Raw genomic sequence first — 47,884 nt, 5'->3', positions numbered from 1 at the left:
TTGACGCCATCGGGCAGATTTTTGACCAGCAAGCGACCGGCCGAATCCCGCTCGTGCCCGGTGATCAGCTGCGAGCCGTCATCACCGAACTCGGTTTTCTCCAGCAGATGGCCGTTGAGGTCGTAAACGTATGCCGTACGCCGACCATCGAAGCCAGTTTCCTGTCGGATCAAGCCGCCGGGCGTGTAGTCCAGCCGATATTGTTCGCCGGACTCGTTCTCTATTTCCGTGAGCAACAGCTGCGCGTTGTCGTAGCGATACTTCAGCTCGGTGCCGTCGGCGTTGATCCGGCGGCTGACCAGGTGCAGATCGTCGAGGTATTCGTAGCGAGTGACGCGGCCCAGTTCGTCCCGTTCGGCGGTGATCTTGCCGTAGGCGTTGTAGCTGAAGGCACGGCTGGCGCCGGTAGGAAGCATCGTCTGGATCAGTCGGCCAACAGCATCCCATTGGTATTTCGTAACAGCGCCGTGTTCATCCTGACGGGTAAGTTGCCGCCCCAGCGCATCGTAGGAAAAGCGCCGTACGCCACCGTCCGGCAGCGTCTCTTCGACCAATTGCCCCAAGCCATTCCAGACGAACACATGCCGACTGGTGTCCGGGTGACGGATCGACAGCAACTGACCTTTTTCGTCGTAGTGGTAATGGGTGATCTGGCCGTCAGGATCGGTCGCTTCAGTGACGTCGCCCTGAGCGTTGCGCAGATACTTCCACACCGCTTCACCGCGATAACGGGCGTGCAGGAATCCGTTGCGGTACTCGTAGGACGTTGGTTGGTCTTCCGGTGGAAACAGCGCCACCAGCCGTCCGACTTCGTCGTAGCGGTATTCGGTCACCGCGCCCATCGGACCCTGCTCGGCAATCAACCGGCCCTGGTCGTCGTAGGCCTTGAGCTGTTCACCGCCGTCCAGGTCGACCCGACGCACCAGGCGCGCTCGGTCGTCGTGGACGTAAACCTCTTCGCTGCCATCGACGTTTTTAACCAACACCGCGCCGTCGTCATCCCAGACATAACGCGTATCCATCTGTGTAAACGAGGCCCAGTGACGTACACAGCGCGCCGCCTTGCCGGACCGTTCCCACTCCCAGAAGAAACTCGCCCCACCGGCCAGTTGCCGCTGCAGAATCACGTGGTGGTCGTCGTAGTCGTAGCGCTCGCTTTCGCCGGCGGCGTTGGTGGCTTCGATGAGTCGCTGACGGGCGTCGTAGCGATAGGTGGCCAGTGTTTGCTCGGTACGCCAGGCGGTTTCAGGGGCGTCGGCGGAGCTGAATGACTGATACTCGACCGCGACGATGTGCCGGCGCTCATAACGCAACAGCAGTGAGCGGCCAGCACCGTTATCGATCCGCTGAATGCGCGCCTGACCGTCGCGGGTGATGCGCAGTCGGTTGTTGTAGGCGTCGCTGATCCCGGTCAGGCAACCGCTTTGAAAGTGGTAAAACCGCACGGCTTCGCCAGCCAGCGCGAGCACCCATTCTTCAGGCTGATCCCCCAGATAAATCGCCGCGCGCGACAGGCTGTTGTGAATGACCGGACGCTCGGCGCTTGGCAGCGGAAACGTCGTGCGACGATTTTCATGGTCGATCCAGACGACGTGTTCAGCGTCCAGTTCCAGCCGATGCGACAGCGAATGACTCCAGCCCCAGCCCAGCCCGCAATCAATTTCCACGGCGCTGGTGCGGTAGAGGCGGGTAAATGCAAATGGCAGCAAACCATCGAGCGAACCGTCATTAAGGGTCAGCAACTCTTCGCCGGTGACCATCGACACCGGGCAGCCGTTGGTGCAGGTCAGCGGTCCGCAATCGGCGCTGTCGCCGTTGGGGTTTTTCGCCTGATCCGGGGCGTCATCCCGGTGTTCCTGGCGGACCAGTCGGGTCATGGCGGTGGACTTGTCACGAGCAATCGCGACCGGGTTTTTCACCTGCAACACCGGCGGGGCGCCCGTGCTGATCTGCAACGGCACCGCGGGCGCTGGGTTCACCGATGCTTTTCGGGCGTGGACCGCGAGGGGTTTGAGGATGCCGGCGTGGGCCGTCAGATCGGATCGGGTGCCGAGCTCGGCCAGCCGCAGGCTCGCGGCGGCCAGCCAGTTTCGCGCACGCTCCGATTTGACCTTGTCCAGCACCCTGGCGCTGATGCCGAGCGTCAGTCCTGTGCCACCGCTGAAGCGCGCCAGCAGCAATCCAATCAGTATTCCGGTACGAATTTCTGCCACGACTTCGGCGACGAACTGCGGCGGTAACATCCGCAACCAACTGGTGATGGCGGCGAGATGAATGAACATCAAAGGCTCGTCACTCAACACCAGCAGCAGGTTGGCAATCGATTCAGCCGAAGCGTTCAGCAGTGTTTCAAGTTCGGTCTCGGTCAGGTACTCAAGGAGCTTTTGGCTGTTGGCTTGCAGGTCCGTGATCAGCGCGTAGATCTGCTTCACGTCATCCCACAAGCCGTTCAGCGAATTCTCGAAACCGCGCCAATCGGCCTGTTGCAGCTGACCGTAGCGTTTGATGAATCCGGCATCGGCGAATTCAGCCCACGGGGATTCAAATTCGCTGGTCCACTCGTTACGCAACCAGCCTTCCAGATCGTCGATGACGCCTTGATAGGAGGCATAGAGCGCTTTGACATGTGCTACGGAAACGTTCGGAAAGAACGTGATTCGATAACGCAGGCTGCGGTCGCACTCGGGGATCTCGAGGACGCCGCTCGGGCCGATCTCGTGATGGACCGGCTCGCCAAACGTGCCGTCGGAGGTCAATGGTTCGAGCATCACCGGCGTATTGCCGATCGGCACAAAACGCGCCGCGTCGAACATGTGCACCAAGGTCAGGGGACCTGCCGCCGGGCACGCGGCGACGGTGGAGCTGACGGGAGCAGTGGCGGTTTTTGGCGCAACCAGGCGGACTTCGTTACCGACCTTGAACACCTGCTCGATATCCAGTGCCTTGCCGGTCCAGAAGCTTTCGGCCCAGGCATCGTAGTCATTGAGGCAGAGCCGAAAATCAGCGAGCAGCGCTTCGACGTCCGGCTTCCTGGGGTCCATCGCGGCGACCACCAGAAGGCCGATGGCGTTATTCAAGGCCAGTACCTTGTCCGGTACGAACATTCGCAGTCCCTCGCGCAGATCAAAATTGAGCGCGAGACTTTGCTTGGGATCAGCGGCTAAAGAAGTCGGGAAAGGAGGCGTTTTATGTAGGGGAAATCGCTAAATGACGACGAGCGCTTTTTGTCTCTGTCGGGCATTGCCCGTTGCCCAATGCCAGCGGCGCTCGTTATGCTGCTGAATCCTTTAATCGATCACGGACCCGGCCGTACCTGCGCCGCCTCTGGGATGTCATTTGAAAACGGATCCGATGCGATGAATGCAACGCTCAATGAATTCGGCCCGATCAAGGCCGTGATTTTCGACATGGATGGCTTGTTGCTGGACACCGAGGGCATTTATACCCAAGTGACCGCGCAGATTGCCGCGCGGTACGGCCGGGTCTTCGACTGGAGCGTCAAACAGAACATCATCGGGCGTGGCGCGGGTGATTTGGCGCGTTATGTGGTCGAAGCCCTGGACCTGCCGATTACTGCCGAAGAGTTTCTGGTGATCCGCGAGCCGTTGATGCGTGAGCTTTTTCCGACCGCGTTGGCGATGCCCGGTGCCGAGGAACTGGTCCGGCACTTGAAGGCCCACAACATTCCCATCGCGGTTGGTACCAGTTCTTCGCGCCAGTCGTTCGGCCAGAAAACCACATTGCACCGCGACTGGTTCGCGCTGTTCGATTTCGTCGTGACGGCTGACGACCCGGAAGTGGGCGCGGCCAAACCAGCGCCTGACATCTTCCTGACGGCGGCACGGCGCCTGGGCGTTGAGCCTGCAGATTGCCTGGTGTTTGAAGATTCGCCCTTCGGTGTCACGGCGGCGAAAGCGGCGGGGATGACCGCGATTGCGATTCCGGATGCAGCGATGGCCGACGAAAAGTACGCACACGCCGATGGCATTCTTCGTACGCTTAAAGCGTTCATACCGAGCGCATGCGGTTTGCCGGCGCTTGAGTGGGCATAAAGCAGCAGACACAAAAACGCCGGCAGATTTGCCGGCGTTTTTTTTGCGCGGTTTAAAGCATCAGGCGCCAAAACCACCGTCAATGGTCAGGCTGGCGCCGGTGATGTAGCCGGCTTCCGGGCCCACCAGGTAGGCGACGAAACTGGCGATTTCTTCAGCTTTGCCATAGCGACCCACTGCCATCAACGGGATCAGGCTCTCGGCGAAGTCACCGCTGGCCGGGTTCATGTCGGTGTCGACCGGGCCCGGTTGGACGTTGTTGATGGTAATCCCGCGCGGGCCGAGGTCGCGCGCCAGGCCTTTGGTCAGACCGACCAGTGCCGACTTGCTCATGGCGTACGGGCCGCCACCGGCGAAGGGCATGCGGTCGGCGTTGGTGCTGCCGATGTTGATGATGCGACCGCCTTCAGTCATGTGTTTTGCGGCGGCCTGGGTGGCGACGAACACGCTGCGCACGTTGATGGCCAGGGTCTGGTCGAAATCTTCGAGTTTGAAGTCTTCCAGCGGTGCAACGGCCAGTACGCCAGCGTTGTTGACCAGGATATCGAGGCGACCGAAGGCTTTGACGGTGGCGCTGACGGCATTGCGAATGGCCTCGGCGTCGGCGCTGTCGGCCTTGATGGCCAAGGCTTTACCGCCATTGGCAATGAGGCTGTTTTGCAATTCTTCGGCTTTGGCGGTGGAGCTGACGTAAGTGAAGGCAACGGTCGCGCCTTCAGCGGCCAGGCGTTTGACGATGGCGGCGCCGATGCCGCGGGACCCGCCTTGAATCAAAGCCACTTTGCCGCTGAGGTTATGAGTAGTCATATCGATCTCCAGAGTCCCGAGGCGAGATTGTCTCGGTTGATGGAGCCTAGTATCGATTCAGGATTACCTGCTGAGTAGACGGTTATTGCGATAGTCTGTGTAAACCAAAAGTTTATAGTGATGCTTATGGAAACCTTCAGCAGTATCGAATGCTTCGTGCGCAGCGCCGAAGTCGGCAGCTTTGCCGAAGCTGCGCGCCGCTTGAGCCTTACACCGGCGGCGGTGGGCAAAAGTGTTGCAAAGCTTGAGGCTCGCCTCGGCGTGCGCCTGTTCCAGCGCAGCACGCGCAGCTTGACGCTGACCGAGGCCGGACAGCTGTTTCTTGGCGAAGTCAGTTCCAGCCTGCTCACGATTCAGAATGCCGTGGCCAATCTGGCGAGCGCTGAAGGGCGGCCGGCGGGAACGCTGAAGGTCAGCATGGGCACGGTGTTCGGGCGTTTGTATGTGGTGCCGTTGCTGGGCGAATTTCTACGACGGTTTCCCGCAATTAGCCCGGACTGGCATTTCGATAACCGTCAGGTAGATCTGATTGCGCAAGGGTTCGATGCGGCGATTGGCGGTGGTTTTGAACTGCCGCAAGGCGTGGTCGCACGCAAGCTGACACCGGCGCATCGGGTGTTGGTGGCGTCGACTGATTATCTGGAGGGGCGGCAGGCGATCCTTGAGCCTGAAGATCTCACGGATCACGATGGCATTCTGATTCGCTCGCCGCAGACCGGGCGAGTACGTTCCTGGCAGTTGACCAGTCGTACCCGGCAAAACAGCCCGCTGACGCTCAAGGCGCGGATGACCATGAGCGATTCGGAGGCTGCTTGTGCGACGGCGGCCCAGGGGTTGGGCATTGCATTGGTGAGCATGCCATTTGCGTCCGTTTATCTGGAGGCCGGGACGTTGCAGCGGGTGTTGCCGGACTGGTATGTCGACGATGGCAACATTTCTATCTATTACGCGGAACACAAACTGCTGCCCGGCAAGACCCGGGCGTTTGTGGATTTCATCATCGAGCAGTTTGCGCAACAGGGGTTGGTGCAGCGGTTTAGTGCGCTATGAGTCAGGCTTGAGACCGATGGCGGCGACTCGGTTCAGTGTGAACTCATCGCCCGAACCGCCCCGGCCAGCCAATGATATTTTTCGGCCGCGGTGTCGCGTAGGTCCGCACTTTCGATGTCGACAATCCAAGGCGCACCAACGACTCGGCAATCGTCACCGCCGCTGTCACGCCATCCACCACGGGAACCCCGGTGCGCTGGCGGATCTGCTCGTCCAGTCCGGCCATCCCGCCACAACCCAGGCAAATCACCTCGGCCTTGTCCTCAAGCACGGCCAGTTCCGCCTGACGCACAATTGCCTCCAGCGCCCGCTGCGGGTCGGACTCCAGCTCCAGCACCGCCAAACCGCTGGCCCGTACCGACGCGCACCGGTCCCACAACCCGGACAGTTTCAGCCGATCCTCGATCAGCGGCACGGTACGGTCCAGGGTGGTGACCACCGAATAGGCATGGCCCAGGAACATCGCGGTGCTGGCGGCGGCGTCGGTGATGTCCACCACCGGTACGTTGAGCAGTTCCTGCAAACCTTCGCGACCGTGTTCGCCGTACCCGGCCTGAATCACCGCGTCGAATGGCTGGTCGTAGGCCATCACTCGGTCCATCACCGCAATGGCGGCCAGGTAGCTTTCAAAATTGCCTTCGATGGAGTCGGCACCGAAGTAGGGCGTCAGGCCGATGATTTCCGTCCCCGGTGCCGCCACCGCTTGAGCCGAGCGGGCGATGGCCTGGGTGATGGATTCGGTGGTGTTGACGTTGACCACGAGAATTCGCATGGAAAATCCTTATAGCGCAAAGGTTCTGCAGCCCGGCATCGCCGGGCCGTCATGGGATTAATGACTGACGTTATCGACTGCGATGCTTTCACCGCTGACGTCGGCGTAATGCGGCTGCCGTTTGGCAATGATCAGGTAGAGCATCCCTGCAATCGCGGCGCCAATCAGCCACGAAAATGGCGACACGTCGTGGAAACCAGGCATCAAAGCCAGGACGATGGCGATCAATGCTGCAGGAATAAACGCCGCCACCGCGCGTAAATTGACCCCGCGGCTGTAGTAATAGGCGCCATTGGGATCTTCGCTGTACAACTGCGGCACGTTGACCTGGCCTTTTCGTACAAGCCAGTAATCGACCATGATCACGCCGTACAACGGCCCGAGCAGGGCGCCGAGGCCGGACAGGAAATACACGATCACCAACGGGCTGTTGTAGAGGTTCCACGGCAGGATCAGCACGGCGATGGTCGCGCTGATCAGCCCGGCGCGGCGGAAGGTCAGGTATTTCGGGGCCAGGTTGCTCAGCACAAAAGCCGGGGCGACGAAGTTGGCCATGATATTCACCGCCACGGTGACGATCAGGAACGCCAGGCAACCGAGCACGAGGAAGAAGGTGTTGGGGATCGAGGCGATGATTTCGGTCGGGCTTTCGATGATCCTGCCGTTGATCTGAAATTGCGCACCGCAGAGCAGGACGGTGATGGCCGCGAACACCAGAATATTGACCGGCAGGCCCCAGAAATTTCCGACCTTGATGGTTTTGCGGCACGGCGAAGAACGGGCGAAGTCGCAGAAGTTGAGGATCAGCGTGCCGTAGATCGCCAGCCACAACGCGCCACCGGCAAAGATGTTGCGCCACATCTCGCCACCGGTCAGCGGTTCGCGGATCGACCAGGCGATGGTGGCGTTGGCCTGGGTGTACATCCACCCGGCGAGGGCGGCGACGGTCAGCAGAATCACCGGTCCGGCGAACGCTTCGTAACGCCGGACCATTTCCATGCCATAGGCAAGGATGCCCAGTTGCACCAGCCAGATGGCCACGAAACACACCCAGCCAAGGGTCGATAGACCAAGTATTGAGTCGTGGTCGTACTCGGCGAAGCCGGGGTGCACCGCCGTCAGCAGCACCCGAAAGACCACCGACGCCAGGTACGTCTGAATGCCGAACCAGGCGATGGCGATAACGGCGCGGATCAATGCAGGAATTTGCGCGCCATGAATGCCGAAACTGATCCGGCTGATCACCGGAAACGGCACGCCGGTCTTTTGGCCCATGTAGCCCGAGAGGTTCATGAAGCAATACACCAACGCCGCGCCAATCCCTAGCGACAGCAGAATTTGCCAGCCACCCAGGCCCAGCGCATACAGGCCGATGGCGAAGGAGTAGTTGGCGATGTTGTGCACATCATTGGTCCACAGGGCAAAGATGCTGTAGCGGCCCCAGCGTCGACCTTCGGCTTTGGTCGGCGCCAGGTCTTTGTTGTGCAGGCGTGGGCTGAGCACCACGGGGACATGCAGCGTGTGATCGTCGGCGATTGAAGTGGGTTGGAAGGAGGGCAGATCCAGCGCGATGTTGTTATTGGAGAGGCTAGTACGCATTCCGGCAGGCTCCGAGCTTGGCGTCGCGATGACTGTGCATGAGCGTGGGCTCGACAAATCTTCGTCGCAGGCGGCAAGCATCATTGGTTACGGGGCATCTGCAGCCTGTACGGGATAGGGCGCTTCAGGCTTGCGGATCTAAAGTGTGTGTATGTTTTTATACTATTGTATACAAAACATGTATGCACTTAAGCCAGATCCATGCCAGCTCTGAATCTATCAATCGCGGCGCTCATTTCGAATTGTTATCGATGGTGGATAAGTGATTGAAAAAAAGACGATATAAATTGACCGATTGAACAGCTATTTATTTTTCTGCGAAGTGGGTAGGAAAACGCTACTGGGGAAGTCAGGAAAGGGTGCTGTAACTTTTTGGGGCGCAGAAACAAAAAGTGCACACACAAATGGCACCTATGGTGACATTCGTGTGTACACATTTTCGAAAGGATCACACTGATCCTGTGGGAGCGGGCTTGCCCGCGATAGCGGTGTATCAGTCGACAAGAATGTTGAATGTCAGTCCGCAATCGCGAGCAAGCTCGCTCCCACAGGGGATCTCAACAAGGCTCGGGATCAGGCCTTGGATTTGCTGATGATGTTCCCTGCATGCAACCCGCATTCTTTCTGCGTCGCTTCTTCCCACCACCAGCGGCCTTCACGTTCGTGCTGGTTCGGCAGGACCGGGCGGGTGCAGGGCTCGCAGCCGATGCTGATGAAACCGCGTTCATGCAGGCTGTTGTACGGCAGTTCAAGCATGCGGATGTAACCCCAGATCTCTTCGCTGGTCATTTGCGCCAGCGGGTTGAATTTGTACAGGGTACGTTCCGGGGTGGAGAAAGCGGTGTCGATTTCCAGCACGGCGACCGCGCTGCGGGTGCCCGGGCTCTGGTCGCGGCGTTGGCCGGTGGCCCAGGCGGTCACGCCTGACAGCTTGCGGCGCAGCGGTTCGATTTTGCGGATGCCGCAGCATTCGCCATGGCCGTCCTTGTAGAAGCTGAACAGGCCCTTTTCCTTCACGAACGGTTCCAGTTTCGTGTAGTCCGGGGACACCAGTTCGATGTCGATCTTGTAGTGCTCGCGCACCTGATCGATGAAGCGGTAGGTCTCGGGGTGCAAGCGGCCAGTGTCGAGGCTGAACACTTTGACGTTTTTGTTCAGCTTCCAGGCCATGTCCACCAGCACCACGTCCTCGGCGCCGCTGAAAGATATCCACAGGTCATCGCCAAACTCGGCAAACGCGAGTTTCAGGATGTCCTGGGCGGATTTGTTGGCATAGGTCGTGGCGAGTTCCACAACATCGAACGATGGGCTCATCAGGGCGGCTTCCTACAGGTCGGTGGCGCTGGGCGCTCTATATGGACCCGATGGTAACAAAATCCTGCAGCTACTGGCGCGCCCTCTGCGTTGCACAGGTTTGTCTGAGTCGCTAGAGTTCGGCAGTCCTTTTGCTCGCTCGACTCAATAATCAATACAAATGGGAGTGTCTTGTGGAAATTGCCTGTCTGGATCTTGAAGGTGTGCTGGTCCCGGAAATCTGGATCGCCTTTGCCGAAAAAACCGGAATCGAATCCCTCAGGGCCACCACCCGGGACATTCCCGACTATGACGTGTTGATGAAGCAGCGTCTGCGGATTCTCGATGAGCACGGCTTGAAACTCACCGACATTCAGGAAGTGATCGCCACGCTCAAGCCGCTGGACGGCGCCATCGAGTTCGTCAACTGGCTGCGTGAGCGGTTTCAGGTGGTGATTCTGTCGGACACGTTCTACGAGTTCTCCCAGCCGCTGATGCGTCAACTGGGGTTCCCGACGTTACTGTGCCATCGCCTGATTACCGATGATTCGGGACGGGTGACAAGCTATCAACTGCGTCAGAAAGATCCCAAGCGCCAGTCAGTCCTGTCGTTCAAGAGCCTCTACTACCGCGTGATTGCAGCGGGGGATTCGTACAACGACACCACGATGCTCGGTGAGGCGGATGCGGGGATTCTGTTTCATGCACCGGACAACGTGATTCGCGAGTTCCCGCAGTTCCCGGCGGTGCACACCTTTGCGGATTTGAAGCAGGAGTTCATCAAGGCTTCCAACCGCGCCCTGACCTTGTAGTCGTCTTAGAAGACGCCGCTGATCGTTCCCACGCTCTGGTGGGAACGATCAGATCAAAGGTTTTGCAGGGTATCGAGCAACACCTTCACCTTGGTAATCGATTCCTGATACTCGGCCTGCCACTGCGAATCCGCGACAATCCCGCCGCCGCCCCAGCAGCACACCTGACCATCCTTGACCAACAAACTGCGAATCGCGATGGAGCTGTCCATTTCGCCACGCACGTCCAGATACAACAACGAACCGCAGTACAACCCGCGCCGGGTCGGTTCCAGCTCATCAATAATCTGCATGGCGCGAATCTTCGGCGCGCCGGTAATCGAGCCGCCCGGGAAACTGCCGGCAATCAGGTCCAGCGCGTCGCGGCCCTCCGCCAGTTCACCGGTCACGCTGCTCACCAGGTGATGCACATTCGGATAGCTTTCCAGGCTGAACAACTCCGGCACCCGCACCGAGCCGATGCGGCAGGTGCGCCCCAGATCGTTGCGCAGCAGGTCGACGATCATCAGGTTTTCCGCGCGATCCTTGGGACTGGCCAACAGTTCGGCGGCGTTCTCCGCGTCTTCGGCGGCGGTCAGTCCGCGAGGGCGGGTGCCTTTGATCGGGCGGGTTTCGACGTGGCGTTCGCTGACTTTAACGAAACGCTCCGGCGACAGACTCAACACCGCTCCACCATCGGGCAGGCTCTGGAAACCGGAAAACGGTGTCGGGCACGCCGCCCGCAGCGCGACATAGGCGGTCCATGGATCACCATGGCACTGAGCCCGAAAACGCTGCGCGAAGTTGACCTGATAGCAGTCGCCCGCCTGGATGTAGTGCTGAATACGCTCCAGCGCGCGGCGATACTCGTCCGCACTCAGGTCGGGCTGCATCGGGGCTTTCAACTTGAAGGGCTCGACCACTGCAACCGCAGGCTGGCTGAACAACGCGATCAGGCGCTGACGTTCGCTGTCGATCAGCGAGGGGTGGAACACCAACTGACTGGTGCTCAACTGGTGATCGCTGATCAGCGCCCAGTCGTACAGGCCGAACCGCGCGTCAGGCAAATGCAGGTCGTCCTGCGCCTGACTCGGCAAATGCTCCAGATGCCGGCCGAAATCGTAGCTCAAGTAACCGATCAGGCCGCCCGCGAAGGGCAGGTCAAACGGGACGTCCGCTTCACCCAGTTGTGTCAGCTTTTCGCGAAGTCGTTGCAGGAACGCGCTGCCTTGCTCTGAGGGCAGCACTGCCAGTTGCTCCAGCGGCCAGGCGCTGAGCAGGTCATAACGCCCGCGATCAGCAGTGGGCCGGCCGCTGTCGAGCAGCACGGCGCCGGGAGCATGACGAATCGCCGCGAAGTACTCGGCGGGGTTGGCGCGATAAGGCAGCGGATGTACGGAGCAAGTCAACATGGGCGGGGCAGATCAGCCATCGAGGCGGGGTGGCGATTGTAGTCCTCTGCAGGAATTGCTCCTAGAGGGGATTGATCGTTCCCACGCTCTGCGTGGGAATGGAACCCGTGACGCTCCGCGTCACAGGCGGACGCAGAGCGTCCGTGGCGGCGTTACCACGCAGAGCGTGGGAACGATCAGTGTGAGGGGATCAACCCTCAACCGCCGGAATATGCCCAAACATCTCCTGCACAAACTCGACTCGTTCGCGCACTGTCTCGGTCATCCCGCGGGCCTTCAGTTCTTCGAGCCGCGCTTCCACCGCATGGGTGCGCAATGTCAGGCCGCAATCATTGGCAATCTGAATGTTCAAGCCAGGCCGGGCATTGAGCTCCAGGATCAGCGGGCCTTTTTCTTGATCGAGCACCATGTCGACGCCGATGTAACCCAGTCCGCACAGCTCATAGCAGCCGGCGGCGAGTTTCATGAAACCGTCCCAGTAGGGCAATTGCACGCCGTCCACTGCGTTGGTGGTGTCCGGGTGTTTGGTGATGATGTTGTTCAGCCAGGTGCCGCGTAATGTCTGTCCGGTCGCGAGGTCGACGCCAACGCCGATTGCACCCTGGTGCAGGTTGGCCTTGCCGCCGGACTGGCGCGTTGGCAGGCGCAGCATCGCCATCACCGGGTAGCCCATCAACACGATGATGCGGATGTCCGGCACGCCTTCGTAGCTGATGCTTTTGAAGATCTGGTCCGGGATCACCCGGTATTCGATCAGCGCACGGTCGCGGTGACCGCCCAGGGAATACAAACCAGTGAGGATGCTGGAGACATGGTGTTCGAGCTCCTCATGGCTGAGGATTTTGCCGGACACTGTGCGATAACGGCCCTCGAAGCGGTCGGCAATCACAATGATGCCGTCACCGCCAGCGCCCTGGGCCGGCTTGATCACGAAGTCGTTGCGCCCGCCGATGATCTCGTCGAGGTTATCGATCTCCTTTTCGGTGGAGATGATGCCGTACAGCTCTGGCACATGAATGCCGGCGGCGATTGCGCGTTCCTTGGTGATGATCTTGTCATCGACGATCGGGTACAGGCTGCGCTTGTTGTACTTGAGCACGTAGTCCGCGTTGCGCCGATTGATGCCCATGATGCCCTGGGCTTCCAGGGCCTTCCAGGTCTTCCAGAAGCCGAACATCAGGCGTCAACCTTCTTCAGGAAAGCCTTGAAGCGCACCAGTTCGGTCAGGCGGTAACCGCGATAGCGACCCATTGCCAGCATGAAGCCCACCAGGATCAGCAGCACGGCCGGGAAGGTGAACACGAAGTAGATCAGCTCCGGCACGCTCATGATCAAGTGAGCCAGGGACGCGGCGAACAGCGTGCCGATGGCCACTTTCATGGCGTGCCCGGAGCCGCGCTCTTCCCAGGTGATCGACAGGCGTTCGATGGTCATGGTCAGAATCACCATCGGGAACAGCGCCACCGACAGCCCGCGTTCCAGCCCGAGTTTGTGGCTGAACAGGCTGATCGCCGCGATCAGCACCACCACGAACGTCAGCACCACCGAGAGCCGGGGCAGCATTTGCAACTTCAGGTGTTCAAGGTAGGAGCGCAGCGACAGGCCCAGTGCCGTGATGATCGTAAACAGCACGATGCCGAAGCCGAGTTGGGTTTCGCGGAAGGCGAGGGCGATCAGCACCGGGGTGAACGTCCCAAGGGTCTGCAGGCCGATCAGGTTGCGCAGGATCAGGATCACCAGTACGCCGATCGGGATCATCACCATGATCATGAAGGTCTGCTGGGTTTGCAGCGGCAGCCCGTACAACGAGTATTCGAGGAAGTTGGCGTCGGTGTTTTCATCGGTCAGCTTGGCCAGGCGAATCGCGTTCATTTCGCTGTTGTTCAGGCTGAACGTCACGTTGGCTTTTTTGCCGCCATCGACGGTGATCAGGTTTTCGTCGCCGGTCCACCACAGCAGGCGGTCGGTCGGCAGACCTTGTTCGCCGGTTTCCGGGTTGAAGTACAGCCAGTCGGTGCCGTTGAAGCTGCGCAGCCAGAGTTCAGGCACTTGCGGCTGATCGGCCACCAGGCGGATGGTGTGGACCTTTTCCACCGGCACGTGGGCGATGGACAGTACCAACTCGACGATTTTGGCTTTGTTGGGGGTGGACGTATCACCGCCCAGCAGCAGCTTGACGTTGTCGTCGCTGAGATTGTTGACACGCTTGATCGCTTCGCCAACGAAGGTTTCGACGTCAGCCGAGTGTTGGCGGATCGGTGCGAGCAGGGCTTCGGCGGCGACTTTTTCCGCGCCTTCGACGGCAATGCTGTCGCGGAAGGTCGGGCCTTTGACCTTGGATTTTTCGCCGGTGTAGCGCTTGGTCAACACCAGCCGGTAATACAGGGTCTGGTTGCCTTTGGCCCGACGCGCCGACCAGGTGACCTTGCGGTTGCCATCGACACGGTTTACGGCAACGCCATAGTTATTGGAAATGAAGCTCTCATTCAGGCTGACGTAATCACGGCTCAGCGGTGGCACGAACATCTGGATCTTGACCGGGTCTTTGGCACTGGCGACGAACTCGACCTTGGCGTCGATGTTCCACAAGTCGTCCGTGGCGTCTTCGGTCACGGGAATGCCGAGCACGAAGATCTGATAGGCCGTAACTGAAATGCCCAGGACCACCAGGATGGCGATCAGCAATTTCAGATGGAGGGTAAGAGAGCGCATTGGAATTACTCTGCCGTATGAGCGTCGGTGGCGCAGGCGGGTTTGCCAGCAGCGTATTTAAGACTGGGGTCGACCAGCGCATCGAAGCGCTTGAGTGCTTCGGAGCCGATCAGGAGCGGGTATTGGAAGGCGCTTCTGTCGGTCAAGTTCACTTCGATGCTGCGCAAAGCCGAACCCATGCAGATATCCAGCTCGATCACCGGACGGGCCGTGTACTTCTTGCCTTCTTCCGGGTCGTAGTCACCGGCCCGCCGCTTGATTTTGCTGACCCGGGCCAATGGCCGTTCGATCGGGTGCGAATGGGCGGCGTCGATGGCCAGGTAGAAACGCACCCAGGACTCGCCGTTACGCTTGAAACGTTTGATGTCGCGGGCACTCAGAGAAGCGGTTTTCGCCCCGGTGTCGAGTTTGGCGGCGACTTCCAGGTCGATGCCATCGAGAGATGCGTACTCATTGAGACCGTACACGGTCTTTTCCCCCGCCGCGGCGAAACCGGGCAGGCAAAGAAGATAAAGGAATGTCGGGAAGGGCTTGAGTCTCATAAATCCTGGTGCGCAGCGGTCCGTGTATCGATCAAGGCCCTGGCATCGCTGCGCAAGCTCCCTCGTATGCCTATCAGCTATTTATGACAAGCAGTGCAGATGTCACAGACAAATGCGGCCGGCATTCTAGCACGGCCGTTTTATGGCGCCAGCGCTGGCGGACGGCTATAAACAGTGGTGCTGCTTCGTTATGGTGCAGTCGGTTATTAGACGATTGTCGACAATATCTATTTATCCTTTGACTGTGGCGCCTGTTTTAGCTAGTTTTTGCGTCACTAGCTTTCAAGGTGTCGACAATATGCTGGATCAACTCGATCCCCCGGTCATTGCCCAAGACGATTCGGAGACGCTTTCCGAAAACGTCTTCCGCCGCATTCAGGCGGCCATCGTCAAAGGCGAGATCGCCCCGGGCAGCAAGATCTCCGAGCCGGAACTGGCGCGCACTTACGGCATCAGCCGTGGGCCGCTGCGCGAGGCGATCCACCGTCTCGAAGGCCAGCGCCTGCTGGTGCGGGTGCCGCACGTCGGGGCGCGGGTGGTTTCACTGAGCCATGCCGAGCTGCTGGAGCTCTACGAAATTCGCGAATCCCTCGAAGGCATGGCCTGTCGACTGGCGGCCGAGCGCATGACCCTCGAAGAAATCGACGAGCTGCGCCGGGTCCTCGAAACCCATGAGCGCGATGAGGCGTTTCAGGCGGGCCGTGGCTACTACCAGCAAGAAGGCGACTTCGACTTCCATTACCGGATCATCCAAGGCAGCGGCAACCGCACCCTGACACAAATGCTCTGCGGCGAGCTTTATCAACTGGTGCGCATGTACCGCATCCAGTTTTCTACCACGCCCAATCGCCCGCATCAGGCCTTTGCCGAACACCATCGAATTCTCGACGCCATCGCCGACCGTGACGGTGAGCTGGCCGAGTTGTTGATGCGCCGTCACATCGGCGCCTCCAAACGCAATATCGCCCGTCATTACCAGGACGGCGCACACCAGACAGCCACAGAACGAGGTGAGTCATGAGTTCCAACAAGAGCACTCCAGGCCAGCGTTTCCGCGATGCGGTCGCCAGCGAACATCCTCTGCAAGTGGTCGGCGCGATCAACGCCAACCACGCATTGCTGGCCAAGCGCGCCGGTTTCAAGGCGATTTACCTGTCGGGTGGCGGGGTGGCTGCCGGCTCCCTCGGCGTGCCGGACCTGGGCATCACCGGCCTGGATGACGTGCTGACCGACGTGCGTCGCATCACCGACGTCTGCGACCTGCCACTGTTGGTGGACGTGGACACCGGTTTCGGTTCCTCGGCGTTCAACGTTGCGCGCACCGTCAAGTCGATGATCAAGTTCGGCGCGGCGGCGATTCACATCGAAGACCAGGTCGGCGCCAAGCGCTGCGGTCACCGCCCTAATAAAGAAATCGTGTCCCTGCAGGAAATGGTCGACCGTATCAAGGCGGCCGTCGATGCGCGTACCGATGACAGCTTCGTGATCATGGCCCGCACCGACGCCCTGGCGGTCGAAGGCCTGGAGTCCGCCCTGGATCGCGCCGCCGCGTGCATCGAGGCCGGCGCCGACATGATCTTCCCGGAAGCCATCACTGAACTGGACATGTACAAGCTGTTCGCCAGCCGCGTGAAAGCGCCGATCCTGGCCAACATCACCGAATTCGGCGCAACGCCGCTGTACACCACCGAGCAACTCGCCGCTGCCGACGTGTCGCTGGTGCTGTACCCGCTGTCGGCCTTCCGTGCGATGAACAAAGCCGCGGAAAACGTCTACACCGCGATCCGCCGCGACGGCACGCAACAGAACGTCATCGACACCATGCAGACTCGCATGGAGCTTTACGATCGCATCGACTATCACACCTTCGAGCAGAAGCTCGATGCGTTGTTTGCGGCGAAGAAGTAAGGCAGCACTCAACAACTTGCCGATTCCCTAACAAATTCAAAAACTGGAGACAGCAATGGCCGAAGCAAAAGTACTCAGTGGCGCCGGGCTCCGTGGCCAGGTTGCCGGGCAAACCGCTCTGTCCACCGTGGGCCAGTCGGGCGCAGGCCTGACCTATCGCGGCTACGACGTTCGCGAATTGGCGGCTGACGCGCAATTCGAAGAAGTGGCCTACCTGCTGCTGTACGGCGAACTGCCGACCCAGGCGCAACTTGCCGCCTATATCAACAAACTGGGCAAGCTGCGCGACCTGCCGCAAGCGCTCAAGGAAGTGCTGGAACGCATCCCTGCCGACGCCCACCCGATGGACGTGATGCGCACCGGTTGCTCGTTCCTGGGCAACATCGAGCCGGAGAAAGACTTCTCCGAGCAGCACGACGTGACCGACCGCCTGCTGGCCGCGTTCCCGGCGATCATGTGCTACTGGTATCGCTTCAGCCACAACGGCAAGCGCATCAGCTGCGTGAGCGACGAACCGTCCATCGGCGGCCACTTCCTGCACTTGCTGCACGACAAGAAGCCGAGCGAGTTGCACGTCAAGGTGATGAACGTTTCGCTGATCCTCTACGCGGAGCATGAATTCAACGCCTCGACCTTCACCGCGCGGGTATGTGCCTCGACGCTGTCGGACATGTTCTCCTGCATCACCGCCGCCATCGGTTCGCTGCGCGGTCCGCTGCACGGCGGCGCCAATGAAGCGGCAATGGAAATGATCGAGCGCTTCAAGTCGCCGGAAGAGGCGATCAAAGGCACCCTCGGCATGCTCGAGCGCAAAGACAAGATCATGGGCTTCGGCCACGCGATCTATAAGGACAACGATCCGCGCAACGAGGTGATCAAGGGCTGGTCGAAAAAACTTGCTGAAGAAGTGGGCGACACCGTGTTGTTCCCGGTTTCCGAAGCCATCGACAAGACCATGTGGGAGCAGAAGAAACTGTTCCCGAACGCTGACTTCTACCATGCGTCGACGTACCACTTCATGGGCATTCCGACCAAGTTGTTCACGCCGATTTTCGTCTGCTCGCGCCTGACCGGCTGGGCCGCCCATGTGTTCGAACAACGTGCCAACAACCGCATCATCCGCCCGAGCGCCGAGTACGTCGGCGTCGAACAGCGCAAGTTCGTGCCAATCGAACAACGCTGAATGGTGGGCACTGACGCTGGCAACTGAAGGAACCGGAAACCCTGTGGGAGCGAGCCTGCTCGCGATGACGGACTGACATTCAACATCAATGTCGCCAGTTACATCGCTATCGCGAGCAGGCTCACTCCTACAAAGGGCGGTATGAACTTCAAGCCCGGTGCCAGGCCCCACCTTTTGTAATCACCGTGACCGAGTCCTGACGATGAACACTGAATTCCGTAAACCGCTGCCCGGCAGCCATCTGGATTACTTCGACGTCCGTGCGGCTGTCGAAGCCATCCAGCCCGGCGCCTACGACACTCTGCCGTACACCTCCCGCGTGCTGGCGGAAAACCTGGTGCGTCGCTGCGACCCGGCCACGCTCACCGATTCCCTGAAGCAATTCATCGAGCGCAAACGCGACCTCGACTTCCCGTGGTTCCCGGCGCGCGTGGTCTGCCACGACATTCTCGGCCAGACCGCGCTGGTCGACCTCGCCGGCCTGCGTGACGCCATTGCCCTGCAAGGTGGCGATCCGGCGCAAGTGAACCCGGTGGTGCCGACGCAACTGATCGTCGACCACTCCCTGGCCGTCGAGCGTGGTGGCTTCGATCCGGAGGCGTTCGAGAAGAACCGCGCCATCGAAGACCGTCGCAACGAAGACCGTTTCCACTTCATCAACTGGACCAAGAAGGCGTTCAAGAACGTTGACGTGATTCCGCCAGGCAACGGGATCATGCACCAGATCAACCTGGAGAAAATGTCTCCAGTGATCCAGGTGCGTGACGGCGTGGCGTTCCCCGACACCTGCGTCGGCACCGACAGCCACACCCCGCACGTCGATGCGCTGGGCGTGATTGCCATCGGCGTCGGTGGTCTGGAAGCGGAAAGCGTGATGCTTGGACGCGCCTCGTGGATGCGTCTGCCGGAAAGCGTCGGCGTCGAACTGACCGGCAAGCTGCAACCGGGCATCACCGCCACCGACATGGTGCTGGCCCTGACCGAATTCCTGCGTCAGCAGAAAGTCGTCGGTGCATGGCTGGAGTTCTTCGGCGAAGGCGCTTCCGCGCTGACCCTCGGCGACCGCGCGACCATTTCCAACATGGCCCCGGAATACGGCGCCACGGCGGCGATGTTCTACATCGACCAGCAGACCATCGACTACCTCAAGCTCACCGGCCGTGAAGACGAGCAGGTGCAGTTGGTCGAAAACTACGCCAAGACCACCGGCCTGTGGGCTGACAGCCTGAAAGGTGCGCAATATGAGCGCGGCTTGACCTTCAACCTGTCCTCGGTAGTGCGCAACATGGCCGGCCCGAGCAACCCGCACGCCCGCGTTGCGGTATCGGATCTGGCTGCCAAAGGCATTTCCGGCCAGTGGGATGACGTGCCGGGCCAGATGCCGGACGGCGCGGTGATCATCGCCGCCATCACCAGTTGCACCAACACCAGTAACCCACGCAACGTGATCGCCGCGGGCCTGTTGGCGCGCAATGCCAACAAGCTCGGTCTGACCCGCAAGCCGTGGGTCAAATCGTCCTTGGCACCGGGCTCGAAAACCGTCGCGCTGTACCTGGACGAAGCCGGCCTGACCACTGAACTGGAGCAACTGGGCTTCGGCGTCGTGGCTTTCGCCTGCACCACTTGCAACGGCATGTCCGGTGCGCTGGATCCGGTGATCCAGCAAGAAATCATCGACCGCGACCTGTACGCCACGGCTGTGTTGTCCGGTAACCGTAACTTCGACGGACGGATTCACCCATACGCGAAGAATGCATTCCTGGCGTCGCCGCCATTGGTGGTTGCTTACGCCATCGCCGGGACCATCCGCTTCGACATCGAAAAAGATGTGCTGGGGCTGGATGCCGACGGCAAGGAAATCCGTCTGAAAGACATCTGGCCAAGCGACGAAGAAATCGACGCAGTGGTAAAAGCTTCGGTCAAGCCGGAGCAATTCCGCCAGGTCTACATTCCGATGTTCGCCATCCACGAAGACACCGGCCCGAAAGTGACGCCGCTGTACGAGTGGCGCGAGATGAGCACCTACATCCGCCGTCCGCCGTATTGGGAAGGTGCGCTGGCCGGGGCGCGTCCGCTCAAGGGCATGCGCCCGCTGGCGGTGCTGCCGGACAACATCACCACCGATCACCTGTCGCCGTCGAACGCGATCATGCTCGACAGCGCCGCCGGTGAATACCTGGCGAAAATGGGCCTGCCGGAAGAGGACTTCAACTCTTACGCGACCCACCGCGGTGACCATTTGACGGCGCAGCGCGCCACCTTTGCCAACCCGAAACTGTTCAACGAAATGGTCAAGGAAAACGGCAAGGTCAAACAGGGTTCGCTGGCCCGCGTCGAGCCAGAAGGCCAAGTGATGCGCATGTGGGAAGCCATCGAAACCTACATGGAACGCAAGCAGCCGCTGATCATCATTGCCGGCGCCGACTACGGTCAGGGTTCGTCCCGCGACTGGGCGGCCAAGGGCGTACGCCTGGCCGGTGTGGAGGCGATTGCCGCGGAAGGTTTCGAGCGCATTCACCGCACCAACCTGGTGGGCATGGGCGTGTTGCCGCTGGAGTTCCTGCCGGGCACTGATCGTCACACATTGGGCATCGACGGTAGCGAAACCTACGACGTGATCGGCGACCGTACCCCGCGTGCGCAGCTGACGCTGGTGATCAACCGCCTCAACGGCGAACGCGTCGAAGTGCCGGTGACCTGCCGCCTCGACACCGCCGAAGAAGTGTCGATCTATGAAGCCGGCGGCGTGTTGCAACGCTTTGCCCAGGACTTCCTCGAAGAATCGGCGGTCGCCGTCTAAAACAGGCTGTGCGGGCAGGGGATTACACGTCCCTTGCCCGCTTTGAAGGAGCACACATGGCTCACGCACCCCAGATCAAGATTCCCGCTACCTACATGCGTGGCGGCACCAGTAAAGGCGTGTTTTTCAGCCTCAAAGACCTGCCCGAAGCGGCACAGATTCCCGGCCCGGCGCGCGATGCGCTGTTGTTGCGCGTGATCGGCAGCCCCGATCCGTACGACAAGCAAATCGACGGCATGGGCGGCGCGACGTCCAGCACCAGCAAAACCGTGATCCTGTCGAAGAGCATCAAGGCCGATCACGATGTTGATTACCTGTTCGGTCAAGTCTCCATCGATAAACCTTTCGTCGACTGGAGCGGCAACTGCGGCAACCTGTCGGCAGCCGTCGGTTCGTTCGCCATCAGCAACGGTCTGGTGGACGCCAGCCGCATTCCGCACAACGGCATTGCCGTGGTGCGCGTGTGGCAGGCCAACATCGGCAAGACCATCATCGCCCACGTGCCGATCACCAACGGTGAAGTGCAGGAAACCGGCGATTTCGAACTCGATGGCGTGACCTTTCCAGCCGCCGAAGTGCAAGTCGAATTCATGGACCCGGCGGCGGAAGAAGAGGGCGGCGGTGGTTCGATGTTCCCCACCGGCAATCTGGTGGATGACCTGGAAGTGCCCGGCGTCGGGACCTTCAAGGCGACCATGATCAACGCCGGCATTCCGACGATTTTCGTCAATGCCGAGGACATCGGTTACAAGGGCACCGAGTTGCAGGGCGCGATCAACAGCGATCCGAAAGCCTTGGCGATGTTCGAGACCATTCGCGCTTATGGCGCGTTGCGCATGGGTCTGATCAAGGACCTGGACGAAGCGGCCAAACGTCAGCACACACCCAAGGTTGCCTTTGTGGCCAAGCCTGCGGACTACGTGGCGTCCAGTGGCAAGGCGATTGCGGCGGGAGATGTCGACCTGCTGGTGCGCGCGCTGTCGATGGGCAAATTGCACCACGCGATGATGGGCACCGCTGCGGTGGCCATCGGCACGGCGGCCGCGATTTCCGGCACCCTGGTGAACCTCGCGGCGGGCGGCATCGAACGCAATGCGGTGCGCTTCGGGCATCCGTCCGGCACGTTGCGTGTCGGCGCCGAGGCCAGCCAGGTGAACGGCGAATGGACCGTGAACAAAGCCATCATGAGCCGCAGTGCGCGGGTGTTGATGGAAGGTTATGTTCGTATCCCTGGAGATTCTTTCTAATCCCGATCCAGAAATAAACACCAACCACCGTGGGAGCGAGCTTGCTCGCGATGAGGCCACAACATTCAACATCGATGTTGCCTGACACACCGCCATCGCGAGCAAGCTCGCTCCCACAGTTGACCGTATTCCAAAATAAGAAAGCAGTAACCCGCTGAGATTGCCCTGAACCGAGGTCCCATCAACGAAGCACTAACCGAGTGAATCGAACATGAGCGCCAACGTCGACCTGAACAATCGCCCCGACTACGACACCGTTCTGCAGGACATCGCGGACTACGTCCTCAGCTACAACATCGAATCCAGTGAAGCCCTGGACACAGCCCGCAACTGCCTGATGGACACCCTCGGCTGCGGCCTGCTGGCCCTGCGCTTCCCCGAATGCACCAAGCACCTGGGCCCTATCGTCGAAGGCACCGTCGTTCCGTTCGGCGCCCGGGTACCTGGTACGAATTACCGTCTCGATCCCGTCAAGGCCGCGTGGGACATTGGCTGCATCGTCCGTTGGCTCGATTACAACGACACCTGGCTCGCCGCTGAGTGGGGGCATCCGTCGGATAACCTCGGCGGCATTCTCGCCGTGGCGGATCACCTGTCGCAAAAACGCCTGGCCAATGGCGATGCGCCGCTGACGATGCGTGCAGTGCTCGAAGCGATGATCATGGCCCACGAGATTCAAGGCGTGATTGCCCTGGAAAATTCGTTCAACCGTGTAGGCCTTGATCACGTGTTGCTGGTGAAAGTCGCCTCCACGGCGGTCACGGCCAAGCTCATGGGGGCCCATCGCGAGCAATTGCTGTCGGCGCTGTCCCACGCTTTTGCCGATGGCCAGGCGCTGCGCACTTATCGCCATGCGCCGAATGCCGGGTCGCGCAAATCCTGGGCTGCAGGCGATGCCTCCAGCCGTGGCGTGCGTCTGGCGGACATCGCCATGCGCGGCGAAATGGGCATCCCCGGCGTGCTGACCGCCAGGCAGTGGGGCTTCTACGACGTGCTGTTCAGCCACACCAACAACGACCTGGCGCTCAAGCCCGAAGACAAGCGCGCGTTCAGTTTCTTCCGCCCGTATGGCAGCTACGTGATGGAAAACGTGTTGTTCAAGATCAGTTTCCCGGCTGAATTCCACGCGCAAACCGCGTGCGAAGCGGCAGTGACCTTGCATCCACAGGTTAGAAATCGTCTGCATGACATCGACAAAATAGTCCTCACCACCCACGAGTCGGCGATCCGCATCATCTCCAAGGTCGGTCCATTGGCGAATGCGGCGGACCGCGACCACTGCCTCCAATACATGACCGCCGTGCCGTTGGCCTTCGGTAATCTGGTGGCCGAACAGTACGAAGATGACTTCCACGCCGCGCACCCGATCATCGACGTGCTGCGCGAGAAAATGGTCATCGTCGAAGACCCGCGCTTCACCCGTGAGTATCTGGAAGCCGACAAGCGTTCCATCGCCAACGCGATTCAGGTGTTCTTCAAGGACGGTTCAAGCACCGAGAACGTGGTGGTCGAGTACCCCATTGGCCATCGCCGTCGCCGCGCCGAAGGTATTCCATTGCTGGAAGACAAGTTCAGGGCGAACCTGGTGACGCGGTTCACCGGCCAGCGCAGCGCCGAGATCCTGGCCTTGTGCAAGGATCAGCAAACGCTTGAAGCCATGCCGGTGAATCGCTTTGTCGATCTGTTCGTGATCTAGGGGCGACGCCTGAGGTGTCGCGGGCTATTGGCTGCCCTCGACATCCTCCAGGCTAAAGGTTTCGGTGTGGTCGTCGTAGGAGAAAATCTCGGCGTAACGACCCCAGGCGATCACCACTTCCAGGGTTTTTTCCACGAACGCTTCGGTCAGTGAATCCTGCAGTTCCTGCTCGAAGCGCACACGCGGTGCCCGGTGGCCATTGCGTTCCAGCAACACCTGACGGATGCGCGCCGCCAGCGGCACGTGGCGGATCAGGTGTTCGGCAAACTGGGTTTTGCGCTCCTGGGTGCCGTAGTCGGCGAACAGTTTTCCAGCGTCGGTCAGGGTGATATCGGCGCCCTTCAGTTCGGCGAACCCAAGGTGTTCCAGCATCTCGGCCACCGGAAACAGATCGTCGACTTCCAACAGGCGTCGCTCGGCGACGGTGGGCAGGCCGGCGTGGCCGTTGTACGGCTCGGCCGCCAGGGTTTCGATCAAACCGGCCATCAGGTTGGTGGACACTTCCGGCAGCGGGCTGCTCATTTTCAGTTCGGGCTTGCCGGTGATGGCATCGGCGGTTCGGCGATCGGTCATTTGCGCATAAATGTCATCGACCATCTGCCGGAAGGCCGGATCCAGACGATTGCGTGGATGGGCGAACGGTACTTTGATTTCCGCCACCACCCGCCCGGGGTTGGACGACAACACCAGAATGCGGTCGCACATCAGCACCGCTTCTTCGATGTTGTGGGTCACGATCAGGATCGATTTGATCGGCAGTTGCTTGCCGCTCCACAGATCCAGCAGATCCGTCCTCAGGGTTTCGGCGGTCAACACGTCGAGCGCCGAGAAGGGTTCGTCCATCAACAACAGGGTCGGGTTGACCACCAAGGCACGAGCGAAGCCCACGCGCTGACGCATGCCACCGGACAGCTCGCGAGGGTAGGCGTTTTCGAAACCGTCGAGGCCGATCAGGTCGATTGCCGCCAAGGCACGCTTGCGTGCAGCCTTGCGTTCGACCTGCAAGGCTTGCAGGCCAGCCTCGACGTTTTCCAGCACGGTCAGCCAAGGAAACAGGGCGAAGGTCTGGAACACCATGGCTACGCCTTCGGCCGGCCCGTCGAGCGGTTTGCCGTTGTACAGGACTTCGCCCGACGAAGGTTCGATCAGGCCGGCAATGATCCGCAGCAACGTGGACTTGCCTGAGCCGGAGCGGCCCAGCATGCCGACGATCTCGCCTTCGCGCAGGGTCAGATCGACCCCGCTGAGCACTTGCAGCTCCTCCTTGCCCTTGCCAAACACCCGGTTGACGTCACTGAGCGAGTAGATTTCGGGGCGGGTGGACGCGTTTTCGGTATAGGTATTCATCACAGCGAATCCGGTCAGTTGAGGCGCAGTTTGTTTTCGGCCATGGCGTACATCGGCCGCCAGACCAAGCGATTGAAGGCCACGACGAAGAACGACATCACCACCACCCCCAGGGTGATTTTCGGAAAGTCGCCCGCTGCCGTGGTTTCGGCGATATAGGCGCCGAGGCCGTGGGCGACGACTTTTTCCTGCCCCCAGGATACGAATTCGGAGACGATGCTGGCGTTCCACGCGCCGCCCGACGCGGTGATGGCGCCGGTCACGTAGTAGGGGAAGATGCCCGGCAGCATGACCTTGCGCCACCACAGCCAGCCGCGAATGCGAAAGTTGGTGGCGGCTTCCTTGTAGTCATTGGGGAACGCACTGGCCCCGGCGATCACGTTGAACAGGATGTACCACTGGGTGCCGAGCACGATCAGCGGACTGAGCCAGATGTCGGGGTTCAACTGGTAGCGCAGGATCACGATGACAAACACCGGGAACAGCAGGTTCGCCGGGAAGGCGGCGAGAAACTGGGCCAATGGCTGGATCTTTTCCGCCAGCGCCGGTCGCAGGCCGATCATTACGCCCAGGGGGACCCAGATCAGCGAGGCGATGAAGATCAGCCCGGCCACGCGCAGCAGCGTGAAGAACCCCATCAGAAATACATGGCCAACCTCGCCGAGGGTCACCTCGGTGCCGACATACAGCACGATGTGGTACAGCGCATAAGCCGTCAGCACTGCGATCAGCGAGCCCCAGATCCAGTCAATTGTCTTCGCCGTGGCCGGGCTTTCCGAGGAGAGGGCTTTGCGCGCCGAGCGCGGCAGGTTCAGGCGCATGTTGCCCAGGCGGCTGATGATGCGGGCGAAGGGGCGCAATATGCGCTGGATCATCCGGGTACGCTGGATCAGCTTGAGCACCCACGACTCGGGCGCGGCGGTCTGCGAGGCGGTGTTCTCCATGCGGAATTTATCGGCCCAGGCCACCAGCGGACGGAACAGGAACTGGTCGTAGATCAGGATGACCACGATCATGGTCAGGATGACGTAGCCCACTGCGTGCATGTCCTGTTGCGCGATCGCCAGGGCGAGGTACGAACCGATCCCCGGCAGGGTGATGGTCTGGTCGCCGACGGTGATCGCTTCGGACGCCACCACGAAGAACCAGCCGCCGGACATGCTCATCATCATGTTCCAGATCAATCCGGGCATGGCGAAGGGCACGTCAAGCTTCCAGAATTTTTGCCAGCCGGACAGTTGCAGGTTGGTCGACACTTCCACCAGGTCCCGCGGCAACATCCGCAGGGACTGGTAGAAACTGAAGGTCATGTTCCAGGCCTGGCTGGTGAAAATGGCAAAAATCGCCGCGAACTCCGCTCCCAGCACCCGACCGGGAAACAACAGCAGAAAGAAGGTGACGGTAAAGGAGATATAGCCCAGTACTGGCACCGATTGCAGGATGTCGAGCACGGGCACCAGCAGTTTTTCGGCGCGTCGGCTTTTTGCGGCCAATGTGCCGTAGAGCAGGGTAAACAGCAGGGCCGCGACCATCGCCGCAAGCATACGCAGGATGGTGCGCATGGCGTATTCGGGCAGATTGGCGGGGTCCAGGGAGACCACTGAGCTCTGCAGGGTTGCAATCGGCGCCCAGGTTTCCCGCGCACCGATCGAGAAAAACAGCAAAAAGCCGATCACCAGCGGCATGGCGATCAAGTCCCAGCGATTGGGGAGCATGCGCCGGGTCGAGGCCGGGATGTAGTGACGGAACACTCTCTTCATAAACAGTGATTCCAGCGGTTTCCAAGTAGGGCGCGGCAGTCTGAGCGTAGCTTCTGCCTGCACGACCCACCGAGAATGAGCGGGGGCTCGCTCTACAGGTTCAAGGGGGGAAGTGGCTGTTGCGGGCCCAGTGAATTCATCAGGCCAGGAGGGCCGGCGCAGGGGATCTTGAACCCGATGCGCAGCTTGTGCGGATTGTATATTTCCAAATGTTACAAAGGCGTAAAGAGCGTGTCAGATTTGGGTGAAGAAGTTTTCATCTTGGATGCGTGCACACGTTCATTCGAAACCCAGGATCGCCCGGCGGTTCTGCTTGCTCGAGGTTCATCTGCGGCAGTTCGAAATCCAGCCGCCCCTGGTCGGCACTGATGCTGCACCGGCATCCCGGGCACCGACGGCACGCCGGCAGGACTCGTTGTTGAGCAGGCTGAGAGCCGGGGAAGGGGTTCAGCGTTTGTTCGGCAGCTTGGTGATCGCAAATCCGCCGAGCAGGATCGCCAAGTACAGCATCAGGTCGCGGGAGATTTCCGTGCCTTCGTACCAGGCGCCGAGGATCACCGCGAACACCGGGAAGATGATAAACACGAACGACAACAGCACCGGGCTCAGACGCTTGAGTAGCAGGAAATACACGATGAAACCGCCCACTGACGCCACCAGCCCGAGGTAGAGCAGGGCGCTCCATGAGCGTAGGGTGATGGCGGCGAACGTCGGCGTTTCAAAGCACAGGCCAGCGCTCAGCAACATCAATCCGGCGATGCCGATGGGCAGGGTGTTGTAGGTGATGATGCTGATGGCGCTGCCTTTCTGTTTGGTGATGACGTAGCACAAGGCGTGCATGATCGCGGAGACCAGGATCGCCATGACGCCTAACAGTTCGGCATGGTCCAGGTGCAGGCCCTGGTGCTTGATGATCATGAACAGGCTGGCAAAGCCTATCGCGATTCCGATCACCTGAGTGGCACGGATGCGTTCGCGCAGGAACAGCGCGGAAAAAATCAGGATGAACACCGGCATGCAACTGAACAGCAGGGCAGTCAGGCCGGAAGACACGTGCATCTCGCCGTAGTTGAGCAAGTAGTAGGGCAGGCTGAAATACGACAGCGTGACGAATACGAAGAACCCGCGGCTTTGTCGCGGAAACAGCAGCGGTTCCCTGCGCAACAAGGCAAAACTCAGAAACAGTGGAAAGGCAATCAGAAAGCGCAGCCCGGCGGCGGTCAGGGGCGGCACGCTTTCGACTGCAATCTTGATCCCCAGCCAAGTGGTGCCCCAACTCAGGCACACGATCAGAAACAGCGTGCTGGTGATCAACCCGGACAGCCAGGGGCGGGTAACGTTAGGCGGCGTGCTGATGGCGGCGGTGGACATCTTCCTGGATCCTTTTTGGCAAATTGACCTGATCTGAGAAAAGGTCTATTCCTGATTGAGCCTGTTTTCAGCACGCTATTCGGGGAACGAATGACTGTCAAAGTAAGTATTGCCATGGTGTCAATCCTGCGGGATGGTCTCGCCAACGGCGTGGGGGTGAAGTACAAGCGACTCGCCGATGCGGTGGAGCAGGCGATTGCTGAAGGTGTGATCGACGCTGGGTCGAAGCTGCCGCCCCACCGATTGTTGGCTGACAGCCTGGGTGTGACCATCGGCACCATCAGCCGGGCGTATGGCGAACTGGAGCGTGTGGGCCTGGTCGTGGCCCGTGTAGGCGATGGCACTTATGTGCGTCAGCGGGGGATGGAGCGGCCGCAGGACAAGGGCTTTCGCAATGTCAGCGATGAGCCGCCAACCTGTTTTGACATGAGCCGCAATCAGCCGATTCCCGGCCAGGAAAGCGCGTTCATGAGCCAGACTCTGCAGGCCTTGGCTAGCGATTCCCGCAGATTGCAGCAGTTGATCGGCTATACCCCCGAAAGCGGCTTGCTCCGCCATCGGCAGGCCGGCGCGCAATGGCTGAGCCATGGAGCCTTTCAGCCAAATGCCGAGCAGGTGCTGTGTGTCAACGGTGGCCAGCACGGTCTGTTGTGCGCGCTGATGGGCTTGCTCAAGGCCGGTGACACTGTCGTCACCGAACATCTGTCCTACCCGGGTTTGATCAGCGTCGCACGCCAGCTCGGGATAAAACTCATCGGTGCCGCGATGGACGATGAAGGATTGTTGCCCTCGGCGCTGGAGGACATTTGTCGTCAGCACCGGGTTTGTGCGTTGTACTGCACGCCGACGATCCAGAACCCTACCGCTGCGGTGATGTCGATCCCGCGACGTCAGGCAATCGCCGAGATCTGTCGGCATCACAATCTGCTGATCTTCGAAGACGAAGCGCATGCGTCGCTGGATCGCCAGCGGCCGCTGCCCCTGAGTGCGTTTGCTGCGGAGCGTGCAGTGTTGATCGGCAGTTTGAGCAAGGCCGTTTCAGCCGGATTGCGCGTGGGTTTCCTGCACGCGCCCCTTGCATCGCTTGGGCGTCTGCGTTCAGCGATTCGCGGAACATGCTGGATGGCCAATCCGTTGGCGATGGAAGTGGCGAGTTGTTGGATCGAAAGCGGTATCGCCATGCAGTTGCTCAATGAGCAGATCAGCGAGATACGTCGGCGCAAGGCGTTGGTCAACGCGACGCTCGAAGGCCTGACCTACAAGACCCATGTCCACAGCCCGCATTTCTGGATCGAAGTGCCCGAGTTGTGGCGGGCGTCGCAGATCGCGGCGGAGCTCAAGGAAAACAACTACCTGGTGGCCACCGCCGAGGCTTTTGCGGTAGGGCATGCGGCGGTTCCGCAGTGTATTCGGGTGAGTGTGTGTAATGCCTCGGGGGATGACCGGTTGTTGCTGGCGGGATTTGAAGCGTTGGCGCGGGCATTGAGCGAGACTGCGTAATCGTTTTTCGTGAGCAAGCCGGCCCCACAATTCGATCAAATTCCAGCTGGGGGAACTCGATCAGACTGTGGGAACTGGCCTTGCTCGCGAAGGCGACCTTACGGGTGCCGCAGAGCTACTTGAACCGCCGCTCGACACCTTTTTCCACCAGGATTTTCGCGGAAATTTCTTCCACCGAAAAATGCGTGGAATTGATGTTCGGTATGTTCTCGCGGCGGAACAGGTTTTCGACCTCGCGCACTTCGAATTCGCACTGGGCATAGCTCGAATAGCGGCTGTTGGGCTTGCGCTCGTTGCGGATCGCGGTGAGGCGGTCCGGGTCGATGGTCAGGCCGAACAGTTTGTGCTGGTGGGCGCGCAGGGCGGCCGGCAGTTGCAGGCGTTCCATGTCGTCTTCGGTCAGCGGGTAGTTGGCCGCGCGGATGCCAAATTGCATGGCCATGTACAGGCACGTCGGCGTCTTACCACATCGCGACACGCCCACTAGTATCAAGTCGGCCTTGTCGTAATAGTGGGTGCGGGCACCGTCATCGTTGTCGAGGGCGAAGTTCACCGCCTCGATACGCTCCATGTAATTGGAGTTGGTGCCAATGGAGTGGGATTTGCCGACGGTGTAGGAAGAATGCTCGGTCAGTTCCTGTTCCAGAGGCGCCAGGAAGGTCGAGAAAATGTCGATCATGAAACCATTGGACGTCGCAAGGATCTCACGGATGTCCTGATTGACGATGGTGTCGAAGATGATCGGCCGGAAGCCGTCGGTTTCGGCGGCTTTGTTGATTTGTTGTACCATGGCCCGCGCTTTATCCACGTTGTCGATGTACGGACGCGTGAATTTGCTGAAGGTAATGTTTTCGAACTGCGCCAAGAGGCTTTGGCCGAGGGTTTCGGCCGTAATGCCGGTACCGTCGGAAATAAAGAAAGCAGATCGTTTCATTTGCACCTTGGGCCTTAAGCTAGTGACGAATCTTGGATATGATAGGCGCGATTTGCCGGCCGCCAGTGGCCCGCATTCTCACTTATTTTCCAGGTCCAGGCCATATAGCTGGCAAACGCTCCCTCGAGCAGCCGGCTTCTGAGCTTTTCCAACACAGTTAGTGGAGAGATCACCTTGGTAGAGTACGTAGTTTCCCTCGATAAGCTCGGCGTCCATGATGTAGAGCACGTAGGGGGCAAGAACGCATCCCTTGGCGAGATGATCAGTAACCTTGCAGGCGCCGGTGTATCGGTGCCCGGTGGCTTTGCCACGACAGCTCAGGCTTATCGTGATTTTCTGGAACTGAGCGGCCTGAACGATCAGATCCACGCCGCCCTCGACGCCCTGGACGTCGACGATGTCAATGCCCTGGCCAGGACCGGCGCCCAGATCCGTCAATGGATCATGGAAGCCGAATTCCCGGAGAAGCTCAACGCCGAGATCCGCACCGCGTTCGCCACGCTGTCGGCCGGCAACCCTGACATGGCCGTGGCCGTGCGCTCTTCCGCTACCGCCGAAGACCTGCCGGACGCTTCCTTCGCCGGTCAGCAGGAAACCTTCCTGAACATCCGTGGCGTTGAAAACGTCATTCGCGCCGCCAAAGAGGTGTTCGCCTCTCTGTTTAACGATCGCGCCATTTCCTACCGCGTCCACCAGGGCTTCGACCACAAGCTGGTAGCCCTGTCGGCCGGCGTGCAGCGCATGGTCCGCTCCGAAACCGGCACTGCCGGCGTGATGTTCACCCTCGATACCGAATCGGGCTTCCGTGACGTGGTGTTCATCACCGGCGCCTACGGCCTGGGTGAGACCGTCGTACAAGGCGCGGTGAACCCGGATGAGTTCTACGTCCACAAAGGCACGCTGGCAGCCGGTCGTCCGGCCATTCTGCGTCGCAACCTGGGCAGCAAAGCCATCAAGATGATCTACGGCGAAGTCGCCACGGCCGGTAAATCGGTCAAGACCATCGACGTGGACAAAGCTGATCGCGCACGTTTCTGCCTGACCGACGCCGAAGTCAGCGAACTGGCCAAGCAAGCGATGATCATCGAGAAGCACTACAAGTGCCCGATGGACATCGAATGGGCCAAAGACGGCGACGACGGCAAGCTCTACATCGTTCAGGCCCGTCCTGAAACCGTGAAGAGCCGCACCCAGGCCAACGTCATGGAACGCTACCTGTTGAAAGAAACCGGCACCGTGCTGGTGGAAGGTCGCGCCATCGGCCAGCGCATCGGCGCCGGCAAGGTCCGCATCATCAAGGACGTGTCCGAGATGGACAAGGTCCAGCCAGGCGACGTACTGGTTTCCGACATGACCGACCCGGACTGGGAACCGGTCATGAAGCGCGCCAGTGCCATCGTCACCAACCGTGGCGGTCGTACCTGCCACGCGGCAATCATCGCTCGCGAACTGGGTATTCCGGCCGTGGTCGGTTGCGGCAACGCCACCCAGCTGTTGCAAGAAGGCCAGGGCGTAACCGTCTCCTGTGCAGAAGGCGACACCGGCTACATCTTCGAAGGCGAACTGGGCTTCGACATCAAGAAAAACTCCGTTGATGCCATGCCGGACCTGCCGTTCAAGATCATGATGAACGTCGGCAACCCGGACCGCGCCTTCGACTTCGCGCAGCTGCCGAACGCTGGTGTGGGCCTGGCCCGCCTGGAGTTCATCATCAACCGCATGATCGGTGTTCACCCTAAGGCGCTGTTGAACTACGACGGCTTGCCGCAGGACATCAAGGACAGCGTCGACAAGCGCATTGCCGGCTACGACGATCCGGTCGGCTTCTATGTCGAGAAGCTGGTTGAAGGCATCAGCACCCTGGCTGCTGCGTTCACCCCGAAAAAGGTCATCGTGCGTCTGTCGGACTTCAAGTCCAATGAATACGCGAACCTGATTGGCGGCAAGCTCTACGAGCCGGAAGAAGAAAACCCGATGCTGGGCTTCCGTGGCGCCTCGCGTTACATCAGCGAATCGTTCCGTGACTGCTTCGAACTCGAATGCCGCGCCCTCAAGCGCGTACGCAACGAGATGGGCCTGACCAACGTTGAAATCATGGTGCCATTCGTCCGTACTCTGGGCGAAGCCAGCCAGGTCATCGACCTGTTGGCAGAGAATGGTCTGAAGCGCGGCGAGAACGGCCTGCGCATCATCATGATGTGCGAACTGCCGTCCAACGCGATCCTGGCGGAAGAATTCCTCGAGTTCTTCGACGGCTTCTCCATCGGCTCCAACGACCTGACTCAGCTGACGCTGGGCCTGGACCGTGACTCCGGGATCATTGCTCACCTGTTCGACGAGCGTAACCCGGCGGTCAAGAAGCTGCTGGCCAACGCGATTCAGGCCTGCAACAAGGCTGGCAAGTACATCGGCATTTGCGGTCAGGGTCCTTCGGACCACCCGGACCTGGCTAAATGGTTGATGGAACAAGGCATCGAAAGTGTTTCGCTGAACCCCGATTCCGTGCTGGAAACCTGGTTCTTCCTGGCTGAAGGTCAAGCGTCGGCTTGATGGCGTAAGTGAAAGGGCTGCTCTCTATGGGAGCGGCCCTTTTAGAGTTTTAAGTAGGGCGGGCTCCTCTGGACGCCGCCCTTTTTTGTGCAAGAGCATTATGCAAAGCAGCAGCAACCTATTTCCTGTCGCCCTGATCAGCGCCGAGCGGCGCGGCGATCTGAGCGAAGACGTCTATCGTTTGAAGCCGGGCAACAGCCCTGATGGCACCGTCGAGCTGGCGGTGACGCGTCTGGGCATGGCCGATGAGCCGACGGTGCGTGGCGTGCCGGTCATCCTGTTGCACGGCAGCTTTTCCAATCGCCGGTTCTGGTTCTCGCCAAAGGGGCTAGGGCTGGGCGCCTATCTGACGCGTCTGGGATTCGATGTGTGGATTCCCGAAATGCGCGGCCACGGCTTGTCCCAGCGTAACCAGAACTACCGCAATAACCGTGTCAGCGACTACGCCCGTTACGATTTGCCGGCCATTGGCGCCTTCGTGCGCGAGCAAAGCGGCCAGGTGCCGCACTGGATCGGTCACTCGTTGGGTGGCATTACCCTGGCGGCAGCGCTGGGTGGCGAGTATATCGGCGAGCCTGTGGTCGCCTCGGCGGCGTTTTTCGGGACGCAGGTCAGTCGCACCTACTGGCCACTGAAAATTCCACCGGTGGAGTGGAGCGGGCGCTTTATTCTCAAGCGTTTTGCACAACTGTCAGGTTCACGGCTCAAGCGCGGCCCGGAGGACGAGCCCATTGGCCTGGCCCTGGAAAGCATGCGCTGGTATGGCCTGTTCGGGCGCTTTGGCGATGCCGACAAGGATTGGTGGGCGGGATTGGCCGACGTTCGGTTGCCCGTACTGGCTGTCAGTGCCGCAAGCGACCATCAGGACCCAATGTGGGCGTGCCGCAAGCTGTTCGACCAGATCGGTTCCGAGCACAAGCAATTCATCAACCTGGGGCGCGAGCAGGGCTTTGGCGATAACTTCGGCCATGTCGAGATGCTCGTCAGCAAAGCCGCTCAGGTCGAAGTGTGGCCATTGGTGGCTCGCTGGCTGACCGATCAACAGACACCGTTGCTGGGTGAAAAGCCGCATCTGGCGACAGCAAGCTGAGCCTGATGCTCTAACAAGGGCATTTCGCTCTGATCGGCTTGCGGCTAAGATATGACGCATTCAGCTGTTCCGGTCACTTTGCGACACTCTCGATTGTCTTCCTTTTTACAGGAGTTTCTCGATGAACCATTACCTCACGCCTGACTTGTGCGATGCCTATCCAGAGCTGGTGCAGGTGCTGGAACCGATGTTCAGCAATTTTGGCGGCCGCGATTCGTTCGGCGGCGAAATCGTGACCATCAAGTGCTTCGAAGATAACTCGCTGGTCAAGGCACAAGCCGAGCTCAAGGGCAATGGCAAGGTGCTGGTGGTGGATGGTGGCGGTTCGCTGCGCCGTGCGCTGCTGGGTGACATGATCGCCGAGAAAGCTGCGCAGAACGGTTGGGAAGGGCTGGTGATCTACGGCTGCATCCGCGACGTCGACGTCATCGCGCAAACCGACCTGGGGGTCCAGGCCCTGGCCAGCCATCCGATGAAAACCGACAAGCGCGGCATCGGCGATCTCAACGTGGCCGTCACCTTCGCTGGCGTGACATTTCATCCCGGCCACTACATTTATGCGGACAACAATGGCGTGATCATCTCGCCCAGTCCGCTGAAAATGCCTGAATAAAGCTTTCCAACCCAGGGGTGAGGATGTTCGAGGAAGAAAACGCGCAGTGGGGGCTGGTGCATGCCCTGGTGCTGGACGGTAAAGGCGGTGCGCGTGCGATAGCCCGGACTGAACTCGACGATTTGCAACTGCAGGCACATGAAAGCCTGTGGTTGCACTGGGATCGAAGTCACCCGCAAACCCAGACGTGGCTACGCAAATCCAGCGGTTTGAGTGAATTCAGCTGTGACCTGCTGCTTGAAGAAAACACCCGGCCTCGACTTTTGCCTCTGCCTGACTCCGAGCTGTTGCTGTTTCTGCGAGGGGTGAACCTGAACCCTGGCGCGGAACCGGAAGACATGGTGTCTGTGCGTATTTTCGCATCCGCCCAGCGGGTGATTTCCCTGCGCCTGCGTCCATTGCGCGCGACCGATGAACTGCTGGTTCAGCTCGCTGACGGCAAAGGGCCGAAAACCGCCTCTGAACTCATCCTTTATATGGCTCAGTACCTGACCAACAAGGTGCAGGATCTGGTCAGTTGCCTCTCGGAAGTGGTCGATGAGGAAGAAGAAAAACTGGATGCCGACGAACGGTATACGCCCGAGCACGGAGCCGTTTTGCAGATCCGCCGCAGGGCTGCCGGACTGAAACGTTTCCTTGCGCCGCAGCGCGATATTTTCGGGCAACTGACACGGATCAAATTGCCCTGGTTCGTCGATGATGATGGCGATTACTGGAACGAATTGAACAACAGCCTGACCCGCTATCTTGAGGAGCTGGAATTGACCCGGGAGCGGGTGGGGCTGGTCCTCGAGACTGAAGACCGGCGTTTGAGCGTGCGCATGAACCGCACGATGTATCGCTTCGGGATTATCACCGGGATCTTTTTGCCGATGAGTTTTCTGACCGGTCTGCTGGGCATAAACGTCGGTGGAATTCCGTTCTCGTCCAACCCTTATGGGTTCCTGATTGCCTGCCTGATGATGGTCACGGTGGCACTCGGACAGTGGTGGTTATTCCGACGTTTGCGCTGGGTCTGAGGATGAGTCATGTGACCCGGGCAAAATTGGCCGCGTCTTTCACAGACATCACGAGAGGTGCGTATGCACGATCCGTTTGAACAGTCTTTGCGTGACATGCTGAACGCTTCGCCGTCCACCCGTGACGACGATGCGTGTCTGGGGCGTGTCCTGAAAACCGCCAACCGGCAGGTCGGCGCTGGTGATCTGTTCAGCCTGCTGGGCCGCTGGTTGCCCGCGCTGATGATTGCCGTCAACAACGGCTCGGCGCACATCTCGCCGGTTTCCCGTCACCGTAAACCTACCGCTCGCACTGCTGATAAGGCTGATTGAATATGGAACTTGATCTCTGGACTCAGAGCCTCGTCACTGCAATGACTGCGTTATGGACCAAGGTTGCCAACTTCATTCCGAACCTGTTCGGCGCGCTGGTAGTGCTGCTGCTGGGTTTCGTCGTGGCGAAGCTGCTGGACACGTTGCTGTCCAAGCTGCTTGCCAAGCTGGGCCTTGATCGCCTGATGGGCGGTACCGGTCTGACCAAGCTGCTGTCCCGGGCCGGCCTGCAAGTGCCGATCTCGACCCTGATTGGCAAGATCGTTTATTGGTTCGTTTTGCTTATTTTCCTGGTTTCTGCTGCAGAATCCCTTGGACTTGAGCGAGTTTCAGCTACGCTGGATATGCTTGCGCTGTATTTGCCGAAAGTATTCGGCGCCGCGCTGGTGCTGCTGGTAGGGGTCTTGCTGGCGCAACTGGCCAATGGGCTGGTTCGCGGCGCAGCGGAAGGCGTAGGGCTGGATTACGCTTCGGGCCTGGGACGAATTGCCCAGGGTCTTGTGATCATCATCAGCATTTCAGTTGCAATCAGCCAGTTGGAGGTCAAGACTGACCTGCTCAACCATGTGATTGTGATCGTATTGATTACCGTTGGTCTGGCCGTTGCGCTGGCCATGGGGTTGGGAAGCCGTGAAATTGCCGGTCAGATTCTTGCGGGAATCTATGTGCGTGAGTTGTATCAGGTTGGGCAACAAGTGCGTGTTGGCGAGGTCGAAGGTCAGATTGAGGAGATCGGCACGGTTAAAACCACGTTGCTGACCGATGAGGGCGAGCTGGTCTCTCTCTCCAATCGGATACTGCTGGAACAGCACGTGAGTAGCCGCTAACCCGGCAAACCCTGCTAATGTATGCCGCCGCAAAGTGCCCGGTAAGGGCTGCGGCGGACATTGACCTGACTGTCGGCCCGACTTGTTTTGAATAAAGCTCAATCGCTCTCTACGCGCTACGACCCCCGCGAGCTCTCTGATGAGGAGTTGGTCGCGCGCTCGCATACCGAGCTGTTTCACGTAACCCGCGCCTATGAAGAACTGATGCGGCGTTACCAGCGAACATTATTTAACGTCTGCGCACGATATCTAGGGAACGATCGCGACGCAGACGATGTCTGTCAGGAAGTGATGTTGAAGGTGCTGTATGGCCTGAAGAACTTTGAGGGGAAATCGAAGTTCAAAACCTGGCTCTACAGCATCACGTACAACGAATGCATCACACAGTATCGGAAGGAAAGGCGGAAGCGTCGCTTGATGGACGCTTTGAGTCTGGACCCCCTCGAGGAAGCGTCTGAAGAGAAGGCGCCGAAACCTGAGGACAAGGGCGGACTTGATCGCTGGCTGGTGTATGTGAACCCGATTGACCGTGAAATTCTGGTGCTACGTTTTGTCGCAGAGCTGGAATTTCAAGAGATCGCGGATATCATGCATATGGGTTTGAGTGCGACAAAAATGCGTTACAAACGTGCTCTAGATAAATTGCGTGAGAAATTTGCAGGCATTGCTGAAACTTAGTTCAGCGCAAATATCTCTTACGTGTAGGCAAGTTCTGATAGACTTGCCGCCGAGTTGTCCCCCGGTTTGCGGGACTGCTTCACAATCACCAGATGGGGATTTAACGGATGAAACTGAAAAACACCTTGGGCTTGGCCATTGGTACTCTTATTGCCGCTACTTCGTTCGGCGCTCTGGCACAAGGCCAAGGCGCAGTTGAAGGCGAGCTCAACTACGGGAAAAAGTACAACGACAGCGTTAAGAACGTTGAAGATGGCTACACTCCTGGCGCTTCCATCGGTTACTTTTTGACCGACGACGTGTCGTTGAACGCTACCTACAACAAAGATGATTACACCCGTTCGAACAACGGTACTGGCAATCAGAAAATCCGTGGCGATCAGTTCGGTCTGAACGCTCAGTACCACTTCAACAACGCTGGCGACGCTCTGCGTCCTTACGTTCAAGGTGGTGTTAAGCACGGCAGCATGACCAACGTAGCCGCTGATGGCCACACCGGTCGTGACCAGTCGACTTTCCTGACTGCTGGCGCTGGCGTTAAGTACTACTTCCTCGAGAACGTTTACGCTCGTGCTGGCGTAGAAGCTGACTACAAGCTGGACAACGGCAAGTGGGACTACATCCCTACTGTAGGTCTGGGCGTGAACTTCGGTGGCGGCGGCAAGCCTGCTGCTGCTCCAGTTGCAGCTCCAGCTGAAGTCTGCACCGACAGCGACAACGACGGCGTGTGCGACAACGTTGACAAGTGCCCTAACACCCCAGCCAACGTAACTGTTGACGCTGATGGCTGCCCGGCAGTTGCTGAAGTTGTTCGTGTTGAGCTGGACGTGAAGTTCGACTTCAACAAGTCGGTAGTCAAGCCTAACAGCTACGGCGACATCAAAAACCTGGCTGACTTCATGAAGCAGTACCCATCCACCACTACTGTTGTTGAAGGTCACACTGACTCCGTCGGTCCTGACGCTTACAACCAGAAACTGTCCGAGCGTCGTGCAAACGCCGTTAAACAAGTTCTGACCAACCAGTACGGTGTTTCGCCGTCCCGCGTTCAGTCTGTTGGCTACGGCGAATCCCGCCCAGTTGCTGACAACGCCACTGAAGCTGGTCGCGCTGTAAACCGTCGCGTAGAAGCGAAGGTTGAAGCTCAAGCTAAGTAATTAGCTCGCAGCTCTGAGAAAAGCCCGGCTTAGGCCGGGCTTTTCTTTGTCTGCGATTTGGTGAAGGGCGGTTGAATCAGGCGGATTGATCGGCGGTTATCGCTGGCAAGCTGTGCTCCCACAGAGTCGAAGTCGCGCGAGCTGCTACTGCTCCGATCACCAGAATGGCGGGGCTCTTGAGCTGAAAATCGCTGGCCGCCTGTTCCATGGCGGTCAGATCGCTGCGACATTCCCGTTGGTGTGGCAGGGACGCGTTTTCAATCATTGCCACCGGCGTATCCGTCGCCATGCCTCCCGCCAGCAATTGCTCGCGGATCTCGCTCAACTTCGCCACCCCCATGTAGATCACCAGCGTTGTGCCGCCTTGGGCCAGGGCTTGCCAGTTCAGGCGGCTGCCATCTTGGGTGTGGGCGGTGACAAGCGTCACACCCCGCGCCACGCCGCGCAGGGTCAACGAAATATCGCATTGCGTGGCACCGGCCAGTCCGGCGGTGATGCCGTTGACCAGCTCAACGTCGACACCCTGCTCGCGCAACCACTGCGCCTCCTCGCCGCCGCGACCGAAGATGCACGGATCGCCACCTTTGAGCCGCACCACGCACTTGCCCTGCCGGGCATAACGCAGCATCAGGCGATGAATGAACGCTTGAGGGGTGGATCGACACCCGCCGCGTTTACCCACAGGAATAATCCGCGCGCTGGGGCAATGCTCCAGCACCGCGTCATTGACCAAATCGTCGATCAGCACAACATCCGCTTCTCTCAACGCTCGAACAGCCTTGAGGGTCAGTAATTCAGGGTCGCCGGGACCCGCGCCCACCAGCCAGACTTTTGCGCTCATAGTGTTTTCCTCACGAGATGACGGCGATCGGCTGCGCAGTGGCAGCCAGCAGGCGCTTGATTTCGGGTACGCAGGAGCCGCATTGCGTGCCGCAGCCCAATGTCTGTTTCAGGCCCTGCAAGTCCAGGCCGCGACTGATACCGGCGCAGACGGCGCTTTGGCTGACGTTTTTGCAGTTGCACAGGGTTTTTGTATCGATTGACGCATTGCCGGCGTTGCCCGGTGGCGCGCTTAGCGGTGCCAGCAGCCAGCGTCGCAGTTGTTCGTCGGCGCGGCCTTCAAGCCAGAGGTTTTGCAGCCAGTGTTGGGCGAGTGTTTCGCCGGCCAGGCGCAGGGCGGTAATTCGACCGTTCTCGATTCGCACCCGTTTGCCAATGGCGCGCCGCGGATCGTCATAGGCCAGAACAGGACCATCGTTGAGCGCCAGGCACTGATCGATTTCACGCAGCAGTTGTGGATCGGGCGCTGCGGCGCTGGCAGCGCGTATCAGCAACGCCGGGCGCTCACGGCCGATAAGGCTGAGGCTGGCGTAGGAAAACGCCTCACAGAGCGGTCGTAGCGTCTCAATATGCTGTTGAACATTGCCCTCGATCAGGGCGAATAGCTGCCACGGCAACTGCACCGGCTCAAGTCGCACGCCGCTGTGTTTGAGTTCCGGTTGTTTCGACAGCGGATCGAAGGCGGGAAGGGTGAGGGTGTTAACGCCACCCTTGAGAAAGCGGTCACCAAAATGCATCGGCAGAAACGCCTGGCCAGGCCGCACGCTGTCATCGCTGCTGACCGGCACAATCACCGAGCCGCGACGGCTTTTGACGTTGATCAGATCACCCGGTTGCAGGCGATGCCGGCGCAGTTCATCCGGGTGCAGGCTCAGCACGGCCTCGCTGACATGACCGAAGAGCTGCGCGGCAGTGCCGGTGCGGCTCATGCCATGCCACTGGTCACGCAGACGGCCGGTGATAAGGGTCAGCGGAAAACGTGCGTCGCGTTGTTCCTTGGCAGCGCGATACGGGTCGGCCACAAATTGCGCGCGCCCGCTGGCGGTCGGGAAAACGCCGTCGAGGTACAGACGAGCGGTGCCTTCGCTGGCGCCCGTGGGGAAAGGCCATTGTTGCGGACCGAGACGATCGATCAGCGCATGGCTGATACCGGACAGATCGAGGTCGCGTCCTCGCGTCAGTTGTTTGTATTCATCGAACACCTGCGCAGGGGATTCAAAGGCGAACAGGCTGTTCTGCCCAGGGCGCAGGTATTTCTCCAGGCGTTGTGCGAAATCGACTGTAATCGACCAGTCTGGACGGGCTTCACCCGGTGCGACGATGGCCCGGCGAACGTGGGAAATGCGCCGTTCAGAGTTGGTCACCGTACCGTCCTTTTCACCCCAGCTGGCGGCAGGCAACAGCAGGTCGGCGAAGGCGGCGGTTTCGGTGGTGCGAAAAGCCTCCTGCAATACTACGAACGGGCAGGCCTCCAGTGCGGCGCGCACGGCGGTCTGGTCCGGCAGCGATTGCGCAGGGTTGGTGCAAGCGATCCACAGGGCTTTGATTGTTCCGCTACGAACCTGCTCAAACAACTCGATCGCGGTCAGCCCGGTGTTTGCCGGCAGCTGATCAACCCCCCAGTAGGACGCCACTTGCGCGCGATGTTCGGCATTGGCCGCTTCGCGATGCCCCGGCAGCAGGTTCGACAGGCTGCCGGTTTCCCGGCCACCCATGGCATTGGGCTGACCGGTCAGGGAGAACGGTCCTGCACCGGGGCGGCCGATTTGCCCGGTGGCCAGGTGCAGGTTGATCAGCGCACTGTTCTTCGCGCTGCCGGCGGTGGATTGGTTCAGCCCCATGCACCACAACGATAGAAAGCTCTTCGAGGTGCCCACCCACTCAGCGCATTGCTGCAGTTGCTCGACGCTGATCCCGCACAGTTGCGACACCATCTGCGGCGTGTAATCACGCACCAGGCTTTTCAGCTCGCCCAGGCCTTCGGTGTGCGCCTTGATGAAGTCGCGGTCAACCCAGTCTTCCCACAGCAGCAGGTGCAAAATCCCATGGAACAAAGCGACATCGGTCCCGGGAAGAATCGCCAGGTGCAGGTCAGCCAAATCGCAGGTGTCGGTGCGACGAGGGTCGATGACGATGACTTTCATCTGTGGGCGACGGGATCTGGCTTCTTCCAGGCGACGAAACAGCACCGGGTGGGCGTAGGCCATGTTGCTGCCGACGATCATCACGCAGTCGCTCAATTCCAGGTCTTCGTAGCTGCAGGGCGGTGCATCGGCGCCAAGACTGCGCTTGTAGCCAACCACTGCCGACGACATGCACAGGCGTGAATTGCTGTCGATGTTGTTGGTGCCCACCAGCGCTCGCGCCAGTTTGTTGAAGGCGTAGTAATCCTCTGTCAGCAACTGCCCGGAAATGTAGAACGCCACGCTGTCCGGGCCGTGTTCGGCGATGGTTCGCGCGAATACACTAGCGGCGTGATCGAGGGCGGTGTCCCAGTCGGTGCGGCTGCGGGCCAGGCCTTTGCCAAGGCGCAACTCGGGGTACAAGGCGCGCGCGGTCAGGTCGCCGGTCAGGTGCAAGGTCGAACCTTTGCTGCACAATTTGCCGAAGTTGGCCGGGTGGGCCGGATCGCCGCTGACGCCGAGGATACGCTCGCCGTCATGCTCGATCAGCACGCCGCAGCCAACCCCGCAGTAGCAGCAAGTGGAGGCGGTGATCTGGCTGTTCATCAGCGTGCTTCCCGCAGGGCCAGCAACACACGGCCGTTCTCGACCCTTGCCGAATGATGATGAGCGCAGCCGATATCCGGGGCCTGGGCCTCGCCGGTTTCCAGGTCGATCTGCCAATTGTGCAGCGGACAGGCAACGCGTTTGCCATAGATCAGGCCTTGGGACAGCGGCCCACCCTTGTGCGGACAGCGGTCGTCGAGGGCGAACACTTCGTCGTCGCTTGTACGAAAAATCGCGATGTCACCTTTCGGGCCGGCGATGATCCGGGAGCCGAGGGCATTGATGTCTTCCAGCGCGCAGATATCCAGCCAGTTCATGCCTGCACCTCCAGGTTCTTCACGGGGATGACCTCAAACTCTTTCTTCAGCAGGGGTTGCTCCAGGCGTTCTTTCCACGGGTCCTGTTCGAACGACAGGGAAAATTGCAGACGCTCATTCAACGCTTTGCGGCGCTGCGGGTCCTCCAGAACGGCTTTCTTGATGTGCTCCATGCCGACCCGTTGCAGGTAGTGCACGGTGCGTTCGAGGTAGAAGGCTTCTTCGCGGTACAGCTGCAGGAACGCGCCGTTGTATTCGCGCACTTCTTCGGCGGTTTTGAGCTTGACGAAAAACTCCGCGACTTCGGTTTTGATCCCGCCGTTGCCGCCGATGTACATCTCCCAGCCCGAATCCACACCGATAATTCCCACATCCTTGATGCCCGCTTCCGAACAGTTGCGAGGGCAGCCGGAGACGGCGAGTTTCACTTTGTGCGGCGACCACATGTTGAACAGGTCATGTTCGAGCTCGATCCCCAGTTGCGTGGAGTTCTGCGTGCCGAAGCGGCAGAACTCGCTGCCGACGCAGGTTTTCACCGTGCGGATGGATTTGCCGTAGGCGTGGCCGGAGGGCATGTCCAGGTCTTTCCAGACGCCCGGCAGGTCCTGTTTCTTGATGCCCAGCAAGTCGATGCGCTGCCCGCCAGTGACCTTGACCATTGGCACGTTGTACTTGTCGGCCACATCGGCGATGCGTCGCAGTTCTGAAGGATTGGTCACGCCGCCCCACATTCGTGGGACCACAGAGTAGGTGCCGTCTTTCTGAATGTTGGCGTGGGCCCGTTCGTTGATCAGGCGAGATTGTGGATCGTCCTTGGCTTCGCCCGGCCAGGTCGAGATCAAGTAGTAGTTGAGCGCGGGGCGGCAGGTGGCGCAGCCGTTCGGGGTGCGCCAGTTCAGGTAGCTCAGGGTGCCGGCGATGGTCAGCAGATGCTGTTCGCGGATAGCCTGGCGGATTTGCCCATGATTGAGGTCGCTGCACCCGCAGATGGCTTTTTCGCTTTTCGGTTTGACGTCGGCGGCACCGCCCACGGTGTTGATCAGGATCTGTTCGACGAGGCCGGCACAAGAGCCGCAGGAGCTGGCGGCCTTGGTGTGTTTCTTCACGTCGTCGACACTGAACAGACCGTGTTCCTGAATCGCCTTGACGATGGTGCCTTTGCACACGCCGTTGCAGCCGCAGACTTCGGCGGTGTCGGCCATGCTCATGGCTTTGTCCTGGCCTTGATGTCCTACATCGCCCAAGGCGTTTTCACCGAACATCAGATGATCGCGGATCTCGCCGATGGCATGGTTCTCACGGATCTGCCGGAAATACCAACCGCCATCTGCCGTATCGCCGTACAGACAGGCCCCGACCAGCACGTCATCCTTGATCACCAGTTTTTTGTAGACCCCGCCGATCGGGTCGGAGAGCGTGATGGTCTCGGTGCCTTCACCACCCATGAAGTCGCCGGCGGAAAACAGGTCGATGCCGGTGACTTTCAATTTCGTCGAGGTCACCGAGCCCTTGTAGGTGGCGAAGCCCAGTTGGGCGAGGTGATTGGCGCAGACTTTGGCTTGCTCGAACAACGGCGCGACCAGCCCGTACGCGATGCCCCGATGACTGGCGCATTCGCCGATGGCGTAGACCCGAGGGTCGTAGGTTTGCATGGTGTCGTTGACCAGAATCCCGCGGCTGCAAGGGATGCCGGATTTTTCCGCCAGTTCAGTGCTCGGGCGAATGCCGGCGGCCATGACCACCAGGTCGGCGGGGATGATGTCGCCGTTCTTGAACTGCACCGAGCCGACCCGGCCATTGCCGGCATCGTGCAACGCCTGGGTCTGTTCGCTCAGGCGAAAGTGCAGGCCGCGGCCTTCAAGCGCGGTTTGCAGGAGCTGGCCGCTGGTTTTGTCCAGTTGCCGCTCCAGCAGCCATTCGCCGATGTGCACCACGGTGACGTGCATGCCGCGCAGCATCAGGCCGTTGGCGGCTTCAAGGCCGAGCAGGCCGCCGCCGATGACCACGGCATGTTTGTGAGTCTTGGCGGTGTCGATCATCGCTTGGGTGTCGGCGATGTCACGGTAGCCGATCACGCCCTGCAAGGTGTTGCCGGGAATCGGCAGGATGAACGGCGTCGATCCGGTCGCGATCAGCAAGCGATCGTATTCGGCCTCGGTGCCGTCTTCGGCGATGACCCGGCGCTTGACCCGGTCGATCTCCACCACCTTGCGGTTGAGCAGCAGCTTGATGTTGTTTTCCAGGTACCAGTCCAGATCGTTGAGCACGATCTCTTCGAAGGTTTGTTCGCCGGCCAGGACGGGCGAGAGCAGGATACGGTTGTAATTGGTATGGGGTTCGGCGCCGAAGACGGTGATGTCGTACAGCTCATTGCTCAGCTTGAGCAATTCTTCCAGGGTGCGAACCCCGGCCATGCCGTTGCCGATCATCACCAGTTTTAGTTTTTTCATTCAGGTTCTCCGGGAGCTCGGACCCGCCTTATCAGGGCGTTCAGGTCGTGCTCGACAAATTTTGCGCAAACAAAAAAAGGCGTCCCGCTAGCTAACTAGCGAGGACGCCTTTGTCCTGGTCCCGTTCTCTCGGGAAGCGCATCCTTCGTCGTTGAAGGCTGGGCTTTATGTAAGTTGAGAAAGGTAATGCAGCGGTTGTGCCAAGTCTCGCAAAGGCCCGATTTATGGGTTCACGACAGGGGAGGAGGGTGTTTTTGTGCACCGGTTCAAGGCGCGACGCTCGGTTTTGAAGCAGAAAATCAAAAGATCGCAGCCTTCGGCAGCACCTGCAGGAGATCGTGGGCACCCGTAAGTGCTGACGCAGGCTGCGATCTTTTGAGTTCAGTGGAAAACTCAGCCATGAAACAACAAGTACAGCAGCACCAGATTCACCAGCAACGACCCCAGCGCCAACGTCCGCCAGACTTTCAGCGGCTCACGCTCCAGCAGCGGTCTGGGGCGCACGCTCAAGCTGCGTCGTTCGCCTTGCTCCAGCACCAGCAACCATTCTTCTGCGGTTTCAAAGCGCTGGGTCGGCTGCACCGCAACCGCACGATCCAGGCTTTGCGCGATCCATTCCGGTACGTCGGGGCGGTAGCGACTGGCGCTGATCGGGACACCAAACCGTGGGCGCTGGAAAGCTTCGATCTCGCCGTAGGGATAATGCCCGGTCAGCAGGAAATACAAGGTCACACCGACCGCATACAGATCCTGTTGCTGGGACGGCGGGTCACCGCGAAAGGCTTCCGGCGCGATATAGCTGGGTGTTCCAGGCAGGGCGGACGGTTGATCTTCAGACAGGCCGGGGCAGTAGGCGAGGCCGAAATCGAGCAGGCGCAACTCGCCGTCGTCCCCCAGCAACAGGTTTTCCGGTTTGATGTCGCGGTGCAGGATTTGCCGTCGATGGAGCATGCCGACGGCCCGCAGCAGGCGTTCAGCCAAGTCTTGCCACTGGGCCAGCGGTAGCTGCTCCACGCGCTCGTGAAGGGCGGCGAGAGTAGAGCCGGAATATTCGCGCATCACGTAGTACAAATGCTGACGCTGACTGGCGGCATGTACTTCAGGAAAATGCCGTCCGGCGACGCGTTTGAGAAACCATTCTTCCGACAGCAAGGCTTGCCCGGCCAGATGATCGTCGCGCAACGCAACGGGCAAGGTTTTCAGCAGCCAGGGGTGTTGCTGACTGTCGCGAACCCGATAGAGCAGCGATTGCTGGCTCTGGCCGAGAATCCCGTCGACCTGCCAACCCTCGAACATCTGGCCCGGTTTCAGTGCCGGAGGCAGCGGCCATTGCTGCAAATGAATCAGCGCATCGCCAATGCTCGTCTCACCAAGGGCATCGACCCGCACCAACAGGGCGCTGGCATTGTCCTGGCTGCCGGCCAGGTGTGCGGCGCTGACCAAGGTCTGCGCCGCACTGTTAAGGTCCGGCTGATCACGCAGAATCGCGGCGATGGCGGTGTCGCCGAGGACTGCCCACACGCCATCGCTGAGCAGCACAAAGCTCTCATCGAGGCGCAATTCTCCGTCGAGAAAATCCAGCACCAGATGCTGATCGAGGCCCAGCGCACGTTTGAGCACATGCTGCATGCCCGGCTGATCCCAGACGTGGTCTTCGCTGACCCGTTGCAAGGTGTCGGCGTGCCAGCGATAAACCCGGCAATCGCCGACGTGGGCCAGGGTAAAGCGCCGGCCACGCATGACCAGGGCACTGACCGTGGTGAGCAATGGTTGCCCGCCGCCATTGGCCTGCAACCAGCGATTTTGCGCCAACAGCAGGCGATCCAGCGCCTGCGCAACACCCCAGGTTTCCGGGGTGGCGTAATAGTCCAGCGCCAGGGCCTGCAAGGTCGAACGGGCGGCGAGACCGCCATCGGCGCACTGGCTGACCCCGTCGGCGATGGCGAACAAGAAACCCTTGCTCGCCGCCAGCGCCGGGGACGGCGTGACCAGGCGCAGGGCGTCCTGGTTTTCCGCGCGTGGGCCGATGGCGCTCGCTTCGGCAAAGCTCAGTTGCAGGCTCATTAACGTCTCAGACCCGGGCAGCGGTCACTGCGGCCGAACCCCAAGTGGTTCTCCAGCGACGCTTCACGCCGTGCAGACCAAACCAGGCAAGAACACCGAGGCTGGCGAACAACCACAAGGCCAATTGATAACTGCCGGTGCTTTGCTTGATCGCGCCCATGCCCGCTGCCAGGGCAAAGCCGCCGATGCCGCCGGCCATGCCGATCAAACCGGTCATTACGCCGATCTCACGACGAAAACGCTGCGGCACCAGTTGGAAAACCGCGCCGTTACCCGCGCCCAGGCCAAGCATGGTGCAGACGAAAAGTGCCAGTGCCGCGTAGGAACTTGGCAGGTTGAAACCCACCGCTGCGATGCAGACCGCGGCGACCGTGTACATGCCCAGCAATGTGCGGATGCCACCAAAACGGTCGGCCAGTGCGCCGCCCAATGGACGCATCAGGCTGCCACCGAATACGCAGG

Annotated in this window: 37 protein-coding genes (1 of these 37 running past the window's edge); 18 read left to right on the top strand and 19 right to left on the bottom strand. The window is 60.0% G+C overall.

The window, feature by feature from the left end:
• The coding region (locus QRN31_RS11905; RefSeq protein ID WP_285432184.1) for a DUF6531 domain-containing protein at nucleotides 1–3,104 on the bottom strand (3,104 nt) is incomplete at its 3' end.
• Between the two features lie 252 nt (nucleotides 3,105–3,356).
• Here QRN31_RS11905 and QRN31_RS11900 point away from each other — a divergent pair.
• Complete coding sequence (locus tag QRN31_RS11900; RefSeq protein WP_285432182.1) at nucleotides 3,357–4,052, top strand: HAD-IA family hydrolase; 696 nt, start codon at nucleotides 3,357–3,359, stop codon at nucleotides 4,050–4,052.
• A gap of 60 nt (nucleotides 4,053–4,112) precedes the next feature.
• On the opposite strand, the gene QRN31_RS11895 is transcribed toward QRN31_RS11900, so the two are convergent.
• A complete protein-coding gene (locus tag QRN31_RS11895; protein WP_285432180.1) occupies nucleotides 4,113–4,859 on the bottom strand; it encodes a 3-oxoacyl-ACP reductase family protein in 747 nt (248 codons plus the stop codon).
• 126 nt (nucleotides 4,860–4,985) lie between these two features.
• On the opposite strand from QRN31_RS11895, the gene QRN31_RS11890 reads away from it, so the two are divergent.
• Nucleotides 4,986–5,909 carry a LysR family transcriptional regulator gene (locus QRN31_RS11890; protein ID WP_285432179.1) on the top strand — a complete coding sequence of 308 codons (924 nt, stop codon included), beginning with the start codon at nucleotides 4,986–4,988 and terminating at the stop codon, nucleotides 5,907–5,909.
• Nucleotides 5,910–5,952: 43 nt separating this feature from the next.
• Here QRN31_RS11890 and QRN31_RS11885 read toward each other — a convergent pair whose 3' ends face one another.
• The 3 genes from QRN31_RS11885 to QRN31_RS11875 form a co-directional block, all read right to left on the bottom strand.
• Nucleotides 5,953–6,681, bottom strand: a complete 729-nt coding sequence (locus QRN31_RS11885; RefSeq protein WP_222585393.1) for an aspartate/glutamate racemase family protein — start codon at nucleotides 6,679–6,681, stop codon at nucleotides 5,953–5,955.
• Nucleotides 6,682–6,738: 57 nt separating this feature from the next.
• Complete coding sequence (locus QRN31_RS11880) at nucleotides 6,739–8,280, bottom strand: NCS1 family nucleobase:cation symporter-1 (protein WP_285432178.1); 1,542 nt, start codon at nucleotides 8,278–8,280, stop codon at nucleotides 6,739–6,741.
• 573 nt (nucleotides 8,281–8,853) lie between these two features.
• Nucleotides 8,854–9,594, bottom strand: coding sequence for a phosphoadenylyl-sulfate reductase (locus tag QRN31_RS11875; protein ID WP_008042297.1), 741 nt, complete (start codon nucleotides 9,592–9,594; stop codon nucleotides 8,854–8,856).
• Nucleotides 9,595–9,767: 173 nt separating this feature from the next.
• Between QRN31_RS11875 and thrH the strand changes: the two genes are divergently transcribed.
• Nucleotides 9,768–10,385, top strand: a complete 618-nt coding sequence (thrH, locus tag QRN31_RS11870) for a bifunctional phosphoserine phosphatase/homoserine phosphotransferase ThrH (RefSeq protein WP_222585395.1) — start codon at nucleotides 9,768–9,770, stop codon at nucleotides 10,383–10,385.
• A gap of 53 nt (nucleotides 10,386–10,438) precedes the next feature.
• Here the strand turns inward: thrH and pabB are convergent, their stop codons facing one another.
• The 4 genes from pabB to rloA form a co-directional block, all read right to left on the bottom strand.
• Entirely contained in the window at nucleotides 10,439–11,776 is a 1,338-nt protein-coding gene (gene pabB, locus QRN31_RS11865; RefSeq protein WP_285432177.1) for an aminodeoxychorismate synthase component I, read from the bottom strand.
• A gap of 190 nt (nucleotides 11,777–11,966) precedes the next feature.
• Nucleotides 11,967–12,953 (bottom strand): alpha-L-glutamate ligase-like protein, encoded by a 987-nt coding sequence (locus QRN31_RS11860; protein ID WP_222585397.1) that lies wholly within the window; start codon nucleotides 12,951–12,953, stop codon nucleotides 11,967–11,969.
• A complete protein-coding gene (gene rloB, locus QRN31_RS11855) occupies nucleotides 12,953–14,488 on the bottom strand; it encodes an osmotic stress tolerance membrane protein RloB (RefSeq protein WP_285432176.1) in 1,536 nt (511 codons plus the stop codon). Before rloB ends, QRN31_RS11860 begins: the two co-directional genes overlap by 1 nt.
• A 5-nt stretch (nucleotides 14,489–14,493) precedes the next feature.
• Entirely contained in the window at nucleotides 14,494–15,030 is a 537-nt protein-coding gene (gene rloA, locus QRN31_RS11850; protein ID WP_046047911.1) for a retropepsin-like aspartic peptidase RloA, read from the bottom strand.
• A 301-nt stretch (nucleotides 15,031–15,331) separates the two neighbouring features.
• Between rloA and QRN31_RS11845 the strand changes: the two genes are divergently transcribed.
• The 6 genes from QRN31_RS11845 (at nucleotide 15,332) to prpD (ending at nucleotide 23,864) form a co-directional block, all read left to right on the top strand.
• Nucleotides 15,332–16,051, top strand: coding sequence for a GntR family transcriptional regulator (locus QRN31_RS11845; protein WP_197678949.1), 720 nt, complete (start codon nucleotides 15,332–15,334; stop codon nucleotides 16,049–16,051).
• Nucleotides 16,048–16,938, top strand: a complete 891-nt coding sequence (prpB, locus tag QRN31_RS11840) for a methylisocitrate lyase (RefSeq protein WP_008146328.1) — start codon at nucleotides 16,048–16,050, stop codon at nucleotides 16,936–16,938. The genes QRN31_RS11845 and prpB overlap by 4 nt, the downstream gene beginning before the upstream one ends.
• 55 nt (nucleotides 16,939–16,993) lie before the next feature.
• Nucleotides 16,994–18,121, top strand: a complete 1,128-nt coding sequence (prpC, locus tag QRN31_RS11835; protein ID WP_285432174.1) for a bifunctional 2-methylcitrate synthase/citrate synthase — start codon at nucleotides 16,994–16,996, stop codon at nucleotides 18,119–18,121.
• Between the two features lie 202 nt (nucleotides 18,122–18,323).
• Nucleotides 18,324–20,921, top strand: coding sequence for a Fe/S-dependent 2-methylisocitrate dehydratase AcnD (acnD, locus tag QRN31_RS11830; protein ID WP_285432172.1), 2,598 nt, complete (start codon nucleotides 18,324–18,326; stop codon nucleotides 20,919–20,921).
• A gap of 56 nt (nucleotides 20,922–20,977) precedes the next feature.
• Nucleotides 20,978–22,168, top strand: coding sequence for a 2-methylaconitate cis-trans isomerase PrpF (prpF, locus tag QRN31_RS11825; RefSeq protein ID WP_090181887.1), 1,191 nt, complete (start codon nucleotides 20,978–20,980; stop codon nucleotides 22,166–22,168).
• Between the two features lie 211 nt (nucleotides 22,169–22,379).
• Entirely contained in the window at nucleotides 22,380–23,864 is a 1,485-nt protein-coding gene (prpD, locus tag QRN31_RS11820; protein WP_285432170.1) for a 2-methylcitrate dehydratase, read from the top strand.
• A gap of 24 nt (nucleotides 23,865–23,888) precedes the next feature.
• On the opposite strand, the gene QRN31_RS11815 is transcribed toward prpD, so the two are convergent.
• From QRN31_RS11815 to QRN31_RS11805, 3 genes are all read right to left on the bottom strand, one after another.
• Entirely contained in the window at nucleotides 23,889–25,211 is a 1,323-nt protein-coding gene (locus QRN31_RS11815; RefSeq protein ID WP_285432169.1) for an ABC transporter ATP-binding protein, read from the bottom strand.
• 14 nt (nucleotides 25,212–25,225) lie between these two features.
• Entirely contained in the window at nucleotides 25,226–26,971 is a 1,746-nt protein-coding gene (locus tag QRN31_RS11810) for an ABC transporter permease (protein ID WP_285432167.1), read from the bottom strand.
• Nucleotides 26,972–27,418: 447 nt separating this feature from the next.
• Nucleotides 27,419–28,342 carry a DMT family transporter gene (locus QRN31_RS11805; RefSeq protein ID WP_502942475.1) on the bottom strand — a complete coding sequence of 308 codons (924 nt, stop codon included), beginning with the start codon at nucleotides 28,340–28,342 and terminating at the stop codon, nucleotides 27,419–27,421.
• A 90-nt stretch (nucleotides 28,343–28,432) separates the two neighbouring features.
• Between QRN31_RS11805 and QRN31_RS11800 the strand changes: the two genes are divergently transcribed.
• Nucleotides 28,433–29,842, top strand: a complete 1,410-nt coding sequence (locus QRN31_RS11800) for an aminotransferase-like domain-containing protein (protein WP_285432165.1) — start codon at nucleotides 28,433–28,435, stop codon at nucleotides 29,840–29,842.
• 115 nt (nucleotides 29,843–29,957) lie between these two features.
• On the opposite strand, the gene ppsR is transcribed toward QRN31_RS11800, so the two are convergent.
• On the bottom strand, nucleotides 29,958–30,776 hold the full coding sequence (gene ppsR, locus QRN31_RS11795; protein WP_090181892.1) for a posphoenolpyruvate synthetase regulatory kinase/phosphorylase PpsR: 819 nt from the start codon (nucleotides 30,774–30,776) through the stop codon (nucleotides 29,958–29,960).
• Between the two features lie 174 nt (nucleotides 30,777–30,950).
• Here ppsR and ppsA point away from each other — a divergent pair, with 174 nt between their 5' ends.
• The 8 genes from ppsA to QRN31_RS11755 all read left to right on the top strand — a co-directional run bounded on the left by ppsA (nucleotide 30,951) and on the right by QRN31_RS11755 (nucleotide 39,022).
• Nucleotides 30,951–33,326, top strand: a complete 2,376-nt coding sequence (ppsA, locus tag QRN31_RS11790; RefSeq protein WP_285432161.1) for a phosphoenolpyruvate synthase — start codon at nucleotides 30,951–30,953, stop codon at nucleotides 33,324–33,326.
• A 100-nt stretch (nucleotides 33,327–33,426) separates the two neighbouring features.
• Entirely contained in the window at nucleotides 33,427–34,416 is a 990-nt protein-coding gene (locus QRN31_RS11785) for an alpha/beta fold hydrolase (protein WP_285432160.1), read from the top strand.
• Between the two features lie 121 nt (nucleotides 34,417–34,537).
• Nucleotides 34,538–35,029, top strand: a complete 492-nt coding sequence (rraA, locus tag QRN31_RS11780) for a ribonuclease E activity regulator RraA (RefSeq protein ID WP_222585404.1) — start codon at nucleotides 34,538–34,540, stop codon at nucleotides 35,027–35,029.
• 23 nt (nucleotides 35,030–35,052) lie between these two features.
• Complete coding sequence (gene cmaX, locus QRN31_RS11775; RefSeq protein ID WP_259150818.1) at nucleotides 35,053–36,048, top strand: divalent cation transporter CmaX; 996 nt, start codon at nucleotides 35,053–35,055, stop codon at nucleotides 36,046–36,048.
• Between the two features lie 63 nt (nucleotides 36,049–36,111).
• Nucleotides 36,112–36,360, top strand: a complete 249-nt coding sequence (locus QRN31_RS11770; protein ID WP_259150817.1) for a CrfX protein — start codon at nucleotides 36,112–36,114, stop codon at nucleotides 36,358–36,360.
• Between the two features lie 2 nt (nucleotides 36,361–36,362).
• Nucleotides 36,363–37,187, top strand: a complete 825-nt coding sequence (locus tag QRN31_RS11765) for a mechanosensitive ion channel family protein (RefSeq protein ID WP_008048604.1) — start codon at nucleotides 36,363–36,365, stop codon at nucleotides 37,185–37,187.
• A gap of 87 nt (nucleotides 37,188–37,274) precedes the next feature.
• Entirely contained in the window at nucleotides 37,275–37,865 is a 591-nt protein-coding gene (sigX, locus tag QRN31_RS11760; protein WP_008146300.1) for an RNA polymerase sigma factor SigX, read from the top strand.
• Between the two features lie 107 nt (nucleotides 37,866–37,972).
• A complete protein-coding gene (locus QRN31_RS11755) occupies nucleotides 37,973–39,022 on the top strand; it encodes an OmpA family protein (RefSeq protein WP_285432159.1) in 1,050 nt (349 codons plus the stop codon).
• Nucleotides 39,023–39,098: 76 nt separating this feature from the next.
• Here the strand turns inward: QRN31_RS11755 and cobA are convergent, their stop codons facing one another.
• The 6 genes from cobA to QRN31_RS11725 form a co-directional block, all read right to left on the bottom strand.
• The gene (gene cobA / locus QRN31_RS11750; RefSeq protein ID WP_285432158.1) at nucleotides 39,099–39,863 is read right to left on the bottom strand and encodes a uroporphyrinogen-III C-methyltransferase; all 765 of its coding nucleotides are present in this window, start codon (nucleotides 39,861–39,863) and stop codon (nucleotides 39,099–39,101) included.
• A gap of 10 nt (nucleotides 39,864–39,873) precedes the next feature.
• Complete coding sequence (locus tag QRN31_RS11745; protein WP_285432156.1) at nucleotides 39,874–42,591, bottom strand: nitrate reductase; 2,718 nt, start codon at nucleotides 42,589–42,591, stop codon at nucleotides 39,874–39,876.
• The gene (nirD, locus tag QRN31_RS11740) at nucleotides 42,591–42,908 is read right to left on the bottom strand and encodes a nitrite reductase small subunit NirD (RefSeq protein WP_259150801.1); all 318 of its coding nucleotides are present in this window, start codon (nucleotides 42,906–42,908) and stop codon (nucleotides 42,591–42,593) included. The genes QRN31_RS11745 and nirD overlap by 1 nt, the downstream gene beginning before the upstream one ends.
• Entirely contained in the window at nucleotides 42,905–45,358 is a 2,454-nt protein-coding gene (gene nirB / locus QRN31_RS11735) for a nitrite reductase large subunit NirB (protein ID WP_285432153.1), read from the bottom strand. The genes nirD and nirB overlap by 4 nt, the downstream gene beginning before the upstream one ends.
• A gap of 393 nt (nucleotides 45,359–45,751) precedes the next feature.
• The gene (locus QRN31_RS11730; RefSeq protein WP_285432151.1) at nucleotides 45,752–47,422 is read right to left on the bottom strand and encodes a bifunctional protein-serine/threonine kinase/phosphatase; all 1,671 of its coding nucleotides are present in this window, start codon (nucleotides 47,420–47,422) and stop codon (nucleotides 45,752–45,754) included.
• 7 nt (nucleotides 47,423–47,429) lie between these two features.
• Nucleotides 47,430–47,884 carry the 3' end of a nitrate/nitrite transporter gene (locus QRN31_RS11725; protein WP_208672018.1) on the bottom strand. Its footprint extends 757 nt past the window's final position, so 455 of the gene's 1,212 nt are visible here — the last part of the coding sequence; its start codon lies off the right edge, out of view; its stop codon occupies nucleotides 47,430–47,432.

It is taken from the genome of Pseudomonas sp. fls2-241-R2A-110 (genome assembly GCF_030209165.1).
Lineage (GTDB): Bacteria > Pseudomonadota > Gammaproteobacteria > Pseudomonadales > Pseudomonadaceae > Aquipseudomonas.
The sequence above is the reverse complement of the archived record's forward strand: the minus strand, read 5'-3'. Positions and strand labels throughout refer to the sequence as shown.

What these genes read in the sequence shown, in the direction of transcription:
- QRN31_RS11810 (WP_285432167.1), bottom strand. Translation starts at nt 26,971, where the DNA reads ATGAAGAGAGTGTTCCGTCACTACATCCCGGCCTCGACCCGGCGCATG.
- QRN31_RS11785 (WP_285432160.1), top strand. Translation starts at nt 33,427, where the DNA reads ATGCAAAGCAGCAGCAACCTATTTCCTGTCGCCCTGATCAGCGCCGAG.
- QRN31_RS11765 (WP_008048604.1), top strand. Translation starts at nt 36,363, where the DNA reads ATGGAACTTGATCTCTGGACTCAGAGCCTCGTCACTGCAATGACTGCG.
- QRN31_RS11805 (WP_502942475.1), bottom strand. Translation starts at nt 28,342, where the DNA reads ATGTCCACCGCCGCCATCAGCACGCCGCCTAACGTTACCCGCCCCTGG.
- prpB (WP_008146328.1), top strand. Translation starts at nt 16,048, where the DNA reads ATGAGTTCCAACAAGAGCACTCCAGGCCAGCGTTTCCGCGATGCGGTC.
- QRN31_RS11730 (WP_285432151.1), bottom strand. Translation starts at nt 47,422, where the DNA reads ATGAGCCTGCAACTGAGCTTTGCCGAAGCGAGCGCCATCGGCCCACGC.
- QRN31_RS11815 (WP_285432169.1), bottom strand. Translation starts at nt 25,211, where the DNA reads ATGAATACCTATACCGAAAACGCGTCCACCCGCCCCGAAATCTACTCG.
- QRN31_RS11890 (WP_285432179.1), top strand. Translation starts at nt 4,986, where the DNA reads ATGGAAACCTTCAGCAGTATCGAATGCTTCGTGCGCAGCGCCGAAGTC.
- QRN31_RS11745 (WP_285432156.1), bottom strand. Translation starts at nt 42,591, where the DNA reads ATGAACAGCCAGATCACCGCCTCCACTTGCTGCTACTGCGGGGTTGGC.
- QRN31_RS11900 (WP_285432182.1), top strand. Translation starts at nt 3,357, where the DNA reads ATGAATGCAACGCTCAATGAATTCGGCCCGATCAAGGCCGTGATTTTC.
- prpC (WP_285432174.1), top strand. Translation starts at nt 16,994, where the DNA reads ATGGCCGAAGCAAAAGTACTCAGTGGCGCCGGGCTCCGTGGCCAGGTT.
- rraA (WP_222585404.1), top strand. Translation starts at nt 34,538, where the DNA reads ATGAACCATTACCTCACGCCTGACTTGTGCGATGCCTATCCAGAGCTG.
- QRN31_RS11755 (WP_285432159.1), top strand. Translation starts at nt 37,973, where the DNA reads ATGAAACTGAAAAACACCTTGGGCTTGGCCATTGGTACTCTTATTGCC.
- rloB (WP_285432176.1), bottom strand. Translation starts at nt 14,488, where the DNA reads ATGCGCTCTCTTACCCTCCATCTGAAATTGCTGATCGCCATCCTGGTG.
- QRN31_RS11895 (WP_285432180.1), bottom strand. Translation starts at nt 4,859, where the DNA reads ATGACTACTCATAACCTCAGCGGCAAAGTGGCTTTGATTCAAGGCGGG.
- rloA (WP_046047911.1), bottom strand. Translation starts at nt 15,030, where the DNA reads ATGAGACTCAAGCCCTTCCCGACATTCCTTTATCTTCTTTGCCTGCCC.
- QRN31_RS11860 (WP_222585397.1), bottom strand. Translation starts at nt 12,953, where the DNA reads ATGTTCGGCTTCTGGAAGACCTGGAAGGCCCTGGAAGCCCAGGGCATC.
- pabB (WP_285432177.1), bottom strand. Translation starts at nt 11,776, where the DNA reads ATGTTGACTTGCTCCGTACATCCGCTGCCTTATCGCGCCAACCCCGCC.
- ppsR (WP_090181892.1), bottom strand. Translation starts at nt 30,776, where the DNA reads ATGAAACGATCTGCTTTCTTTATTTCCGACGGTACCGGCATTACGGCC.
- QRN31_RS11770 (WP_259150817.1), top strand. Translation starts at nt 36,112, where the DNA reads ATGCACGATCCGTTTGAACAGTCTTTGCGTGACATGCTGAACGCTTCG.
- cobA (WP_285432158.1), bottom strand. Translation starts at nt 39,863, where the DNA reads ATGAGCGCAAAAGTCTGGCTGGTGGGCGCGGGTCCCGGCGACCCTGAA.
- QRN31_RS11875 (WP_008042297.1), bottom strand. Translation starts at nt 9,594, where the DNA reads ATGAGCCCATCGTTCGATGTTGTGGAACTCGCCACGACCTATGCCAAC.
- nirD (WP_259150801.1), bottom strand. Translation starts at nt 42,908, where the DNA reads ATGAACTGGCTGGATATCTGCGCGCTGGAAGACATCAATGCCCTCGGC.
- QRN31_RS11885 (WP_222585393.1), bottom strand. Translation starts at nt 6,681, where the DNA reads ATGCGAATTCTCGTGGTCAACGTCAACACCACCGAATCCATCACCCAG.
- nirB (WP_285432153.1), bottom strand. Translation starts at nt 45,358, where the DNA reads ATGAAAAAACTAAAACTGGTGATGATCGGCAACGGCATGGCCGGGGTT.
- prpD (WP_285432170.1), top strand. Translation starts at nt 22,380, where the DNA reads ATGAGCGCCAACGTCGACCTGAACAATCGCCCCGACTACGACACCGTT.
- prpF (WP_090181887.1), top strand. Translation starts at nt 20,978, where the DNA reads ATGGCTCACGCACCCCAGATCAAGATTCCCGCTACCTACATGCGTGGC.
- QRN31_RS11800 (WP_285432165.1), top strand. Translation starts at nt 28,433, where the DNA reads ATGACTGTCAAAGTAAGTATTGCCATGGTGTCAATCCTGCGGGATGGT.
- cmaX (WP_259150818.1), top strand. Translation starts at nt 35,053, where the DNA reads ATGTTCGAGGAAGAAAACGCGCAGTGGGGGCTGGTGCATGCCCTGGTG.
- acnD (WP_285432172.1), top strand. Translation starts at nt 18,324, where the DNA reads ATGAACACTGAATTCCGTAAACCGCTGCCCGGCAGCCATCTGGATTAC.
- QRN31_RS11880 (WP_285432178.1), bottom strand. Translation starts at nt 8,280, where the DNA reads ATGCGTACTAGCCTCTCCAATAACAACATCGCGCTGGATCTGCCCTCC.